The organism is Demequina aurantiaca (genome assembly GCF_050598105.1).
Classification (GTDB): Bacteria; Actinomycetota; Actinomycetes; order Actinomycetales; family Demequinaceae; genus Demequina; species Demequina aurantiaca_A.
Genome location: NZ_CP192436.1, coordinates 343,035 through 400,705, shown reverse-complemented (window position 1 = coordinate 400,705; position 57,671 = coordinate 343,035). Strand labels below are relative to the sequence as shown.

Annotated in this window: 44 protein-coding genes and 1 tRNA gene (1 of these 45 only partly in view); 27 read left to right on the top strand and 18 right to left on the bottom strand. The window is 62.8% G+C overall.

The features are described 5' to 3' along the window. The first annotated feature begins 235 nt into the window (after positions 1–235). The gene (locus tag ACQU6B_RS01780; RefSeq protein WP_430868332.1) at positions 236–1,612 is read left to right on the top strand and encodes a polysaccharide biosynthesis tyrosine autokinase; all 1,377 of its coding nucleotides are present in this window, start codon (positions 236–238) and stop codon (positions 1,610–1,612) included. Positions 1,613–1,646: 34 nt separating this feature from the next. Here the strand turns inward: ACQU6B_RS01780 and ACQU6B_RS01775 are convergent, their stop codons facing one another. Both ACQU6B_RS01775 and ACQU6B_RS01770 read right to left on the bottom strand, forming a co-directional pair. After that, on the bottom strand, positions 1,647–2,177 hold the full coding sequence (locus ACQU6B_RS01775; RefSeq protein WP_430868331.1) for a hypothetical protein: 531 nt from the start codon (positions 2,175–2,177) through the stop codon (positions 1,647–1,649). A 57-nt stretch (positions 2,178–2,234) separates the two neighbouring features. Further along, on the bottom strand, positions 2,235–4,004 hold the full coding sequence (locus tag ACQU6B_RS01770; RefSeq protein ID WP_430868330.1) for a DUF4012 domain-containing protein: 1,770 nt from the start codon (positions 4,002–4,004) through the stop codon (positions 2,235–2,237). A 97-nt stretch (positions 4,005–4,101) separates the two neighbouring features. On the opposite strand from ACQU6B_RS01770, the gene ACQU6B_RS01765 reads away from it, so the two are divergent. Further along, positions 4,102–4,653 carry a low molecular weight phosphatase family protein gene (locus ACQU6B_RS01765; protein WP_430868329.1) on the top strand — a complete coding sequence of 184 codons (552 nt, stop codon included), beginning with the start codon at positions 4,102–4,104 and terminating at the stop codon, positions 4,651–4,653. On the opposite strand, the gene ACQU6B_RS01760 is transcribed toward ACQU6B_RS01765, so the two are convergent. Together ACQU6B_RS01760 and ACQU6B_RS01755 are read right to left on the bottom strand one after the other, a co-directional pair. After that, the gene (locus tag ACQU6B_RS01760) at positions 4,650–5,204 is read right to left on the bottom strand and encodes a CAP domain-containing protein (RefSeq protein WP_430868328.1); all 555 of its coding nucleotides are present in this window, start codon (positions 5,202–5,204) and stop codon (positions 4,650–4,652) included. The genes ACQU6B_RS01765 and ACQU6B_RS01760 overlap by 4 nt on opposite strands. Continuing rightward, entirely contained in the window at positions 5,201–8,104 is a 2,904-nt protein-coding gene (locus ACQU6B_RS01755) for an FAD-binding and (Fe-S)-binding domain-containing protein (RefSeq protein ID WP_430868327.1), read from the bottom strand. The genes ACQU6B_RS01760 and ACQU6B_RS01755 overlap by 4 nt, the downstream gene beginning before the upstream one ends. A 347-nt stretch (positions 8,105–8,451) precedes the next feature. Between ACQU6B_RS01755 and ACQU6B_RS01750 the strand changes: the two genes are divergently transcribed. The 5 genes from ACQU6B_RS01750 to ACQU6B_RS01730 all read left to right on the top strand — a co-directional run bounded on the left by ACQU6B_RS01750 (position 8,452) and on the right by ACQU6B_RS01730 (position 18,364). Beyond that, entirely contained in the window at positions 8,452–10,959 is a 2,508-nt protein-coding gene (locus tag ACQU6B_RS01750) for a hypothetical protein (protein ID WP_430868326.1), read from the top strand. A 251-nt stretch (positions 10,960–11,210) separates the two neighbouring features. Further along, on the top strand, positions 11,211–12,095 hold the full coding sequence (locus tag ACQU6B_RS01745) for a hypothetical protein (RefSeq protein WP_430868325.1): 885 nt from the start codon (positions 11,211–11,213) through the stop codon (positions 12,093–12,095). A 223-nt stretch (positions 12,096–12,318) separates the two neighbouring features. Beyond that, positions 12,319–14,034, top strand: a complete 1,716-nt coding sequence (locus ACQU6B_RS01740) for a DUF389 domain-containing protein (protein WP_430868324.1) — start codon at positions 12,319–12,321, stop codon at positions 14,032–14,034. Positions 14,035–14,445: 411 nt separating this feature from the next. After that, positions 14,446–15,987: a hypothetical protein gene (locus tag ACQU6B_RS01735; protein ID WP_430868323.1), complete on the top strand. Its 1,542-nt coding sequence runs from the start codon at positions 14,446–14,448 to the stop codon at positions 15,985–15,987. Positions 15,988–16,444: 457 nt separating this feature from the next. After that, entirely contained in the window at positions 16,445–18,364 is a 1,920-nt protein-coding gene (locus ACQU6B_RS01730; protein WP_430868322.1) for a hypothetical protein, read from the top strand. 68 nt (positions 18,365–18,432) lie between these two features. On the opposite strand, the gene ACQU6B_RS01725 is transcribed toward ACQU6B_RS01730, so the two are convergent. Then, a complete protein-coding gene (locus tag ACQU6B_RS01725) occupies positions 18,433–19,749 on the bottom strand; it encodes a hypothetical protein (protein WP_430868321.1) in 1,317 nt (438 codons plus the stop codon). Between the two features lie 40 nt (positions 19,750–19,789). On the opposite strand from ACQU6B_RS01725, the gene ACQU6B_RS01720 reads away from it, so the two are divergent. The 7 genes from ACQU6B_RS01720 to ACQU6B_RS01690 all read left to right on the top strand — a co-directional run bounded on the left by ACQU6B_RS01720 (position 19,790) and on the right by ACQU6B_RS01690 (position 30,854). Beyond that, complete coding sequence (locus tag ACQU6B_RS01720) at positions 19,790–20,686, top strand: DUF6602 domain-containing protein (protein WP_430868320.1); 897 nt, start codon at positions 19,790–19,792, stop codon at positions 20,684–20,686. Positions 20,687–20,887: 201 nt separating this feature from the next. Next, positions 20,888–25,693 carry a DEAD/DEAH box helicase gene (locus tag ACQU6B_RS01715; RefSeq protein ID WP_430868319.1) on the top strand — a complete coding sequence of 1,602 codons (4,806 nt, stop codon included), beginning with the start codon at positions 20,888–20,890 and terminating at the stop codon, positions 25,691–25,693. Positions 25,694–25,888: 195 nt separating this feature from the next. Then, positions 25,889–27,055, top strand: a complete 1,167-nt coding sequence (locus ACQU6B_RS01710; RefSeq protein WP_430868318.1) for a competence protein CoiA family protein — start codon at positions 25,889–25,891, stop codon at positions 27,053–27,055. Between the two features lie 307 nt (positions 27,056–27,362). After that, positions 27,363–27,761, top strand: a complete 399-nt coding sequence (locus ACQU6B_RS01705) for a hypothetical protein (protein ID WP_430868317.1) — start codon at positions 27,363–27,365, stop codon at positions 27,759–27,761. Positions 27,762–27,831: 70 nt separating this feature from the next. After that, positions 27,832–28,902 carry a DUF932 domain-containing protein gene (locus tag ACQU6B_RS01700; protein WP_430868316.1) on the top strand — a complete coding sequence of 357 codons (1,071 nt, stop codon included), beginning with the start codon at positions 27,832–27,834 and terminating at the stop codon, positions 28,900–28,902. An 88-nt stretch (positions 28,903–28,990) separates the two neighbouring features. Then, entirely contained in the window at positions 28,991–29,929 is a 939-nt protein-coding gene (locus ACQU6B_RS01695; RefSeq protein WP_430868315.1) for a DUF4192 family protein, read from the top strand. A gap of 190 nt (positions 29,930–30,119) precedes the next feature. Next, positions 30,120–30,854, top strand: coding sequence for a tyrosine-type recombinase/integrase (locus ACQU6B_RS01690; protein ID WP_430868314.1), 735 nt, complete (start codon positions 30,120–30,122; stop codon positions 30,852–30,854). Positions 30,855–31,338: 484 nt separating this feature from the next. On the opposite strand, the gene ACQU6B_RS01685 is transcribed toward ACQU6B_RS01690, so the two are convergent. From ACQU6B_RS01685 to ACQU6B_RS01675, 3 genes are all read right to left on the bottom strand, one after another. Beyond that, positions 31,339–32,865 (bottom strand): deaminase, encoded by a 1,527-nt coding sequence (locus ACQU6B_RS01685; RefSeq protein WP_430868313.1) that lies wholly within the window; start codon positions 32,863–32,865, stop codon positions 31,339–31,341. A gap of 477 nt (positions 32,866–33,342) precedes the next feature. Continuing rightward, positions 33,343–34,668, bottom strand: a complete 1,326-nt coding sequence (locus ACQU6B_RS01680; RefSeq protein ID WP_430868312.1) for a hypothetical protein — start codon at positions 34,666–34,668, stop codon at positions 33,343–33,345. Between the two features lie 432 nt (positions 34,669–35,100). After that, positions 35,101–35,262 carry a helix-turn-helix transcriptional regulator gene (locus ACQU6B_RS01675; RefSeq protein ID WP_430869263.1) on the bottom strand — a complete coding sequence of 54 codons (162 nt, stop codon included), beginning with the start codon at positions 35,260–35,262 and terminating at the stop codon, positions 35,101–35,103. A gap of 174 nt (positions 35,263–35,436) precedes the next feature. Here ACQU6B_RS01675 and ACQU6B_RS01670 point away from each other — a divergent pair, with 174 nt between their 5' ends. Both ACQU6B_RS01670 and ACQU6B_RS01665 read left to right on the top strand, forming a co-directional pair. Beyond that, a complete protein-coding gene (locus tag ACQU6B_RS01670) occupies positions 35,437–36,072 on the top strand; it encodes a helix-turn-helix domain-containing protein (protein WP_430868311.1) in 636 nt (211 codons plus the stop codon). Then, positions 36,065–37,222 (top strand): tyrosine-type recombinase/integrase, encoded by a 1,158-nt coding sequence (locus ACQU6B_RS01665; RefSeq protein WP_430868310.1) that lies wholly within the window; start codon positions 36,065–36,067, stop codon positions 37,220–37,222. The genes ACQU6B_RS01670 and ACQU6B_RS01665 overlap by 8 nt, the downstream gene beginning before the upstream one ends. Positions 37,223–37,287: 65 nt before the next feature. Here the strand turns inward: ACQU6B_RS01665 and ACQU6B_RS01660 are convergent. From ACQU6B_RS01660 to tmk, 4 genes are all read right to left on the bottom strand, one after another. After that, positions 37,288–37,360: transfer RNA gene (locus ACQU6B_RS01660), tRNA-Thr, on the bottom strand. Positions 37,361–37,400: 40 nt separating this feature from the next. After that, positions 37,401–38,969, bottom strand: coding sequence for an alpha/beta hydrolase (locus tag ACQU6B_RS01655; protein ID WP_430868309.1), 1,569 nt, complete (start codon positions 38,967–38,969; stop codon positions 37,401–37,403). Between the two features lie 112 nt (positions 38,970–39,081). Further along, positions 39,082–40,218 carry a DNA polymerase III subunit delta' gene (locus tag ACQU6B_RS01650; protein WP_430868308.1) on the bottom strand — a complete coding sequence of 379 codons (1,137 nt, stop codon included), beginning with the start codon at positions 40,216–40,218 and terminating at the stop codon, positions 39,082–39,084. Next, complete coding sequence (tmk, locus tag ACQU6B_RS01645) at positions 40,215–40,865, bottom strand: dTMP kinase (protein WP_430868307.1); 651 nt, start codon at positions 40,863–40,865, stop codon at positions 40,215–40,217. The genes ACQU6B_RS01650 and tmk overlap by 4 nt, the downstream gene beginning before the upstream one ends. A gap of 174 nt (positions 40,866–41,039) precedes the next feature. Here tmk and ACQU6B_RS01640 point away from each other — a divergent pair, with 174 nt between their 5' ends. After that, entirely contained in the window at positions 41,040–41,735 is a 696-nt protein-coding gene (locus ACQU6B_RS01640; protein ID WP_430868306.1) for an SGNH/GDSL hydrolase family protein, read from the top strand. A 37-nt stretch (positions 41,736–41,772) separates the two neighbouring features. Here the strand turns inward: ACQU6B_RS01640 and ACQU6B_RS01635 are convergent, their stop codons facing one another. After that, positions 41,773–42,792, bottom strand: a complete 1,020-nt coding sequence (locus tag ACQU6B_RS01635) for a Gfo/Idh/MocA family protein (RefSeq protein WP_430868305.1) — start codon at positions 42,790–42,792, stop codon at positions 41,773–41,775. A 249-nt stretch (positions 42,793–43,041) separates the two neighbouring features. On the opposite strand from ACQU6B_RS01635, the gene ACQU6B_RS01630 reads away from it, so the two are divergent. Continuing rightward, positions 43,042–43,785 (top strand): DUF998 domain-containing protein, encoded by a 744-nt coding sequence (locus ACQU6B_RS01630; protein ID WP_430868304.1) that lies wholly within the window; start codon positions 43,042–43,044, stop codon positions 43,783–43,785. Between the two features lie 42 nt (positions 43,786–43,827). Here ACQU6B_RS01630 and ACQU6B_RS01625 read toward each other — a convergent pair whose 3' ends face one another. Genes ACQU6B_RS01625 through topA form a run of 3 tightly spaced genes read right to left on the bottom strand, consistent with a single transcriptional unit; the run spans position 43,828 to position 48,083 of the window. Continuing rightward, complete coding sequence (locus tag ACQU6B_RS01625) at positions 43,828–44,715, bottom strand: hypothetical protein (protein WP_430868303.1); 888 nt, start codon at positions 44,713–44,715, stop codon at positions 43,828–43,830. After that, positions 44,712–45,248, bottom strand: a complete 537-nt coding sequence (locus ACQU6B_RS01620; RefSeq protein ID WP_430868302.1) for a sigma-70 family RNA polymerase sigma factor — start codon at positions 45,246–45,248, stop codon at positions 44,712–44,714. The genes ACQU6B_RS01625 and ACQU6B_RS01620 overlap by 4 nt, the downstream gene beginning before the upstream one ends. Positions 45,249–45,305: 57 nt before the next feature. Further along, positions 45,306–48,083, bottom strand: a complete 2,778-nt coding sequence (gene topA / locus ACQU6B_RS01615) for a type I DNA topoisomerase (RefSeq protein WP_430868301.1) — start codon at positions 48,081–48,083, stop codon at positions 45,306–45,308. A gap of 145 nt (positions 48,084–48,228) precedes the next feature. On the opposite strand from topA, the gene ACQU6B_RS01610 reads away from it, so the two are divergent. From ACQU6B_RS01610 to ACQU6B_RS01585, 6 genes are all read left to right on the top strand, one after another. Further along, entirely contained in the window at positions 48,229–49,059 is an 831-nt protein-coding gene (locus ACQU6B_RS01610; RefSeq protein ID WP_430868300.1) for an inositol monophosphatase family protein, read from the top strand. A gap of 248 nt (positions 49,060–49,307) precedes the next feature. Continuing rightward, positions 49,308–50,639 carry a S8 family peptidase gene (locus tag ACQU6B_RS01605; RefSeq protein ID WP_430868299.1) on the top strand — a complete coding sequence of 444 codons (1,332 nt, stop codon included), beginning with the start codon at positions 49,308–49,310 and terminating at the stop codon, positions 50,637–50,639. Between the two features lie 70 nt (positions 50,640–50,709). Beyond that, a complete protein-coding gene (locus ACQU6B_RS01600) occupies positions 50,710–50,961 on the top strand; it encodes an inositol monophosphatase family protein (RefSeq protein ID WP_430868298.1) in 252 nt (83 codons plus the stop codon). 387 nt (positions 50,962–51,348) lie between these two features. Next, positions 51,349–51,786, top strand: coding sequence for a S8 family serine peptidase (locus tag ACQU6B_RS01595; protein WP_430868297.1), 438 nt, complete (start codon positions 51,349–51,351; stop codon positions 51,784–51,786). Between the two features lie 32 nt (positions 51,787–51,818). Then, entirely contained in the window at positions 51,819–52,187 is a 369-nt protein-coding gene (locus ACQU6B_RS01590; RefSeq protein ID WP_430868296.1) for a S8/S53 family peptidase, read from the top strand. Next, entirely contained in the window at positions 52,159–52,551 is a 393-nt protein-coding gene (locus ACQU6B_RS01585; RefSeq protein ID WP_430868295.1) for a hypothetical protein, read from the top strand. Before ACQU6B_RS01590 ends, ACQU6B_RS01585 begins: the two co-directional genes overlap by 29 nt. A 129-nt stretch (positions 52,552–52,680) precedes the next feature. Here ACQU6B_RS01585 and ACQU6B_RS01580 read toward each other — a convergent pair whose 3' ends face one another. Both ACQU6B_RS01580 and eccD read right to left on the bottom strand, forming a co-directional pair. Next, the gene (locus ACQU6B_RS01580; protein ID WP_430868294.1) at positions 52,681–55,317 is read right to left on the bottom strand and encodes a type VII secretion protein EccB; all 2,637 of its coding nucleotides are present in this window, start codon (positions 55,315–55,317) and stop codon (positions 52,681–52,683) included. Between the two features lie 3 nt (positions 55,318–55,320). Beyond that, positions 55,321–56,658, bottom strand: a complete 1,338-nt coding sequence (gene eccD / locus ACQU6B_RS01575) for a type VII secretion integral membrane protein EccD (RefSeq protein ID WP_430868293.1) — start codon at positions 56,656–56,658, stop codon at positions 55,321–55,323. Between the two features lie 232 nt (positions 56,659–56,890). On the opposite strand from eccD, the gene ACQU6B_RS01570 reads away from it, so the two are divergent. The 3 genes from ACQU6B_RS01570 to ACQU6B_RS01560 all read left to right on the top strand — a co-directional run. After that, positions 56,891–57,202 (top strand): WXG100 family type VII secretion target, encoded by a 312-nt coding sequence (locus ACQU6B_RS01570; protein ID WP_430868292.1) that lies wholly within the window; start codon positions 56,891–56,893, stop codon positions 57,200–57,202. A gap of 37 nt (positions 57,203–57,239) precedes the next feature. Beyond that, entirely contained in the window at positions 57,240–57,530 is a 291-nt protein-coding gene (locus tag ACQU6B_RS01565; RefSeq protein ID WP_430868291.1) for a WXG100 family type VII secretion target, read from the top strand. 103 nt (positions 57,531–57,633) lie between these two features. Further along, positions 57,634–57,671, top strand: partial view of a hypothetical protein gene (locus tag ACQU6B_RS01560; RefSeq protein ID WP_430868290.1) — the beginning only. The gene runs 322 nt beyond the window's last position; only the first 38 of its 360 coding nucleotides appear in the window; the start codon lies at positions 57,634–57,636; its stop codon lies off the right edge, out of view.

The following is a 57,671-nucleotide window of genomic DNA, read 5'->3' as shown; positions in this document are numbered from 1 at the left end:
GGACCAACCGTTTTTACCATTCATCCTTTGCGCGGACGTCGACATTAACTTCCCCCAGCGTTACAAAACACTCAACCGCGATGCGCATTCGGTTTATGTCCCCAGCATTACCCAGATTGACCGAAAATTCCTGCTCAACGAAGGTTGGGCCAAGAACAAAACAACCGAATAAGCCTTCTATGGGATACGTTGAAACGGTCGAGATGTGGGTTCTATTACAGTGGCGAGGGTTGAAATGGATCTGCGAGACTACGCGAACATGCTGCGGAAGAACTGGTGGCTCATCGCCATCGCCGCGGGGTTGGGTATGGCGGTGGCCCTCGCCTACTCCCTCGTAGCGACTCCCCTATACGGCGCGTCAGCGAAAGTGTTCGTGTCGACGTCGAGCGTGACTAGCGTGACCGACCTCCAGCAAGGAAGCAGTTTTACGCTGCAGCGAGTCAAAACCTATGCAGATCTCGTGGGTACGTCCGCGGTGCTGCAGCCCGTCATCGACCAGCTTGGAATTAGCGTCTCGGTGGCGGACCTCAGGCAGCAGGTCTCGGCGAGCAGCCCACTCAATACGACCGTGATTGACATCAACGTCTCTCAGGAGGACCCCGTCTTTGCCGCCTCGCTCGCCACCGCTGTCGCCGAACAACTGGCCGCGGTCGTTGAGGACATAGAGACGACCGATGCGTCCTCGGGTTCCCCCGTCCAACTGACGGTGGTTCAGGAGGCCGAGGTGTCGACCCAACCCACTAGTCCGAACACCACATTGAACCTCGCTATGGGGCTATTGCTCGGACTCGCGCTGGGCGTCGGTATCGCATTGCTTCGGCACACCCTAGACAGGCGCGTGCGCAATGAGCGCGACCTGGGGCTTCTCACTGACACCCCAATTCTGGGCGGGATCGTTTTTGACCCCAAGGCCAAGGAACGACCTCTCATTGTGCACGCGGACCCGCGCAGTCCCCGGTCGGAATCCTTCCGTACGCTGCGCACCAACCTTCAATTTCTCGACACCGAACGCGCCGACCGTTCGTTCGTCGTGACGAGCTCAATTCAAAGCGAAGGAAAGAGCACCACCGCCGCGAACCTCGCGATAAGCATCGCCGACTCCGGCGTGAGAGTCCTGCTGGTGGATGCCGACCTACGCGACCCAAAGATCTCCACCTACATGGCGGTCGAGGGTGGAGTGGGCCTCAGCGACGCGATCATCGGTCGAGCCAGGGCCGCAGACCTGGTTCAGCGGTGGGGGGAGACCACCCTCCACCTTCTGCCCGCGGGCCGGATACCGCCCAACCCTTCTGAATTGCTTGGGTCAGGCGCGATGATGGCGATCATTCAGGATCTGGGGGCGGAATATGACGTAGTCCTCTACGACTCGCCACCGTTGCTTCCGGTGACGGACGCCGCGGTATTGGCACGGCATGTTGGCGGCGCCTTGCTGGTGGTTGCCGCGGGCCGTGTGCACAGTGCGCAGGTGGGAGCCGCGCTCTCGGCGCTCGAGAACGTCGGCGCCAAGGCGTCCGGAATCGTGTTGACCATGTTGCCCACGAAGGGTCCCGACGCCTACGGCTACGGCCACTACGGCCACGCCTACGGAAACAGCCCCCAGTCGAACGAATAGCGAGGCTCGTGGCCGCTGCCTACCCGCTGAGGGATCAGCGTGAGTTCTTCGCGGAACGGCGACGGGCGGCAAGCAGCACCGCGCCCGCACCCAAGACCAGGAGCACGCCTGCCCCAACGGCGAGCCCGCCATTCTCGAACCCAGTTCCCGCCAAACCATCGCCGCCGCCTTCGGAAGCACCCCCCGTGCCTGTTGCGGCCACGACGATGACCGCAGTGTCGACGGCCACACCGTTGATGATGGCGGTCACGCCGATTTCCCCCTCGACGTCGGCGGGAGTCACGGTGAACTTCGCGACGTTGTTCGCGATCACCTTGACTTCGGAAGTGACCGTACCCGCGATGGTCGCGTCATCTCCGGAGGTAGTCGTCTGAAGTTGCGCCTGCGCGCCGTTCTCTCCACCTACTTGGCACGAGAAAGGCGTGCCGGGCGCCACCTGGGCCGAAGAACACGTCAGTGCATCCTCCGGCGCAGGATAAGACTGGGAAGCTTGGGCGGCAATAGGCGCTAACGCGGCCGCGAACGCGAGGGCCAGCAACGCAATCGTGCGACGGATCATATTCATATCCCCAATTTGGGAAAACTGAGCGGATAGGCTAAATGATTGGGAAGCAATGTCAGGCTAGCAGACACCGTCGAAAGTGACGCGGGAACGGACGATGGCATCGGCGCTCGGGCCCGGGGTCCCGACAGCTTCCCCTATGACCAAATCCGGCTCTGTCGCCTCGAGCTCAAACGTTAAGACGGCCGATTCACCAGGTAGAAGTGCCACCCGAGAGGTGATGACGGGCCTGCCGTCATGACTCTCCGGGTTCATAAGGTCCTGCTTACCGTCCTTCAAGAACTCAACTAGGCCCAACCCCGCGGGGGGATAAACGAGCACATTCGCCTGGAATTCACCCTCCGGCACATATATGCCGCCGCCCGAGACGTACCACGGCAGGTCGGCCACGTCCCCGGCGTACGAGTGCGTCAGCGTCATGGTCACTGTCTGGGCGCGCAGGCTGCCGTCGCCGCAGACGTGATCGACCACCTCGGTGCTCCGGTCAACGTAGTACCCAATCTTGGAGCCGGACCCGTCATTGACGAATACTCCAAGCGCGTCCGTTTGGGCGATGAAGTCACCCGAGACGCTGGTGGTTTCCAGTAAGTCCTGGTGAGCGCCGGGCGACCACACCAGGAACCGCCCTTCCTGAACCGCGCGCTCCACCCCGGTCACCGCGCTCGGTCCACCGAGCAGCTGCCCAAAGAGCACCTCCGACGCATGGGCGAAGAACTCGTCCTGATCCGCTGGCTGGGGGAACAGCAGGTACGAGTCCCGCAACATCACGTCGGCGAGATTCGCACCCGTGATCGTGATGCCATCCACGTCCGTGGCCGGCATGTCCTCCAGCATGTAGCCGAGCGCCACCGGGTCAACCGACACCACCGCATCGGGAATCTGGCCGTACTGCCTTTCCCAGAACGCGGACATCAGCTCGGCTGACCTGGGGAATTCCGGGGTGAAGTTAACGTCCTGAGGGAAATGCGCCATGCGCGAGGTGAAGATCCGTAGCTCATCATCGGTGAGGGCAGCAACGTCCTGATCCCTATCGGTCATGGCGTCGGCCGTGGAGTAGCGCTCGAATGCCAGGCGCCCGTCGTCGGCCTTGATCTCCAGCACTGCTCCCGCGATGCCGCCCGTTGCCCTCGGCTCGGCGCTATTTTGCACCATAACGATGTAGGTTTGCGGCCCCTCGGCGCCGAGCATCGACGGCAGCACCTCCGCGGCGACGTGGGCATCCTGAATGGTCTCTCCCAGACGGTCCAGGTCAGCGGTGAGTTTCAGGAAGGGGTCGCGGACCTGGGAGACCGCACCCTCCAACGAGACGCCGTGCAGAGTCTCACGCTCCTGGGCCAGCACCCCCGACGCCTGCGCCAACGCCAGCCTGTACGGCTCCAAAACATAGGGGTCGATGCGACCATCCTGGATCGCGGGGGCCTCGAGCGCGCCGAGGCCTCCCAGTTCCGCTAGTGGCTTCAGCGCTCCTTGCGCCACGTCGCGCACGGCGGCGCCCGCCTGCTGAAGCGGGACTGCCTGCGAACTCACCCAGGGCAGCCGGCTGGCCACCCACCATTGGGGTCCGTCGGTGTGCGACGCGAAGGAGTCCGATGCGCGTTGAAGGTCGGCGACCTCCGCGGCCAGCCCCTCAGCGTCACCGGACGTCAGCGCGTCCTGCGCGCCGGCGGCATGGGCCTTGAGTTCGGAGGCGGCGGAGTTCAACTTCCAGCCATCCCAGGCAAACAACACGGCGAGCACCAGTGCGGACGCGACGACGGCGAACGCCGCCCAGCTCACCGCTCGCTTCCACCCGAAGCCGGATCGCGACCCAGGAGGCTGATACGTTGTCATTGGCTGTGGGGGCTCCCATCCTGCGTACCAAGAGCGAACTTGATAGAAGACAACAGTTCAGCCCGCCATGGTTTCTCAGCGACTCGGAGGGCGACCTGTGGCAACGATCTTGTCCGTGTGTACCGGCAATATCTGCCGTTCCCCCGCCAGTGCGCTGCTGCTGCAAGGCTACCTCGGGGACCTCTTGACCGCGACGAGTGCGGGCACCCACGCGTTGGTGGGGGTGGGCGTCCCGCCCCAGATGCTCACGCACCTCGACGCCGATGCCGTGGTGCTCGCGTCGCGCGACCATGCCGCGCGACAACTCAACTCCGAGCTCATTGACGATGCGGACATCATCATCGCGATGGCGGCCGAGCACCGCGCCCACATCGTCCAGCAATCCCCGACCGCCGTCCACCGCACCTTCCTGCTGGACGAGCTCGCTCACGCCGCCCGCGCCGGGGCCAGGCTCGACGGCGCCTCGCCACGTGAGCGGCTCGCCCACATCCCAGCGGCCATCGGCCGTTACCGTCCCGAGCTCGCGACGATGCGCGTCGCGGACGTACCCGACCCCTACCGGGGTAGCCAGGTTCAGTACGACGAGACGTACCGGATCATCAAGGACGCGATCGCCTCGCTCGACGGCTGGGTGCGAGCGGAGCGCTAGTCCCCCTCGAAGAGCTGCGCGCACGCCAACTCCGTGGTGTCCGCCACCCGCACACACACGACGCCCGCGATCAGGAACTCCTCGTTGACGAGGTTCGCCCTGTGGCCGGCGCTGCCCATCCATGCCTCCACGACCTGTGCTGGCGCGCGGTCTGAACGAGACAGGTTCTCCCCCGCCGTCGCCGCGAGGTGGCACGAGGCGACCAGCACCTCATGCCCGAGGGTCGCTGCGTTGGCCGCGACCAGTGCCCGGGGCGCTGCCGCCGCCGCGACGCAGTCGCTCCACTCGAGTGGCGCGACGCCTTGGCCCTCGCGCTCCGCGTTAGTGAGATCGAACAACTCCCGAGCGAACCCATCGGGGCTGAGCGCCCGCGCGCTTGGTTCCGGGCTCGGCTCCACCTCACGCCCACCGGAGCCGCCGAACAGCGTGGCAACCGCGACGCCCATCAGGGCCGCTGCGATCACTGCGACCACGGCGCCGAGCGCCAACAGCCACCATCGCCGCGAGCGTCCAGTCGGCTCGGCGCGGTCGGTGGGCTGGGAACTCGTCACATCCGTTCCGCCAACAGTTGCGCTAGGTGACGCCCCTGGACCCCCGCGGCGTCCACACCCTGGGTGCGGCACGAGACACCGTCCGCGAGGTAGATCGAACCGGCGGGCGCAGCCTCCAGCGCCGGCACCAGCGAATTGTGCGCCACCTTCATCGACGTGTCGTAGTGGCCGCGCTCGGCCCCCCAGTTTCCCGCCAGACCGCAGCAGCCGGACGCCTCCTTGACGCTCGCGCCAGCGCGGGCCAGCAGGTCGCGGTCCGCGGTGTAGCCCATGACGGAATATTGGTGACAGTGCGGCTGAACAACTGCGGTGACATCGTCGAGGCGAGGCGGCTGCCATCCCTCCCGCGGCTTGACGGGCGCGCGGCCGGTGAGCACCTCCGCGAGCGAGTAGGTGCCGTTCGCCACCGCGTGCGCGCGAGGATCGTCCGGGAGCAGCTCCGTGAGGTCGCCGCGCAGCACACCCATGCAGGAAGGCTCGACGCCAATGATCGGGATGCCGTTGACGGCGTAGGGCCCCAGCACCTCGAGGAGCCCGTTCAGGCGCTTGCGCGCGCCGTCCAGCTGCCCCGTCGATATCCACGTGACGCCGCAGCACGCGTCCCCCGCCGACACGATGACCTCGAAGCCGGCATCCTCGAGTACGGCGACGATGGCGGTCGGTACCTGCGGGTCGAGTCCATCTGTGAACGAGTCCGCCCATAGGACGACCCGCCGCGACGACTCCGCTGCCCCGACGCCCAGAGCCGCGCCGGGCGCGCGAGGGTCGACGGCAGCCCTGCCCGCCTCCGCGGCGGACGAGGTCGGCTTTCGGGAAGTCGCCACGCCACTGCGACGGAACGGCTGCTCCGCGAATACCGGCAACGTACGGCGCGTGTCCAGGCCCGCGGCGCCGACCAGGGCACGTTGGATCCAGCGCGGCCGAGTAAGCGCATTCGCAATGCGCGGCGCGACGCCGGCGACCTTGAGCCAGCGCGGGAGCCAACCGACTGAGTAGTGCGCGACCGGACGCACCTTTCCCTTGTACGTGCGGTGAAGAATCTCTGTCTTGTACGCGGCCATGTCGACGCCGCTTGGGCAATCGCTCGAGCACGCCTTGCAACTTAGGCAGAGGTCGAGGCTCTCGCGCACTTCCGGCGCCTTCAGGCCGCCCACGAGCGTGCCGTTGATCGCCTCCTGCAACACTCGAGCGCGGCCGCGGGTGACATCCTTCTCATCCCCGGTCGCGGCAAAGCTGGGGCACATGAAGCCGGTGCTTGTCGTCACTGCGTCCGAGCGACACTTGCCCACGCCCGTGCAGCGGTGCACGGCCTCGGTCAGGTCGCCGTTGTCGTGGGCGAAGGCGAGCCCCCCGGCCGATGGCGTGGTCTTCTTGGCCGCCGGCCTGCGGAGGTCCGCGTCCAACGCGGCGGGATTGACGATGACCCCGGGGTTCAAATTACCGGCCGGGTCGAAGAGTGCCTTGACCTGGCCGAAGGCGTCAATCGCGTCGGCGGAGTACATCACCTTCAGCAGTTCGCTGCGGGCCCTGCCGTCGCCATGCTCGCCGGATAGCGAGCCGCCCAGGCTGGTCACTAGTGCCGCACCGTCCTCCATAAATGCACGCAACGGCCGCCCGTCTTCCCGCATCGGGATGTCGATTCGGACGTGGATACAGCCGTCACCAAAGTGGCCGAACGGCTCGCCCGTGACCCCGTGGCGCGCCATCAACTCGTCGAGCCCCCGCAGGTACTCGCCGAGCCGCTCGGGCGGCACGGCCGCATCTTCCCAGCCGGGCCAGGCCTCCTTGTTGGCCTCGGTGCGCCCGGCGAGGCCGGCGCCGTCGGCACGAATCGCCCATAGCCTTGCCGCCTCGAGGGGATCCCGGACGATGCGCACGCTGCGGGTGCCCGCGTCAGCGGCGAGGGCCGCCATGCGAGCCTCGGCCTCCGCGGCTGTCGCCGCACCGATCTCGATGAAAAGCCAGCCCGCGCCAGCGGGGAGTTCGGGGATCGAGCCGGCGCCGTGGGCGCGACGCACCTTTTGGATCAGACGCGCATCCAAGCCCTCCACCGCATCGGGCGAGTGAGCGAGGATGGGCATCACCGCATCGGCCGCTGCGGGCATGTTGTCGTAGCCGAACGCCGCCATGAGGCGCGCGGGCGCGACGTCCACCAACTTGACGGTCGCCTCGAGCGTGGTGGCAAGGGTGCCCTCGGTTCCCACGAGGAAGCGCGCGAGGGAGTGCCCGTTCTCGGGCAGCAGGTGTTCGAGCGAGTAGCCGCTGACCTGGCGAAAGAAGCGGCCAAACTCGGTGCGAATCATCGCGAGGTGCGTCGAGACTAGCTCGTCCAGGCCCGGCAGGACCGCGAGCGAGTCCGCGGCCTCGTAGCGACGGCCGGCGCCGTCCACCACATTCAGCGAGGACACGTTCTCGGACGTCTTGCCGTACGCGACGGCGTGCGGGCCGCAGGCGTTGTTGCCGATCATGCCGCCGAGTGTGGCGCGCGACGACGTGCTCGGATCGGGCCCAAACCGCAGCCCTGCGGGGCCGACGCGCTTCTGCAGGTCGGTCAGGATGACCCCAGGTTGGACGCGCGCGGTCTTGGCATCAAGGTCGACGCTGAGGATGCGATTCATGTGCCGCGAGGTGTCGACGACCACTCCGGGGCCGATGCTGTTGCCGGCCGTCGAGGTGCCGCCGCCCCGCATCGTCAAGGGCACACCTACCGCGCGCGCAGTGGCGAGGGTCGCAACCAGGTCGTCCGCGTCGCGCGGGTACACCACCACTTCGGGGACGATGCGGTAGTTCGACGCATCGGTCGAGTACTCGGCGCGGCGCCTCGTTCCCGCTTCGACTTCGCCGTCGACGACTGCCGCCAGCTCCGCGACGACGTCGGCACGGCGCTCGATTGAATTCACCCGTTCATTCTGGCACGCGGTCAACCGCGCACTCGCAACGGGAGACCCGCTTCGAGTCGCCACCTGACATAGCCGTGGCGTGGGGCGGTGTCCGTTTTGCGGAAATCTTGAGGACTTCAGTAAAGCCCCTCGTATTTACACCCCCGGCGACAAAGGCCGCGAAACGACACACCACGACAACAAATATGTTTTGTCACATTGGTCACTCCAGTATCTTTGCGTCACTTCTGTTCATGAGGCAATTTGGGCAACTGGGGCCGACTCACCGCTGGATCTAGCGTGGCGGCTAACGGCATTCGTGCGCAGTCACCGACGACAGCGTGCCGCGTCTTGGGAGGAAGACCATCATGACAAAGCTGAGGAATTTCAAAAAGGGATGGGCGCTCGCACTTGCGCTCGCGTTGACGGTGACTTTCGCCGGCCCAACGTATGCGGTCAACGCAGCCAGCGAAGGCGACGGACAAGAAGCAGCCCAACCCGTCACGACGGCAAAGAAAGATAAGCCCGAAGTCCACAAGGTCGCCATCTGTCACGCGACCTCCTCGAAGTCGAACCCATATACGTCCAATAAGGTTTCGTGGTCATCTATCGACAACGAAACCGAAGTCGACTGGAACGGACACGGCAACCATGATGGCGACATCATTCCCGCCTTCGGAGATTTCCCAGGGAAGAACCTCGGCGCAATCGGCGACTCCACCGGTCAGGCGATTCTCAAAAACGGGTGCAACGTCCCCGAAGCGCCCAAGACTGTAGTGAACCCCTCGAACCCGGTCATCGTGGACATGTGCGGCACGGAAGACGACAGCTACACCCGCCCCGCCGACACCGACAGCATCAAGTACTACTCCGACGGCGGCTACGTGTACGCGGAGATCACTGCCGATAACACCGTGTGGGGCGACTCGCACAGCGGTTGGAAGAACGCCAACGGCAAGTTGAAGTTCAAGATCGAGTTCACGGACGAGGCCTGCCAGCCCGAAGCCCCCGCCGACCTCGTGGAGACCGACAGCATGATCGGCGATTTCGAGTGCAACTCGGAGACCGTCGACGTGAAGACGACGACCACGACTACTCCTTACAAGTGGAGCAAGCACAAGGAGTCATGGGTGCTCGACACCAAGAACTCCTCGACCGAGGTCACTTACGAAACCCGCCCGCTGACCGAGGAAGAGCTGGCCCAGTGCCCGCCGAAGGTCGTCTCCGAATGGGTCCTTTGGACTCTTCCCGAGGCCGGCTGCGTCGACGCTTCCAAGCTCAACATGGGCTTCGCGAACGCGAGCAACTCCAAGGGCTGGAAGAACTGCAACACCGCTGGCAACACGTTCCCCCAGACCAACCCCCAGGTAATGACCGAGGCGCAGCTCAAGAGCTTCGTCCCGGCGTGCGGGACTTGGTACCAAGCCGACCTCTACAAGGGAACCCAGGCAGCGATTGATGCCGTCCTCGCCGACGGCATGCTGACCTACAAGAACGGCAAGGTCGAAGACTCCAAGCTGGTCAAGAAGTGGTTCTACCTTGAGGGTCCGGACTGCACTTCCGAGGTCATGCCGGCAGCACCCACAGTGGTAGAAGTGTGTGGCGTCGACAACAACGACATCATCACGCTTCCCGTCACGCCGGGCATCGAGTACTCCCTCACCGACGACTACGTGGTTGCTCACATCATGGACCCCGAGGCGAACGTCTGGGGTGACATGCCCGAGGGTTGGACGGTCGCCGACAACGGCAATGCGATGTTGATGCTTGCCGACTTCCACACCGACTCCAACGAGCGCTGCGTGGTTCCGACCCCACCCCGCCCCGCGTTTGTCGATCCCTGTGGTCTGAACAACTGGGTAGTAACGGTTCCGGCCAACACTGACGAAGTCACGTGGGGTGCCGTTCAGGACAACATCGCGCTCAACGGCAAGGTGGGCGTCACCGCCACCGCCACCGCTGGCTACGTGTTCGACAACGGCAACACCACCAAGGCCTACGCGTGGACTGATGTTGACAGCCTGCTCTGCTCGGCTCCCGTTCCGCCCGTCATCGTCGACGAATGTGGAGTTGAGGACGACCGCGCGGTGCTTCCTGAGACAGAGGGAGTTGTCTACTCGCAGAAGGTGGCGCCGTCCGGCGACATCCGCGTGACGGCCGTTCCTGCAGAGGGCTACGTGTTCACTGACGGCACCGGCTCGGCAAAGAACAACAACATCAAGTACTACACGGTCACCGTCGGCGCCGGCGCGGACTTCGACCTGGACACTCGAGACTGCGTCACGGTCTCAGTACCCGCACCGAGCGCGGAGTGCGCGTTCATGGTCGAGGACTACCCGCTTCCGGCGAACACCGAGGGAGTCACCTACGAAGCGTGGATCGCACCTAACGGTCAGCTACGCATCAAGGTATCGGTTGACCACACCATGCACATCCTGGTTAACCACTCAGCCAAGGACGACTACGTCAAGTGGTTCAGCTTCGATGTCAACGAGGACGCCTGCCCGACGGCGGTCACCCCGGTAGCACCGACTGTGGTCGATGTCTGTGGCACGGTCAACGACAGTCGCACCCTGCCCACCACCGAAGGTGTCGCGTACATCTTCAACTCGCACGACGACCACGACTTCCTCTTCGCTAGCCTCACCGCGGAGAACACAGTCTGGAGCCTCACGGATGGATGGATGGATCTAGGAGAGAACAATGCGGAGTTGCAGCTTGCCGCACTCACCAACGAATCATGCGGGTCAACCGAAGTTCTAGGTGAACCTCCGGTCGAGACGCCCACCGATGTGACGGTGGTGCTTGGTGCCCCCCCGCTTGCTGAAGCACCTTCCGCTGTAGCGGTAGTTGCCGTAGCAACGTTCGCCGGATAGCTCTCCCTCACGAGCGAACACAAACGAATGCCCGCCTCCTCAGAGGGCGGGCATTTGTTTGTGCCCTGACGGATAGCCGCACCGCGCAACCCCTCTTGTCACACTGGTCACAAGAGCATCCCTGCGCCCCTTGTGTTCATGCTGTGATTCGAACAACGGCGTCACCTTCGGCGCGAGCCATAGCGTTTGCCTTACGGCACTCATGCGCGGCCAATGAAGGTCGCGTGCCGAGTCTTGGGAGGAAGACCATCATGAAACAGCTGAGGAACCTAAAGAGAGGTGCGGCGCTGGCTCTAGCGCTCGCATTGACCGTGACGATCGCCGGCCCGTCCTACGCAACAAACGGCGACGGCAGAGAAGGCTCCGAACCACGGCCGCCCAAGGTTGAGGAGTTTGGCCTGCTTGGGGACAACCAATGCGAGTCGATGACGGTGGAGGCGAAGATCACGACCACGGTCACGCCCTACATGCAGGAGGCCGACAGCGGAGAGTGGGTGCTCGACAGGAAGAACTCTGAGACCACGCACCGCACGGATGTCCGCAAGCTCACCAAGGAAGAAGCCTCACCGTGCAGCAACACCGCGTGGGTCGTGTGGACGCTGCCGGAATCGGGATGCACCGGATCGCCGAATATCGGGTTCGACAACGCTAGCGGCGACGGCACCAGCAACGGCTGGAGCAAGTGCAACACCTCCGCTCCCTTCCCCCAGACTGAGCCTTTGGTCATGACGCAAGCAGCCGTCAAGGAGTTCACCGGGCAGTGCGGGACTTGGTACCAAGCAGACAAGTACCGGGGAAGTCAGGCCGAGATCGACGCTCTAGTCGATGGAGGAAATGGGGCCCTCACTTACTCAAACGGCCAAGTGAGCGACCGGAACCTCATTCAGAAGTGGTTCTTTGTCTATGGCGGCGACTGCGCCCTCACTCCGGAACCTCCCGTAGAGGTCGACGACTGCGCCGCCGTGGATGACAGCCCCGAGTCGGCGCCCGCTGATCCCACCGACGTAGCCTGCAGCTCGACCGGTGTCCTGGGCGAGCCTCCGGTTGAGGATGTCACGGTCGTCCTTGGTGCCGCTCCACTTGCCGAGGCACCTTCCGCAGTAGCGGTAACGGCCGTAGCAACGTTCGCCGGGTAGCCCTCCCGCACCGGACGAACTACAACGAATGCCCGCCTCCTCAGAGGGCGGGCATTCGTCTGTGTTGGGGGTACCTCGCGGTCTTCAGTAACGTGGACGCCGATCGTCGCGTCGCCGTCCGCAGAGGGTGCGCGCACTAGATCGATCGCCACCCGCCCAGGAATGCCCACTGAGCGCGCGACTACAATTGGCACCATATCCAGGGGAATTGGGAGCGACGTGCATGGCTGAGGCAGGCAAAGTAGTAACAGTGCGCGAAGGCTTCGGGAGCCATCTCGAGTTCGCTGTGCGCGGGATAAGCAACCCCGCCTCGTTGCGCGGAGCTATCGCCGTCATCGCGGGAATCCTGGTGATGCTGCTGCCCCGAGTATCATCCGACCTGCTGCAAATCGTGCTCATCGTGGCACTCGGGCTGTCGGCCGCATCGGACATTGCCTACGCCGTCGCGGGTCGTCGCGGGTTCAGAACGCCGCGCACCCGTCGCCTGGCGTTGCTACGCGGGGTCGCGACGGCGATGTTCATGGTGGTGCTGCTGCTTGGCCCGCACTGGCTTGGCGAGAACGGTGAACTACGCCTCGCCGTCGTGGTCGCCATGGCGGGCGTCTACGTGATGGTGCGCGGCACCATCGTCGTCGTGCACGCAGTTAGGCGTCAGGACGTCGAGCTCCGCGCCGTCCGGATCACCGGCGGAATCACCGCGATCTGCGTTGGCGCCCTCGCCTACTTGGCTCCCGCGTCGACAACCACCAGCCTCATCGCGGGTGCCGCCGTATCTGCAATCGTGCTCGGCTTCATTCTGGTGGCCTGGGGCCTACGGCGAGAGGAGAAGGGCTCGTCACGGGTTGACCCTCAGGTCGCGTCACTGCCCGAGGTGCTCTGGGACTGGATCCGTGAGTCCAACATCGGCAAGAGGCGTCGCAAGGAACTCGCCGCCACCCTGTATTTTGAGCACCCTGCGAAGTTCGACAAGTTCGCGTCGTGGTGGGTCATGCTCGTGCTGTCGGTGGCCATCGCCACCTTCGCGGTGCTCTCTGACTCGACAGCGGTCGTCATCGGCGCGATGCTCGTCGCACCCCTGATGGTGCCCATCCTTGGGCTTGCGGGCGCCCTGGTGAATGGCTGGACCCGGAGGGCGCTGCAGTCGGCGCTGATGGTGGTGGGAGGCGTGTCCGTCTCCATCCTGGTGTCCTACGCATTCGCGGCGTGGACGCCCATGACCACCGCGCTCGATACCAATTACCAGATCACGTCGCGCGTCAACCCCAACCTGCTGGACATGCTGATCGCCATCGCCGCGGGCGCCGCGGGCGCATTCGCAACCGTCAACCCGCGGGTCTCGGCGAGCATCGCGGGCGTCGCCATCGCCGTCGCGTTGGTCCCGCCGCTGGCCGTCGTCGGCGTCACGCTTCGCGCTGGGAACTTCTCAGACGCCGGTGGCGCCTTCCTGTTGTTCCTCACTAACTTTGTCGCGATCGTCATCGTCGCCGCCCTGGTCTTCATCCTGGCGGGCTTCGCGCGCCCACGCGTCCTCAAGGACAACCCCACCAAGATCATCATCACCGTGGTGCCTTTCGTCGCACTCGCGGCCATCATCCTCTACCCGCTGATGTTTGCCTCGCAGGGCATCGTGACGACAGCCGCCCAGCAACGCAACGCTCAGACAGCGGTCACGGACTGGATGGGCGACGACTCCAAGATGCTCGTCCAAAGCGTGGCTATCACCGGCAACGAGGTCACCGTGTCCCTGATCGGCTCCGGCGACACGCCGTCGGTGGACACTCTTCAGCAGTCCCTGTTCGAGTCTCTGGGCGAGCAGGTTTCAGTGACCTTGACGGTCACGCCGGTCACCTCGACTCACGTTCCCGTGCCGTCAGCCTCCGCGGCAGCGACCCCCTCGGCTTCGGCACCGCCGCCGGCGCCTCCATCGGCGACCAACTAGCCACGCGCTTGGGTCCCGAGCCACTGGTCTAGCCTCGGAAACCCCAATGCCCGGGGAAATTCTGACCTCGAGCGCTTCCCCTCCGAGCGGCGTGCGGCCCGCGCAACGAGCCCGCACTTAGGACAATTCGTGTCCGTTATGCGAGGTTTGTGCCCGCCCGGCATATCCCCTCGTAGATGCAGGCAAAGGGACAAAAAGGAGAAATTGTCGCGCCGATATTTCAGTTCCCTTTGGTCGCATGCGTCACTTCAGTATCTTTTGGTCACTTCCGTTTACGCGATGTTTTGGACGCCGTTATCCGTTTGGGTGGGGGCCCTAACGTGACGCCTAGCGGCTTTCGTGCGCTGTCATAAACGACAGCACGCCGCGTCTTGGAAGGAAGACCGTCATGAAACAGCTGAGGAGAGCGACTTGAACGTCAAGAAGAAGGTAGCGGCACTTGCAGTCGCTGTGCTTACGGCTGGAATGGTGGCCTTCGCTGCTGTCCCCGCTGAGGCAGCTGGTGGCAGTGACGACCCCACGCCATACACCGTTACCGCTTCGGGCATCACGCTCCCGGCTGGCACGTCGTTCCCCGACAATGGACACGTCAACATCAAGACCACTGCGGGCGACAAGAGCATCCACTTCGAGTCGCAGAACAACCAGCCGTCGGGCACGTGGATTGGCGAGTCCTTCCTACCCTGGTCGGCGTTTGGCCTCACTGGCGAGTTCTGCGTCACCTGGGTGCAGATAGCGGACTTCAAAGAGCACTTCGGTGAAGGCGGTCAGGAGCCGGTTTGCATCGGCAAGCCTCCCGTCGTCGAGGGCGTGGCGGTCACGCTCCCGGACCCCATTCCGGCTACCTGCGAAGCTCCCGGCGCACTCCCCACCACTCCCACCACCCCCACGGGCGTGACGTGGTCCTGGAGCGGCAACACCCTTACGGCCACCGCCGATGAGGGATACGCCATCACCAACGCGCCCACTAGCAAGCACTATGTGGTGGAGCCTAAGCTCGACCCGGACACCAACCCCGACTGCCGTTCCGACAAGCCGGTAGGACTCACGGCGCCTACTTCCATCAATGAGTGCGGGATTGACGGCGACTCTGTTATCCCCGCTGACGACTCGGAAGGTGTCACGTACAGCGTGGTTGCCGGCGACATCGTAGCCACCATCACTGGTGGGCACTTCGTTGAGGAGACGCCCGAGGGTTGGGCAGCCAACGACGACGGAACCTTCACGTTCGCGACTGCCGGTTTGACGACCGACGTTCCGTGCCCCATCGTCACTACCTTGGCGTTGCCGGTGATCGTGGATGTCTGCGGGACTGAGGACGACTCCGCCACCTTGCCCGCCAACACCGACGGAGTGACGTACACCCGGGAGAGCGAAGACAGTCTCTCGATGGTCGCCACTCTCACCGATGGCTACGTCCTCGACGGTGCGCCCGCCGCAGGTTGGGTTGCCGGCGATGGGTTCTACACCTACGACACGTCGGCGATGATGACCGACGTTCCGTGCCCCATCGTCACTACCTTGGCGTTGCCGGTGATCGTGGATGTCTGCGGGACTGAGGACGACTCCGCCACCTTGCCCGCCAACACCGACGGAGTGACGTACACCCGGGAGAGCGAAGACAGCCTCTCGATGGTCGCCACTCTCACCGATGGCTACGTCCTCGACGGTGCGCCCGCCGCAGGTTGGGTTGCCGGCGATGGGTTCTACACCTACGACACGTCGGCGATGATGACCGACGAGGAGTGCACTGTAGAGGTGGAAGACGTCACGGTTGTTCTCTCTGGCGGTGCGCTTTCCGCCGCGGGTACCACTGAGACCGAGACCGCGACCGGTGCCGGGGCGGCGGCCCTGTCTGAGACCGGGACTGAAAGCCTGCAGATGGGCGCACTCGCGCTCTCCCTGATGGCAATCGGTGGAACCACCGCACTGGTTGCACGCAAGCGCAACTAGTCAGTTGAGAGGGGGGCTGCCTGCGGGTGGCCCTCCTCTTTTGCGCCAACAGGGGGGAACGATGACACGGCACCCGCCTGAAGAAGGGGACTGCCACGAAGCTCGCAGCTCGGTCGCCACGTTCGCGGGTGCCCTAGCGCACTGCGTGAGCCAGCATCGTCCGCCAGAACGCAAGAACGGCCCGGTCTGTTGACCGGGCCGTTCTGGTGGAGCCGCCTGTGAGAATCGAACTCACGACCTTTTCATTACAACTTAGGGACTTTCAGGGGTTTTCGATGGCTTGCACCACTAGACGCTAAGAGGCCATTTATCAGGGATTTCCCTGGGCCGAGGTGCTGGACCGCTTTCGTTGTCTTCCGCTGAATGTGCGGAGTAAACGCGGAGTTCCATGGCAGTCCCGCGACTCTTGTTGCAAGCAAATTTGCGCCACGACCGACCTGGGTGGTGGGATCATCTTATGAGCGTCGAAATCGAGGAACACAAGAGGGTCAAGTTCTACGGTGCAGGCGACCTTGCCGCACACTGGCACGTGGAGCGTGTCACTGAGCTTGTCAAACAATTCAAGAGCACAAGCCCCACGAACGCCGTCGACGCGATCGAACTGCATAACGTATCGAGATACCTCGACGCAGGTCTCCTGCCGCAGTTGGAAAACTTAGCGGACCAAATACGCGCCTTGGAGGGCAAGGTTGCGCGATTCTTCTCGATCGTCGACAGCGCAGGTGTACACGCAATCATTACCGCGATTCCTCGGACCTATTACTCAGATCTCCTAGATTTGCTTGGCAGAAGCAAAGCGTACGAACGTTGCGAGCCGGAAGTGATGCTGAAGGCCCTCGCCGAGGTTGGTATCGACATCGGCCATATGCTTGCGTGCAAGCGGCTAGTCAAGGAATACGACTCACAGGTTAGAAGTCTAATCGTGGATGATGCACGTAATGCAGAGCTCCTGGTTCAGAAGTATCTGCGAGCCGAGCGCGGCACTGAAGTCCACCTACCCTCCAGTTTCACTGCACTAGACTCCCGAAATCTACTTTTGCGCTACATCGACCACACCGATGCCCACCTGAATTTGCTCGAACTCGTCGCGCGCGCAGACACCACAGCTCAGGCAGGAATAGACGCGAGGCTAAAGCTCAAGGCCAAGCGGCGAAGCGACCAGATGAGGGAAGACCTCTTCGCGGAACACAGCGGTATCAAAACCGGAGCCGAAGTCCACTTCTCAGACACGCAGGTAGAGGCCTCTGCCGCGGATGTCGACGGAGCGGTCATCCGTCACACGTATAGCACCCAGTGGCTCGACGGGACACAAGATTACCCGAGCATTCTTAACAACTTCCAGCTCTTGTTCGAGTACGCAGACACGCAGGTTCTCTTGACCATGCCTTCGTATCCAACGGAACTCGGCACGCTCGAGGGGCTTTTAGGAGCGGCAGGACGGCGAGACTATAAGAAAGGTGTGGCCTTCCGTGTAAAGGACGGTAGTTCCATGCTCCAGCTACACGCATACGGTCGCTATCTATCGCAGCACGGCATTGAACTCGAAGACGTCATCATTTGGTTCTTCGATGAATACCTCGTCCACGAGTTCGACGCAAGTGGATTTTCCTATACGCCCTCCATGGCAGGGTCATCCTACCTCCACCGAGCACGACACCTGTTCACTGAGATGGAAGGCATCGTGAACCAGTTCCAACTTTTCGTGGAAGACGGAGTAATCGACCGAGACCTTCTAGCAGTACAGTCCGAACCCGTCTCGTTTGAATCGATTCCAAGCCTGGTTCCAGGGAAGTACGTCTATGCGACCGAAGACCACGACATACGGGAAATCCTTGACACCCTTTTCTCTGATCAATCCGCCTTGACCTATATCGATGATGAACTCCGAGCGTCAAACGCTGCCGAACTCTTCGCGACGAAAATGGTTAAATACGAGGAACTCCATGAGTACCAACAGCCATTGGTCGATGCACTCGTCGCACATCGCGTCCTCGAAAACAACGGCAAACACATTCGCCTCACGAACGCCCCCCAGCTTGTGCTTTTGCACTCTCTTCACGAGAAGCTTGCCGCGACGCACCACTACCTCAGTCCGAAGGCGCAGGCGCAAGTCGGCGAGTTTGAGGGCAAGAACTGGGTTACCCGCGAAAGTACTCTGCTGACCCACGCCGAGTCCGCGTATTTCAACTACTTCCTCAACAAGTCCCAATTCAGCAACGGACCCGAGCTCAGGAACAAGTACCTTCACGGTTCGCATCCAGCTCCGGAAGACGAAGGCGCTCACGTCTACGCTTACATGGTTGCCCTGAGATTGACGATCGCTCTAGTGATCAAGATCAATGATGATTTTCGGCAGTCATTCTCGGCGGGATCGTGACCTCTGATACGCGTCGCACTCCGGCGGGTTATCTATGGATCAATGGTGGGCGACTCCCCTTTGGTTCCTTAGCTTTCACCACGTAGGTAACGCCTACCCGCGACCACATAGGCATGGATTTGTTCAGCTGACGTCGTTATGGACCCCTCCCCTCGTCGCCGCACGATACTAAAGAACGCACCTTCAACTTTCTCGCCAGCGATTGCTCCGTGGACGAGGTACGGCTGCATCTCGCCTGGTTGCCTTGGTACGAACACTGCAAGAACACTCTCCCTATCATTAAGCGCAAAGGTTTCGATGACGAGGCCATCAATAGGGGGTGTCAAGCGAGCATCTAAGACTTCATTGATTCGCGCAATGTCCAGGTACTCATTCGCGACGGGACTCACTTGTCCGATCTGGTGGCGACCTGCTGAAACAGTCTCTTTGAATCCGATCACCATCACAGCGTCTATATCGCCATTCGCAAATCGAGCAACGTCTTGGGCAAGTTCTATCTTGGCGCGTTCTCCTGGTGTTCCGCCTAACCAAATCGGATGCATCTGAGCTTTCGCCTCGAGGAAACTCGACTCAGTTGTTCCGACGAGAGCATGGTGGTGCCCGCCTCTCAGGAGGTTGAGGATTCCCTCAGCGCCTAAGGGCCCGTCGCGTGTTGATTTCATGAAATCGGCCACGGCTGTCGCCCCATCGAGTAACTCGGAAACTTCCTTCAGAGGGTCAGCCGAGAGTGTGATGTGGATGTCGTGAGCAGATGAGTTCAACGTAGCCAATTGATCGGCCACAAAACGTTCGACCTTTTCGGACACGGGCTCCGATCCTAACGAAAGCACGAAATCCTCAGCCACACCCCCGCCAGCTAACTCGATACGTACTCCGTCAACACCGCATCCATATGCTGCGGATATGGCTGACAAGGACCTCACAAAATCGTCCGCTGACTCAACTGGCTTGGAAGACCTCCGTTGCGTCACGATTGCGACCAGCCGACTATCTTGCAATTCGAGATGGTAGCGATCATCTGTGTCCAGCATGTCCTCATCGATCGGCGAGGCGCTCAGGTCCACGTACAAAGTCAGATCAGGGTCAAGTGCGGCGATGGCCCGAGTGAGGCTCCCGAGATTCGCCAAGCGGACCTCCGCCTCGGGCGCTACGAGAGGGCCATGCCTGATCCAGATAATTTGACTATGATCTACGCCAATTCCAAGTGTGGTTGAGCGGTCAAGGTCGTCGTGTACGTCCTCAGGTAGTACCCAAAGCTCGGCCAACTCAGCGTCGTAGGCTCCCACATAGACTTCGGCTCCGCTGCCTTTAGCTCGTATCTCGGCGTTTTCACTCATACCCCTATCAAACCGTAGTTCGCTGGGCTTGAGGTCGACGGCGATCATTCAGCCACACCCAATAACCAAAGGGCCATGTGAGTTCGGCATGGTTTCACGCCCATGGCATTGCACTTTCGTGCATACTGCTCCAATGAACACATCGGAGCAACTAAATGGCCGCGATACCGTCGGGGATCTTCTTGGCGGTAGCCAAGAAATGTTGTGGGCGTCGTTCGAGAAGTCCAGAAATCTCAACCATTCGGGCACGAAGGGCACGGCACGCGAGGCTGCCCTGCGCACCTTTTTGAGAGAGCAGTTACCGACTCGGTTCGGGGTAGGGTGCGGCGAGATAATAGACGCAGGTGGAAGCAGAACAAGTCAGATGGATGTAATCATCTATGACCAACATTCAGTCCGCCCAATCTTCGTAGATTCCGAGGGTGCCGTGATCGTTGCAGCAGAATCCGTCTACGCGGTCGTTGAGGTCAAGTCAACACTCTCGGCTAGCGAGACAGCTAAGGCCATCCGTGGGTTGAGCACGGTACGTAATTTGCGACCATGGGGTCAAGAATGGGCGCGGTATCAAAGTGCCCGGAGCGCGATGGATAGTGGTCCCCGGTGCTTCACCAGCATCTTTGCCTATGAGTCTGATCTGTCGCCCGAAAATTGGAGTAAGAAGGAACTTGAACGGTTTCGCCTGCAATGCGATGACCAGTCATATCACTACGAATATGTAGAGAGACTCGCCGTGCTCTCAAGAGGGATAGTGCTCCCAGCTGAAGCCAAGGTGGCCATTCCAGGAGAGAAGAGTAGCGTACTCGGTTCCTGGTTTCACTCACTCCGTTCCTTCATGGCGCGAGAAGTAGGCCGACGAAAGGAATTTCCTCTTAGCCAATACCAGCCTGAGGAAAAGTGGCTGAAAGTTGGGAAAGAAGTCTTTCGTGCACCAACTCCTAGTACGTATTCACGAACGCAACGGAGGAAGTACCTACGAAGGTCTTAGGAGGGGCTGAGAGACTACCGGCTACGCCTAAACCTCCTCCACTTGTGTAGCCGGATGTTCGACAAATGCGCATAGTTGATGCAACGTCCTCGGCTGAAATGCCTTGACTACGGGCACCAAACGATACCGGCGGCACTGGCAATCCACTCCTTAGCGCGGCAATGGTGGCGGCTCGTATACCACTCCGGCATGATGAGGGACATGGAATCAACGGTCGAGGCCCTGCTAGACAAGTTTCTCTACGAGTCAACGTCGACTGCTGAGCAGGGGTCGAAGTTCGAACGACTGATCAAGTCGTTCCTACTGAACGATGTGGAGTGGTCCCAGCGCTTCGATGCCGTATGGCAGTGGATGGAGTGGCCCGACCGCGGAGGCCGCCCTGACACCGGCATCGACCTGGTCGCTCGCTACCGCGAGTCAGGTGACCTCGTCGCTGTGCAGTGCAAGTTCTACGACCCGTCGACGCTGCTCCAGAAGTCCCACATCGACTCCTTCCTGTCGGACTCCGGTAAAGAGCCTTTCAAAGAACGTCTGCTGGTCTCGACCGCCCTGCGTTGGGGTCCGAATGCCGAGGAAGCTGTCCGCAACCAGACCAAGCCCGTCAACCGCATCGGGCTCCATGACTTGATCGAGTCATCCATCGATTGGGAGCAGTTCGACTTCGCTACCCCCGAGGTCTTAGAGCTCAAGGAACGCAAGCAGCTCCGCAATCACCAGCGCAACGCGCTTGCGGCAGTGAGCAAGGGCTTCGAATCCCACGACCGGGGCAAGCTCATCATGGCTTGCGGCACGGGCAAGACCTTCACTTCGCTCAAGATCGTCGAAGACCAGGTTCCCCTCGGTGGCAGCGTCCTGTTCCTGGTGCCATCTATCGCACTTCTGTCTCAGACTCTGCGCGAGTGGTCCATCGAAGCCGAGGCGAGCCTTAGGACGTTCGCCGTGTGCTCTGACGTCAAGGTGGGGCGCTCCAGCGACAGCGGGGAGATCTCAGTCGTCGACTTAGCAATCCCAGCCACCACCAATCGTGCGAAGCTTGCCGCTCAAGTCGACGACCCCAACATCGGGGCTAACCGCATCACTGTCGTGTTCTCTACCTATCAGTCCATCGACGTGGTCGCAGAAGCTCAACAGCAAGCAGGCATGAAGCCCTTCGACCTCATCATCTGCGACGAGGCACACCGCACCACAGGAGTCACCCTCACGGGCGACAGCGAATCAGCGTTCGTGAAGGTCCATGACGCGGACTACCTGAAGGCCAACAAGCGCTTGTACATGACCGCCACGCCGCGTATCTACGACGACAACTCCAAGGCGAAGGCCGGGCAGTCCGATGCTGTCCTGGCCTCCATGGACGACGAGGACCTTTTCGGCCCCGAGTTCTTCCGCCTCGGATTCGGCGAAGCCGTCAGCGAAGGCCTCCTGACCGACTACAAGGTGCTCGTACTAGCGGTCGACGAGGGTTCCGTCTCCAAGACCTTCCAGAGCGCGATGGAAACCAACAGCGAACTCAACCTCGATGACCTTGCCCGCATCGTTGGATGCTGGAACGGTTTGGCCAAGATTGGTGAAGCCGAACACGACTTCTCCGCTGACCCAGAGCCGATGCGCCGAGCAGTGGCCTTCTCACGCGACATCAAGTCGTCGAAGCAGTTCGCGGCGATGTTCGACGAAGTCGTCGGCGACTACGTGCGCACCCAGGGCATTGGCGAGGGAGACGGCTCACGCCCACCCTTGGATGCCTCCGTGCACCACGTCGACGGCACCATGAACATCCTGCAGCGCAACGACGAACTGGACTGGCTCAAGGCCAACCCCGGTGCTGACGCGTGCCACATCCTTACCAACGCGAAGTGCCTATCCGAAGGCGTCGACGTACCCGCGCTCGACTCCGTCATGTTCCTCAACCCTCGCAAGTCAGTGGTTGACGTCGTCCAGTCCGTTGGCCGTGTGATGCGCCTAGCCCCTGGTAAGAAGTACGGCTACATCATTCTTCCCATCGGCATCCCGGCAGGAATGTCCCCCGAGGAAGCCCTACGCGACAACGACCGCTACCGAGTCGTCTGGGAAGTCCTCCAGGCACTTCGGGCACACGATGAGCGCTTCAACGCGATGGTCAACAAGATCGAGCTGAACAAGAGCCGCACAGACACCATCAACATCATCGGAGTCGGCACCAAGCAAGCTGACGATGACGGCGGTGACCCCACGCAGAAGCCAGAGAAGGAAGTCCAGCTCACCTTCAACCTCGACTCACTAGAGACGTGGCGTGACGCCATTTACGCCAAAATCGTGCAGAAGGTTGGCACGCGACGCTACTGGGAGGACTGGGCCAAGGACGTCGCCCTGATCGCGGAACGCCACCGCACGCGCCTGATCGCTATCCTCGAATCCGGCCACGCGGCCGACGAGTTCACCGCCTTCCACGAGGCGCTCAAGGCAAACCTCAACGATGGCATCAGCCGCGACGACGCCATCGACATGCTGTCCCAACACATGATCACCAAACCAGTGTTCGACGCCCTGTTCTCGGACTACAACTTCGCCGCAAGCAACCCCGTCTCGAAGGTCATGCAGGGAATGCTGGAGACGCTGGAGGGCGCGAACCTAGAATCGGAGACCGAGGGCCTCGACAAGTTCTACGAATCCGTGCGCATCCGTGCAGCAGGCATCGACAACGCCGAAGGCAAGCAACGCATCATCACAGAGTTGTACGAGCGCTTCTTCAAACTCGCATTCCCCCGTGCAGCAGAAGCACTCGGCATCGTCTACACCCCCACCGAGATCGTCGACTTCATCCTGCGCTCCGTCGATCACCTGAGCCGCGAACACTTCGGCAAAGGCCTCACCGACGAAGGCGTCCACGTCCTCGACCCATTCACCGGCACCGGCACCTTCATGACGCGCTTGATCGCATCGGGGCTGATTGAGCCACACGATCTTGCCCGTAAGTACGCCTCCGAATTGCACGCCAACGAGATCATGTTGCTTGCCTATTACATCGCGGCAATCAACATCGAGACCACCTACCACCAGCAACTCATCGACACTGGTTTCGAGGCTGACTACCAAGCGTTCGACGGCATCGTCCTCACCGACACGTTCCAGATGACAGAGAAAGACGACATTGACGACCTCCTCGTCTTCTCCAACAACAACGCCCGCGTCGAGGCACAACGCGCCCTCGGCATCCGCGTCATCGTCGGAAATCCCCCTTACTCGGTAGGACAGTCCAGCGGCAACGACAACAACGCCAACGTCAAGTACGCCCACCTAGACAAGTCCATCGAGACGACGTTTGCAGCCCATTCGACAGCGACGAACAAGCGCAGCCTCTATGACTCATACATCCGCGCAATCCGCTGGTCCGCAAATCGCGTCGGCGACGCCGGTCTTATAGGGTTCGTGACCAATGGGGGCTTTATAGACGGCAACACCGCCGATGGACTTCGAAAGTCGCTCGCAATCGAGTTCACCGACATCTACGTGTTCAACATGCGCGGCAACATGAAAAACTCTGATTGGAGGGCCGAGGGCGGTCAGGTCTTCGGCGCTGGGTCACAGACAACCGTCGCAGTAACCTTCCTTGTCAAGAACCCCGGGGCCAAACGGGGCCGCGCCACTGTGCACTATTTTCAGACACCGGACGCCGCAACACGAGCCGAAAAACTCGAGCTCGCCAACTCGCAATCAATCGCCAACCTCGAATGGCAATCAATCCACCCCAATGACGCCGGGGACTGGATTAACCAGCGCTCCCACCAATTCGAATCCTGGCAACCCATTGGAGGAAAGAAGGTCGTCGGGTCGATTTTCCGCTCATTGTCAGCTGGCCTTCAAACAAACCGCGACTCGTGGGTGTACAACTTTTCTGGCGCGGAAGTTGAGTCGAACGTCCGACGCATGGTCACGTTCTATAACCAGCAAGTTGACGCTCTAAACGAGCACCTGGCCACACATCGGGGGGCCTCACCCCAGGAAGCTGCTGAGGCTATCAAGAACAACGATCCCACGAAGATCAGTTGGTCGTCATCCCTGGAGCAGTCGCTGACACGCGCAAAGAAGGCCGAACTCGACGCCAATCTCATAGTTAGCGCATATCGCCCCTTCTGCAACATGGCAGTTCACTATGACGCCCTGCTCAACCACCGAAGGTATCAACTGCCGACGATGTTCCCGACAAAGGAGCATTCCAACTTCGGCTTCGACATAACCGGCGCAAGCTCTCATTTCGACTTCAGCCTCATTGCGACAGACAAGTTGCCAAATTTACATCTTCTCGACACCGGCCAGTTTTTTGCCCGCTACATCTACGAGACAGCTGGTGACGGAACCCTAGACATCTCGGGCGATGTGGTCGCAGGGTTTCGTCGCATCGACAACATCACCGACTCCACACTGAGGCAGTACTGTTCCTGGTACGGCGGTCAGGTGACCAAGGACGAAATCTTCTCATTCGTCTATGGGTTCTTACACTCTCCCGACTACCGCACCCGTTTCGGCGCGGACCTCAAGCGCTCTCTCCCCCGCATCCCCCAGCTCGAGCGGGATGACTTCCCCGCTTTCGCATCGGCTGGACAGCGGCTGCTGGATCTTCACATCGGCTACGAGGACGTCGAGCCTTACCCTCTTCAGGTCACCGGAGAACCCGCTGGGCTCGAAGGTGATGCACTCTACGACGCGCTGCGTGTGACAAAGATGAAGTACGGGAAGGTCGGCAAGGAGAAGGACGTCACGACCATCGTCTACAACCACGCGATCACTGTGAGCGGCATCCCTGAGGAAGCTCAGCGCTACATGCTCGGGTCGCGGTCGGGGCTGGACTGGATCATTGACCGCTACCAAGTCAAGACGGACAAGCCTTCGGGTATCGTCAACGACCCCAATGACTGGTCACGAGAGGTTGGCAACCCGCGCTACATCCTGGACCTGATCGCGAAGGTTACGACGGTCTCCGTGGAGACGATGAGGATTGTGGACTCGTTACCTCCGCTTCGGATTGTCGACTAATAGCACTGCGCTCCTCAAAGGGACCGGAGAATGATTACGTCGCGCAACGGTGAGGGTTTCTTACCTCACGTTGATCACACCCGCGCCCTGCGTGACTTCCAGGCCACGGAGGACGCATTCGTTTGGGGACTAGACACCCTCGCATCGGCGGCTTGGTTCCTGCCCGACGACCAGGCTCGCGACCAGCGTGCCTACGTGAAGCAACTCGTAGTTTGCCCTGTACCCGGTTGCGAGGCTCCGTTAACAACCGTTGCCAGGACCAAGCGCCGCGACGGATTGCGCCACTTGAAAGATTCGGGCGGGCACTCACGTGAGAGTCTCGACCACGCCAACGGTTGCGCAGCAATCCACGATTGGCTCTCGACGAAGTACCCAAACTCCACGGTTCGCCGCGAGGAATACTCCTCCCCGCTCGGTGAACGTCGCGCGGATGTCCTCATCACCGGACGCAAAAACGACCGAATTGCATTCGAGGTGCAATACAGCGCGATCACCCCGGCACATTGGCTGGAGCGCCACGAGTCATACCGCAGCCAGGGAATCATCGACGTCTGGCTATGGGGCCACCGGGGTAGCAACCTCAATGCCGTCGACCTCGACCGCGTGAGCCTTACCCCGGCGCAGCAAGCACTCGTCCAAGAATCCATGCCCTTGCTCTTCATCAACCCTGAGCAACGCGCTATCGCCATCGGGACTGAACTCGAAGAATGGCTATCCGACACCGACGAGTGGGGTAGTCGAGACGTGACCGTGCCAGCAAGCTCTCAATATGCAGATCTCGAGGTTCACAGGCTCGAAAGCTTTGGGGCTGACCCAAAGGCAGGAATTACCTCGCCGAGACTAGAAGAACTCTTCCAGACCCGCGACCGTCTCCAACTCCACAACTCTCAGGTGATCGCGAATCGAGCAGCTGCCGCGGCTCGCGCAAAGACCCTTCGCCTCGAGCGCGAACGCACTTGGAAGCTAAAGAGAGCGCCTGAACAGCAACGCATACGTGAACTGCTTGGTCGTGATCAACGCTGGAATCGGAGTGAGGCCCACTCCGCCATCGTCGACTACTTCAACGCCTACCTCCGTGATCGCATATTGAGTTACCAAGGCGACACCGCCGGAAACTTTTGGCTTACGCAATGGCAATGCGTCGTGTACTTCGACCTCATCGCCGGTCAAAGCAACATATTTGGCGTGTTCGACGCGAAACGCGCGATTCAATCACGAGGCGTGAACATGGGCCAGCCGGACGCGTTGAAGATCATCGCCCGATACCTGCACTATCTTGCGGACAACGGCTACCTGCAGAGAGTTACCGGAGCGCGCGGCTACTACGACTTCAAGCCCACTGAAGGTGGCGCATGGTGGTAGACGCCTCCATCACCACCACCGAAGGCAACTTGGAGCGAAGAAGGAATGGGCCACTCGACGGCCCGCTAAGCCTTCACCTGAGGGAAGGAGCAAACTGGCTCGCAAAAGCGCCGCGGGCCCCAGCGCCCGTGACTTTGGTCAACGCGAAACTCACACGTTTCCACGCCCTGTAGGCCACGCTGGTAGTAGAGGGCTGGCATTTGTTCACCAATTGCGCATCAATGAGACTTAACAAACGACTCAATTCTCTATAAAAGAGGATGTAATCGCTGGTATAATTGAGGTAGCGCAACCGCAGGTCTGCCCGATGCAGATCGTCGCCCATCAGGGCCGGTTGCGTTTTTCTATTGAGAGCCCGATTCGCCACGTGCGGTCGGGCTTTTTCTATGTTTGGAGGAAGTACATGGCAATACAACACGGTGATGTGATCGCAGTCGTTGCCCGTTGGCTCGCGACCGCTCGCGATGAGCTACAGGAACTAAGTGCGGATGCTCGAGTGTTTGTTACCGATACCCGCAACAGATGGTCGAATGACCCCGCCTTCAGAACCTCAGTTCTGCGTGCAGGTCTCACCGCACTGATTGCGGCAGCCGTACGTGGCCCAAGAGCAACGGTGCTCTGGGTAATACAGACGCTGTTGAGCCTCGTGCTCGCTGTCATCGAAGCGCTCGACCAGCGCCCGTCCCAATGCGCCGAGGCGTTCTAACCACCAACCCCACCATCAGCCCCGAGTCCTTCATTGGACCGGGGCTTTTTTGCGTCCTAAGGAGGACATCATGAGCAAGGAAACACTGCAACACCTGAATAACCAGACCCTCATCGGTCACACGGATGCGCGCGGCAACGCGTGGCATTACCGGGCAGATCTTCAAGGAGACGAACCTAACCACTACCCTGGGGCCATTCCAGTGGCAGACGTCTCCAGGAGGCTCTTCGATTGGCACGCACTGTCCCTGCCGTTGGCCGTGGAGCTGCCTGCAGGTCTCTCAACAATGACTCACTTGAACGCCAACGGAGAGCCCGTGTGCTGGCAACAGGTGGAGGGCAAGCAGGCCATCGTCAGGTCAGACCGCACGGATGGCCATGTGATGGGGATATTCGGTGAAGGCTATGCGCCTCACCCCTACCGCACATGGCTGCTGGACACAGTGGCGAACCTGTTGGACGACGAGCTGTCCATCAGCTCTGCCGGGCTCCTACGCGACGGTGCAGTGGCATGGGTCGAGGTTTCCGTACCCGAATCCATCGTGACCGAAGAGGGAGTGGTCTTCCGACCCAATCTCCTAGCGACTACGGCGTTCGACGGGTCACTCGCCACCACCTACAAGAGGACCGTCACGGATGTGGTCTGCGACAACACGCGTGCTGCTGCGCTCAAGGAGGCAAGCCCGACGGTCAAAGTGCGTCACTCCCGCTACTCGATCATGAAGCTCGCCGACGCACGCTCAGCACTGTCCGTCGTCTACGACACCGCAGACGCATTCTCTGCCCAGGTTCACGAACTGTGCGCCACAACGGTCAGCGCCAAAGTGTTCGCGGCATTCCTCGACGAATGGGTTCCCACCAAGAATGACCGCGGTGAGCCAATCACCGGTAAGTCACTCACTTTGGCCGACAGGAAGCGCTCAGAACTGGAGCGCATGTGGCACCACGACCCCATGGTCGCGCCGTGGACCGGCACCGCACACGGCGTGCTTCAAGCGGTCAACACCTATGAACACCACTCGCGACCCGTTCGCGGTGCCAGCAGGCCCGAACGCAACATGCTCCGCAGCGTCAAAGGAGACTTCGACGCCGTCGACATTAACGCCCATCGAGTACTGAACCAGGTACTCGCGTCCGTCTAAGCACACCACCCCACACTCCCCCGGCCCCACACTTCCTGTCTTTCTGGCAGGCGGTGTGGGGCCTTTCTCATTTCAGAAAGGCACCACCATGTCCATCGATATTTCCACCACCAACCAAGCGACCCATGTCGCGACCATCAACGAGCTCATCGGCTTCACCCCCAAGGACGCGCTCGTAGTCCTGTCCCCCACTACTCCCCGAGCCGTTGCCGTCATTCCCCTGGAAGACCTCGACCCTGAACGCATCGGAGAGGCCCTCGAAGTCGCACTCAGCCTGTGGAAGCCAGCCATCCCTCGGGACGTGGTCACCGTCTACTTCAGCGGCCTCCCCGAGGCATCATTTCGCCATCTGGACGACGCACTGCGTGTGCAGTACGACGCATATTCAATACGGAACACTGGCACGTTCTACATCGCTCCCCAGGACGCCACTGGAGCCTCCACGGGTGCGCTGGTGGCACCGGCCTCAGGCAGCGCACGAGAGCGTGCACAAGAGGCCCACAACGCAGCAGAGCCAGACTTCTCCGAGTATCTGCGCGGCCTTGACCACGCCCACTACGGAGGCCTGGTTCCCGCCAGCATTGTCGGCGCTGCAGCACGGTGTCTAGCCGTCATCGAGATGCGGGACATGGCCTGCGTGCTCATGACTGGCACTGAGCTGCCGCAAGAGTGCATCGACGGCATCAAGCCGCTCGACGCCACTGTCGCGGGGCTGGCGATGGACCGCATCGTCGACCCTGAACTGGCGTGGAAGCCCAGCGAGGGACTCGCGACGCACGTGGAACTGCTGACCGCGTTGGTGGCCCACATGCCACCTGAAGCCTGTGCACCGGCACGAACACTGCTGGGCCTTGCCGCGTGGTGGAGCGGAGACAACACTCTCGCGCTCGACCACCTGCACTACGCGTTGAAGGCCGACCCGGACTACCGCCTGGCACGACTGGTGACAGCCACCATCCACATGGTGGTCGAACCCGGTTGGCTTGCCGCCTCCGCGACTAGCCACGCCTCCTCACCCCAACGATAGATAAGGACTCATCATGCTCAAGCAACGACCCATCAGAGCCACCCTGTACCCACCCACGCGTGGCAGAAAGGCTCACTCCCTCACCTTCAGTGAGTACTACGCCGGATACGCAGGGCGGCAAATCTGGGCACCACAAACCGAACGAGGCAGCAACCTTGTGGCAGCCCACTTCATGTTCCGAGACACCGCCATGGAGACACTCACGGCACGGGACATTGAGACCTGGGTCAAGGCCATGCACTCCCAAGGCCTCGCACCCACGACCATCCGTACACGGGTGGCCATCATCCGCGCCGTACTGACCTCCGCGGTGCGGGACGGGTACATACCTTCGAACCCCTGCACGGGTGTTCGGCTGCCTCGCATCTCAAGGCGGGCGACCAGCGTCGCGTTGCCCAACGAGACGGCTATCGCCAGACTCATCGCGACATCGGAGCCCACTTTTGCGGTGCTGTTCGCCTTGGCTGCGTATGCCGGGTTACGTCTCGGCGAGGCTCGAGCTCTCACTTGGGGCGATGCCGACCTGAACGCGGGAAGGCTCACCATCGGCAAGCAACTCCAACAAGTACCCGGTGGAGGCTGGACCGAGAGTCCACCCAAGTACGGGTCGTTCCGCACCGTGCCCATCTGCGCGGAACTCAAGGCAATCCTGCTGCCCGAGGAACGGGAGGAGGGTCGCCTCGTCGTCGAAGGGCGAGAGGGCGGCCCTGTGCATCCGGGAAGCGTTCAACGTACTTGGCGAGAACAACGTGAATTATGTGGGTTGCCGCCCACGTTCCGGCTGCATGACTTGAGGCACTGGTACGTATCGCGGCTTATCGGAAAAGGTACCGACATACTGACGATTCAACGCCGAATCGGCCATGCGCGAGCATCCACCACGCTCGACGTCTACGCTCACGTATGGCCCACGCAGGTTGCGTAAGTGTCGCAAACCTAACGAACCTTCGTCAGCCAGTCCCGGTCTCGCCAACATGGTGGGGCCGGGGCTGGTTGCCCTTTTTTTTGCTCGAAATCAAGTACAGATGTCGAGCCAAACTCGATTGCCGGTTAGAGCAACCGGGGCACACCCTTGCCAGATATCTAGCGCGAGTGATTACCGGTTAATGCCGAGCCGTTCGCGCTAGTCGACGGGGCGGCAGAGGCCATCAAACTACCTGTTCGCTCGGAACCGACCGCTCGCATTGGGGAAGGAGAAGGCACGCCCGGTCGAGCATTCTGGGGCAGATCTGAAACGCGCTGTGTTGCGCCCGATACGAGGTTCTGCAACCAATCATTCTGAGCCATCGCAACTATCTCCTTCAGTGTTCCAGTGTGGAATCATTCAAGCAGAAACGTCAGACATCCTGTAGCGCACCACGCACTACCGAGCCAAGTGCATCCCGCTTCCACATACTCTAGCGCTCCAACTAATCGAGCCAGCTCAACTCGCTAATCAACAGGTCTTCCGCGCTTATGAAGGTACTGCCCGGCGCGCGTTCAGAGAGCGTGCGCGGCTTCGATGTGCTTGCGTCCCATCGCACATACTTTCCGGAATGGCTCTCGCGCTCTCGACCTTGCATCGCGAACATCGCATCGAAGAGCCGTGGAGAGAACCCGGAGAAGGCCTCGAAGACGACACGGTCTCGCCTCTGCGGGTCATCCGTTGTTTGATCGGCGTACATGCTCGAAACCATTGACTTTGGATACGGGTCTACGTACACCACTCGAGCGATACCTGACCCGATGATGAGACGCGCACATTCGTGGCATGGATACGTGGTCGTGTAGAGAGTGGTTCCGCCGATCGGTGTACCTCTCCGAGCTGCAGTGCAAATCACGGCCATCTCGGCGTGCAGAATACGCCCGAACTCAAGTAGGTCAGCGATACGGCTACTCGAAATGGGCCCTGACTTATCAAGAGCTTCACGCGCCAGGTCAGCCGGTTCAGACGCAGCTCGTTCTTCAGATAGCCAACCGCCCGCGTCCTTGAGTCGCCCCATCAGGTCCGAAACCAATTGAGACTTTTCTTTGTCGTTGAAATCGTAACCCGAGGTAAAGTCACGGTGGTCTGGCTCGTCACCCTCCCAATACTGGCCTCCATGAGCGCGTGGCACGTCATTTGTCCCCGCAACGAGGACCTCCCCGTCGCCGTCAACCACGACTGCGCCCACTTGCCGACCTCCAGCAGACGATCGTAAGCGGGCTCCGAACGCGTAGAACATTGCAAGTTCATCGCGGGTAGGTGTCGAAAACGGCGCACCAAAGTAGGTCTGCACAATCCGCTCTACGGACCTCTTGTAGTCAAACCCTTGTCGGACACAAACGTATGCATCGGCAAGCTGGTACGTATCACGCACTCGTTGCCCGTCCGCCCTCGAACCATCCTTCTCGTCGCGCTCGATCAGTTTCGTGGCTTGAGACTCGTACCATGCAGCGGGCTTGTTCGGGACCTCGGCCTGAAGCCTCAGCTTGATCGCTGAGAGCCTCTCAGATCGCGGTGCCCAACTTCCGATCAAGAGGAAGCGAGGCCCGTAGATAGTTCGAAATACCTCCACCTCTGCCGGATGCTTCAGTTGCCGCACGATCGTGGCTACGGCGTAGCGCTCCTCTGGAGCGTCGCCCTCCTCGCCGTCGAACTCTTGAATACGTTCGCTACTGATCAGCGCAACGGCAAGGCGCGCCGCGGCCCCCGCATCGTTAACCTCATACCGAAACGCATCACCTAAGTTCATCAAATTCTCGATAGGCGATTCCGATGGCTCCAGTTCCCCCAGCTTCAGCCCGAGCGAATCGACCAACTGGCGTATCTCTCCGCTCAATCGGACTGCTCGTGAGTCATAGGCCACGCAGCGAAGTGCCGCTTCAATTGCAGTTTGGATGCCCTCAATATCGGTCCCGAGCGCTCCTACTAGCCCGATGACTAATTCAGGCCGAACAGGTCGTTCAACGTTCATTTTGGTCCAAACCTTATGAGTCGCATGGAATCGTGAATCCGTCACCGCTTGTGCGTTGTGCGTTGTGCGTTGTGCGTTGTGCGTTGTGCGTTGTGCGTTGTGCGTTGTGCGTTGTGCGTTGTGCGTTGTGCGTTGTGCGTTGTGCGTTGTGCGTTGTGCGTTGTGCGTTGTGCGTTGTGCGTTGTGCGTTGTGCGTTGTGCGTTGTGCGTTGTGCGTTGTGCGTTACGTTACGGCATTCTCGGCACTCAGCACGGGGAACGGCCCTTCCGCTTGGGAGAATGCCCGGTTCGGGTTCACATGAAGACAGTTGTTTTCCGTTACTGCAACGTCGTGTCGAGTGAACGTGAGACGAATCAGCTCGGGAGCCACACCCACGATCAACTCGTACACACATTAAGAACTCCCCCCCCGCCTATATATCTACTTGTTAACTAGATGTGTGTACAAGTTGCCGCCTGTTGGCCGAAGGTGGACACCTATACAGAGGACGGTGGCGTGCCAGGCGTCGGAGCATCATGAGATATCCGTAGCACCACGCCTCGGTCCTTCACGACGTTCTCGGCGTCTCGGATGGCCGCCTGGTGAGCCCTTGGCATTTGCCCCTCATACGGTTGGACTCGTCCTGGATACCAGCGGGTACCACGCACTTCCGCCATCCCTGTCTTCTCCAATGCGGAGAGATGACTCTTAACGGTGACAGGGTTGAGTCCGAATATGCCTACGAGACCGTCAACCGAGTTCCCGGGCTCGTCCCACAGACTTTGATAGATCAGCCCCACCCATTTGCCGAGCCCAGTCTTGTCGCGAAAGGTTTCGTGCAGAATCCAGTCTCCTGCCTTGAAAACGTGCGGGTACTCCAGAGGAACTGCATCGAAGCACAGGCGATACGTCCTTGCTAATCGCATAGGACCGCGTTCGAGACCGAGCACCGGGGGTGGTGTTACATCGACGACGAGACCTAGATCTTCGAGCACTTTGAGTGCCGTATTTACCGTCGCGAGGCTAGCTATCTGCGTTCGCAAGGACAACTCGCGCACAGACGCATCAATGATGGCTTTACCCGACCGCTCCGCAATTTGCATCAACGCTTCCGCCACACACAGGACGGCGGGTCGTGACTTGCTCCTCGAACTACCGAGAATCCTCATCCTTGAGTAGGCACGGTAGGAGTCAAGCGGGAGGAGAGTGGTGTTAGTGATCCTCGCCTCAACCCATCCCCATAGGTACTTCGTGAAGTAGGTGTCGTCTTCAAACGAACGGTCCTCCCGCGCGCCCAGATACGCGGTGCTAATACCAAACTTCGAGCACTTGAGAAGCGCGAGCGTCTCGTCACTCGTCCATTTCGCGCGATACAGGGCAGCCACTACCCGCGTAAGAGGCTGGCTACGATCATCGTCCTTTGCAACACCGGCTTGGATGAGGTCGAGAATCCTCGCATTCAGAGGCTTCACCCGCCGGGGGTCAACTATTCGCTTCTCGACCTCATGAAGGCTGTTAGGCAACACCGGTGTCGAACGCGCGGTACGCGACCGATGGAGCGCCCCAGGGGGACGAAGCCCCCGCGTGCCGTTTTCGCGAACATCACCTCCCAGCGCCTTGGCGACCGCTTGCCATCGCATGCGCTCGTCGACGTTCCTCATCATGGCGATCACGTGCGATTTTGGCTGTCCATCCTCTGAAATTCCCCCACTTGAGCAGAGCACTGATTGAATGCCCGCGAGCCGCAACTTCAGGTGGAGCAACATGGCGTCTGCCGCGGAGCCCGCCTTGTCAAAATCAACGCCCAGCACTTCCTGCCGCATTCGTACGAAGAAGGGCAGGTCGCGGTGCACCAACTGCTCGATAGAGAGCCAATCTCCCTGGTCGTTCGCCCGACTCGCGTAGCTCGGCGCGTTGGGCTCCGAAGATAGACGACGTGCAATTCGAACTACCGCCTTTTCATCCTCAAGGCTCAGTCGACCTGTCCCCGTTGTCCCGCGAGTGAGTGATTCATTCGCGTCACACGACGAGTCCGGCGCAGCGCCGTCCTGCGCGCTACTCGTCATCGCCGTAGATCAAAAACGCCCGATACTCGCGGCGGCATTCGGTGTGCCACCACGCGTCGGGAATCTCAGGCAGCGAAATCTTGTGCACCGCGTCACCTTCGTTGATCTGCCCCGTACAACCCGGACAGCGAGCGTCATAGTTCCAGCGAGCGATTCCTTGCTGGTCTCGCCACTGCGAGCGGGAGGCCATTAGGAGACACCGCGAGCACGCTTGCCCACGCGACTCTGGGAATCTAGCCAGGACTCGACGTCCTGCGCCCGGTAGCGCAGATGCCTGCCCAAGCGGATTCCCCGTGGCCCCTTGCCTTGAGTTCGCCATCCATAGAGCGTTTGCTCGGGCACTCCCAGCATCTGCGAGAGTTCGCGAACACTGAGGAGTTCTCGTATGGGGGCTGCCGTCGGTTGAGTAAGTTTCATCATCCCTCGTCTGTGTCTTAGCGACACGCTGAGTTGCATGTCCGTGTAGTCTTGGAACAGTACCGCCGATTGCCTCATATACACAACCGCTAGGAGATTAACGTCACCATGACACAGTCGATAAAGTCCAAATCTCAGACCTGGAGCTCCGAGTGGACGCTACGCGTAGGTGCCAACCTCGCCGCCCTCCGCGAGCAGGCGGGCGTGTCCGGTCAGCAGTTGGCGGACCTCACCGAAGCTCACGGCGATGAGATCAGTCGGTCAACCATCGCGAATCTCGAATCGGGGCGGAAGTCGTCAGTCTCCGTAGCGGAGATCGCCCTCCTAGCCGCAGCACTTGGTGTCTCACCCATGCGGCTACTATTTGACCCAACGGGAAGCGAAGTCGAAACACTCCCCGGCCTCACTACGTCACAGGCCGAGGCCGCCGACTGGTTCGCGGGCCTCAAGCAACTTCCAATCGACAGTTCAGACGCCTCAACCGAGCCCGAATTTTCTGGGCCCCTGCCGTTATACCGTCGCCACACAGAACTCTCCGAAAAGATCAGGTCCTTTACGACCACGCACGGAGAAACTGCTCCCGTGCCTGATGATGAGCACGCAGATTCAGCCACGTTGTACCTGCGCCTGCTTGTTTCTCAGCTCGAATCTGTGCGCAATGAAATGAAGGTTTCGGAGTACAAAGCCCCCGAGCTACCAGCCGACCTGAGAATCCCGATTTGGATATGGCGCGGACATGCCTAGACCCCCGCTCCCCGTCGGGTCTTGGGGCAAGATCAATCTTCGAGCGGTGAAGGACGGCCACTGGCGTGCGCGCACGCGGTATCGAGGAGACGACGGCCACACACGCCAGGTGGAAGCTTGGGGTAGGACCCGTGCCGGAGCCGAGCAAGCGATACGCGAAAACCTCGCAACCCGCGTTGAGCGCACCGGCACGACGATCAACTCTGAAACCAGGCTCGAAGACCTCGCCCGCTTCTGGCTGCAAACAGAGGTCGAAGGTTCTGACCGCGCGTCCAACACTCGGAAGCGGTACAAAGAGATCGTCGAGAAACGCATCATCCCGGGTATTGGAGGACTACTCGTCCGCGAAGCCACGGTGGCGCGACTGGACGCGTATGTGACGAGCGTCGCTGCGGACTCGCAGTCAACCGCCAACCTTTGCCGTTCGGTCCTCGTTGGCATGTTCAGGCTTGCGGTACGCCACGACGCCCGCACCTCCAACCCCATGCGCGAGATCCGCACCATCCGTTCCCCCGCGAAGGACGTTCGAGCCCTCACCGCCACGGAAATCAGCGAACTACGCCGCATTCTGTACTCCGACAAGAAGGCCGCACGAGCGGACCTCCCCGCCATCGTTGACGTGATGCTCGCGACGGGCTGCCGCGTGGGCGAGGCTCTGGCCATTCGCTGGTCAGACCTTGACTTAGGCGAAGGCACGGTCATGTTGAGCGGCACCATTGTTCGCGATGACCGCCTCGGACTTATTCGCCAGGACAAGACGAAGGGGCGCAAGCCCCGGGCGATGCGCCTTCCCCCAACAATCGTGACCATGCTGCTGGCAAGGTCCATCGATGGCCTCCCTGGCGGACCACTCGACCTCGTCTTTCCCACTGCACGACTAACACCACGCGAGGTCACCACCGTCAACCGCCAGTGGCGAGACTTCCGGGGACGCCACCCGCAGTGGGAGTGGGTCAGCTCGCACGTCTTCCGAAAGTCTGTCGGCACAGAAATCGAACGAATGCAGGGCATCGAAGCGGCAGCGAAGGTGCTTGGGCACGCGTCTCCACAGACCACAAGGAAGCATTACGTCGCCACGCCGGACCTTGGCCCGGACGTCTCTGGCATCCTCGCTGGACTTGTCCTACCGCTGGACGAAAGCGCGGGGTAAACGCGGGATTGGTGCCCAGTAACAGAAAGACCCCGCACGAATGCGGGGCCTTACCTGCTAGTTTGAGCCGCCTGTGAGAATCGAACTCACGACCTTTTCATTACGAGTGAAACGCTCTGCCGACTGAGCTAAGGCGGCGAACCCGAACAATCTCGGGTCGAGCAGACAGTCTAGCGGGTCAACACTGCATTCCAGAACTCGGCACGACGCCATCGACCATGTAGCCGTCCACGGCGTCGATCACGCACTGGTTCGAGCGCCCGTAGGCGGTGTGCCCCTCGCCGTCCCACTCCAGCAGCGACGCGTTGCCGAGCCGCTCGGTGAGCGACCTCGCCCACTTGATGGGCGTCGCCGGGTCATTCAGGGTCCCGACCACGAGCATGGGTCCGGTACCCGCCGTGGCGTCCAGATTCGTCACGTGCTCGTTCGCCTCCCACTGCCAGCCGTCGCAGCCAATTCCGGCGGCGTACGCCCAGCCGAGGGTGGGCGCGGCGGCCTCGACCGCAGCCGCGTACTCGTTGTACTGCTCGATCGTGTACGGCGCCTCAAGCGGCGTGTCCATGCAACCAATGGCCGTGAAAGCCTCGGTGGAGTTAGAGCTGTAGACGCCAGTCGAGGGATCGCGATCCAAGTAGAAGTTGGCGAGCTGAAAGATGATCGAGGCCGTGTTGGAGCTGATGACCTCGTTGAGCCCCTGCATCAGGTAGGGCCAGGACCCCTCGTCGTACAGCGTCACCGCGATGCCGTAGAACATCAGCGTGCCGTTGACGTCCAGGCTCTCGCCGGAGGGGTAGCCCTGGTCGAGCGCCGTGATCGTCATGTCGTGGATCTGCTGCTTTGCGGCCTCCGTGCCGGAGTCAAGCAGGCATTCGCTCTGCTGATGGCACCACTCGATGAAGTTGCCCAACGCCAACTCGAATCCCTGCGCCTGGTCCACGGAGATCTCCGTGTCTTCCAGCAGGAAGTCAACGGCGCCGTCGAGCGTCATGCGCCCCACGTTTGCCGGGTAGAGCTCCGCGTACGTGGCCCCCAGCTCCGTCCCGTAAGAGAACCCGATGAAATTCAGCTGTTCATCGCCCAGGACGGAGCGGATCACGTCCATGTCGCGTGCCGCACTCACGGTGTCCACGTTTTCCCATACTGCACCGGTGAGCTCGCGGCAGTTCTCCGTGAAGTCCACAAACGTCTGCCGCAGCGAGTCAATGTCCGCTTGCGTGTTGATCACGACGTCGGGCAGGTAGTACGCGTCCAGGGTCGCGCCGTCGCCGCAGTTGACTCCCGCTGACTGACCCACGCCGCGCGGGTCAAACCCGATCACGTCGTACGCGTCCAGGAGCTTGTCCCCGGCGTTGACGGCGAAGTACTCCGCGAAACTCAGACCCTCACCACCCGGTCCACCCGGGTTGATCAGCACGGAACCCAGTCGCTCGTCAGGGTCGAGCGCTACCTGCCGGTTAATCGCTACGCCGAAGGTAGGCCCGTCGGGATTGGCCCAGTCCACGGGTACCTGCACGGTCGCGCACTCGAGTTCGTCGCAGGAGGTCCAGTCGAGTTCCTGGCTGTACACACGGGACTCCCCGGGATTGACCGGCGAACCACTCGTGCCCGGCGCGATCCCAGAACCGCCGGCGGTCACAGTGGGCGCGGCACTCGACGGCACCTGGTCGCGCTCGGGGATGCACGCCGTAGCGACAAGGACGACGACCGCACCCATCGTGACCGTGCGCAGGAACGAGGACTTATTCATGCGCCAAGTTTATGGGTCTCGGCCGCCGCGCGACTACGGTGCGCGTCACCCCGTCGTCGCCTGACAACGGAGCCCCGTCCCCGCTGCGCGCCTCCGCGGCCTCAGGCAGGGGCTACGCGATGGGTCGCAGCGCGAGCGCCATCGCCTCGAGCGCCAGCAGCGGCGCCACGTTTCCCGCAAGGCGCGTGCGCGCCGTGGCGAGCGCATCCAAGCACCTCATCGTGTCGGCGAGAGTGGTCCTGCCGGCGAGCTGCTCGATGTGACTGCGATGCGTCGCGTTGATCAGCTCCACCTGCGCCCCGACCTGGATGGCGGCCACGTCGCGGTAGAGCGACTGCAGGTCGGTGATGGCGCGGTCCAGCACGTCGCGCTTGAACCGCGTCGCCCTGCGCTTCTGGTCGTCCTCGAGTTGCTTCACTTGTGCGCGCAGCGCCGGCGGCAGGCGCCCGCCGTCGTCCGCGCCGAGCGTCCTGAGCAGCGCGTTGCGTTCGTCCTTGTCGCGCTCCTCGGAGGAGGCCTTAGCGTCCTGTTCAGAAACCGAGACCAGGTCCGCCGCCGCGAGCACGGCGTCACCGACCCCGCGAATCTCGGTCGCGAGCGCCACGATCTGATCCCGCCGAGCGCGCGCCTCTGGGTCACGCGCGAGGCGACGGGCGACGCCGATGTGGCTCTGAGCCGCGAGCGCGACCTCGCGAGCCAGCGCGGGCTCCACGCCGTCGCGGTCGATGAGCAGCTGCGCGACCGCGTCCGGGTCCGGCATGCGCAGGTTGATCACGCGTGACCGGGACCTGATGGTGATCGCGACGTCCTGCGCGGCGGGCGCGCAGAGCAGCCACACAGTGCGCGGCGGCGGCTCCTCTATCGACTTCAGGAGCACGTTTGACGTGCGCTCGGTCATCCTGTCAGCGTCCTCGACCACGATCACTCGCCATTTGCCCTGGCTCGGGGCGTTCTGGGCGACCGAGATGAGGCCACGAACCTCGTCGATGCTGATCGTCACCTTCTCGGTGGCGACCAATGTCACGTCCGCGTGTGCACCCGACAACGAGGTGAGGCACTCGCGGCACGTGCCGCAGCCCCCACTGTCGCACTGGAGCGCGGCGGCGAAAGCCCGTGCCGCGTGCGAGCGTCCCGAGCCGGGAGGCCCGGTAATGAGCCACGCGTGAGTCATCGAGTCGATTGACCCCACCGCAGCGCGCAGGGGTGCGATCTGCTCGTCCTGGCCGACGACGTCGTCCCAGACGCTCACGAGTCCGCCCCCTTTGCCGCGGGCGGAGTACCCGGGGCCATCGCGTCCGCCACGGCCGCGGCGACGTCCGCGTGCACGGCCTCGATGGTGCGAGCAGCGTCGATCACGACGTACCTACCGGGATCGCGTGCAGCGAGCGACAGGAACCCGTCGCGCATCGCCGATGCGTGTTCGGCCGTCTCGCGTTCCACGCGGTCCAGGTCGCGTTCCAGGCGGCTTGCGACCGGCTCCATGTCGAGCACCACCGTCAGGTCCGGGATCAGACCCTCGGTCGCCCACAGCGAGATGCGCTCCACCTCGTCTCCAAGGCCGCGAGCGCCACCCTGGTAGACGATCGAGGAGTCGAAGTACCGATCCTGAACAACAACCGACCCCGCCTCAAGCGCGGGTCGCACCAGCGACGCGACGTGATGAGCGCGGTCTGCGGCGTACAACAGTGCCTCTGCCCTGGGTGCCACGTGGCCGCCGTGCATGACGGCCTGGCGCAACTCGCGACCCAAGTCGGTGCCGCCTGGCTCCCTGGTGGTCACGACGTCGTGCGCCCCGCCCTCCGGGGAGCGCAGCAACGCAACGAGGCGCTCGATCTGCGTGGTCTTACCCACGCCATCGCCGCCCTCAAACACCACAAAGAATCCGCGCGAGGCCATGTGGACACGCTACCGGGCGCCACCCACACGCCACGACCGGGAAGGAAAACCTGGGGACCCGCATCGGCCGCAAGGGGCCGCAAACCAAACCGCCGCCGGGCGCGAGTCGAATACTGGGCATACGGTGCTTACCTGCACCGCGCCCGTAAGCCGCGCCCAGTAAGGAGAGTCACCATGAGGATCCGTTGGCCCCTCGTCGCGGTGGCGGCCGCCACGCTTGTCGCCGCCGGCTGTGCGGGCCAGCCCGCACCCGTCGCGGAGCCAGCCACGGCATCGGCCGATGCTCCGGTCGTGTTGTTCCTTGGCGATTCCTACACGGAGGGCACGGGGCTGGCGACGGAGGACCTGCAGTCCCGATGGTCGACGGTCCTGGCAGATCGCCGCGGTTGGCAAGAGGTCAACGCCGGCTGCAATGGTTCTGGGTACACGCGCCCCGGGGCCACCTGTGGGAACACCTACGCCGAACGGCTCCCGTCGCTCGACGCCAGCGACCCTGACATCGTGATCGTGTCCGGCGGGGTCAACGACCTGGGGGCGACGCCGGAGACTATCGACTCTCAGGTGAGCCAGACGTTCACGGAGCTCCGCGACACCTTCCCCGGCGCGCAGCTCTACGCCGTGAACGGGATCTACTACACGGGGAACGAGACACCGCCACTGCTCGACTACCTCAACGAGTCGGTGTCGTCCGCGGTCACCCGAGTGGAAGGAACCTACTTGAACATCGGCGACCCGTTGCTCGGGCACCCTGAACTCATGGCACGCGACGGCCTGCACCCTAACCCCGCCGGTCACTTATTGATCGCTGACCTCACGCAGAGCGCGCTCCAGCAGACCGACGAGTTCACACTTTCCCAGCAGGCGGGTTGAGGCGCCCGCTGGGAAGGTGAACTGCGGAACTAGTGCTCTAGTCGTTCGGGAGGACTACGCCTGCCTGCGCGCGCACCTCATCGAGGATGGCCATGAGCTCGAGCGACTGGTCAAGCGTGAGGAGAGGGCTCTCCTTCTCACCTGCTGCCACGCGGCGCGCGACCTCGGCGGCCTGGTATTGGAAGCCGTTCTCCACGGTGCCGTCAAACGTCCACGGAGTGCCGTCGAGCGGGGTCACGGTCATCACCGTGGGCGCGTAAAACATGTCCGCGAGTTCAATACGACCCTTGGAGCCAGCCACGTGGGCCACGACCGGGGTGCGCGCCTCCATGGTGGTGGTGAGCGAGGCCTGCGCGTTCTTGCTGGGGTAGTCCAGAATCATGGAGATCTGTCCGTCAACGCCGGTGTCGCGAAGGCGACCCACGGCGGTAATCGACTCAGGCATGCCCAGCACGTCGTGCGCGAACTGGACCGGGTAGATGCCCAGGTCCAGCATCGCTCCACCGGCGAGCTCGGGGCGCACCATGCGCTCAACGTGAGGCAGGTACTGGCCATGGTCTGCCGCAACGGAGACGACGTCGCCGATGTCGCCGCGGGCGATCACCTCACGCATAGCGTAGATGTGCGGCAGGTGACGCGACCAGATGGCCTCCATCACGAACACGCCCTTAGCGCGGGCCGCGTCGACGACGAGCTTGGCCTGCTTGGAGTTCTGCGTGAAGGGCTTCTCCAGGAGCAGGTGCTTTCCGGCCTCGATCGCGAGCAGCGCCGGGCCGTGGTGGTTGTTGTGCGTGGTAGCGACGTAGACGATGTCGATGTCGGGGTCCGCGACCAGCTCCTCGTAGGAGCCGTACGCCTTGGGGATCGACATCTCGTCGGCGAAGGCCTGGGCTCGCTCGAGGCTCGAACCGGCTGCGACTGCGACCACTTCGGAGGCGGTGTGGTTGGTGACGGCGTCGGCGAGCTTGCGCGCGATGCCCCCCGCTCCGAGAATGCCCCACCGGTAGGCGGGTGCGGACATGGGGTCAGGTGCGGGCGAAGTGAGAGGAGTAGTCATTCCCTCACCCTAGCAACGCGGACCCCTCAGACCGCACCTCTCGCGACATATTGGTTGTTTCCTCACGCAAATCTCAAGACATCCAACGAAAGTTTCCCTCAGCCGTCTACGTCCGCACCGTAAACCGATGGTGCGCCTCCGCCTCTACGCACGAGCGCGCCAGCGCGAGGGCGGTTTACGGTGCGGACGTAGGAGATAGGTGGAGTCGGGCAGACCAAACCACTCGGAGTCGGCGTGCGAACCGTTGGCATGCGAACTTCTGACCCGCGCATTTCCGCCACGCGCACCACTGACACGCGGCCAATCTTCCGCGCCGTCACGCCACGCCCCGTGGGCAAGCGCAGGCTTCCGATCCGCACCGGGACCCTCGGCGCGATCGCGATCGTCGGAGCGGTCACGTGGATAGGGACGGTCGCGGCCTTTCACCTCATCCGCCCCGACCTCACCCCAGGAAGCGCCTACATCTCCAACTACGCGCGCGGCGACTGGGCGTGGGTCATGCGCGCCGCGTTCTTCGTGAACGCCGCGGGTTGGGCCGCCGCGGGCATCGGGCTGCGGCGCGATCTTCCCAGGTCGCGCGGCGCGAACGCCTTAACGACCCTCTCGTCGGTCGCGGCCCTCGGGCTGTTGGTAGCAGGCGTGTTCCGCGCGGACCCGCTGGGCACACAGGCCCACAGCCTCGAGGGCCTCATCCACGGCCGGGCCGCGGGTGCGTCCTTCATCGCGCTAATCCTATTCGGCTTTGTCGGCTGGGCCGTCTTCCGTCGCGCCGATGCGTGGGAAGCTTGGGCCCGTCCGTCACTGGCCTTTGGCGCTCTCGCGCTGGTGCTGTTCGTGGCGCTCGTGACGTGGCCCGCCGCAGTAGGCGACGGCTTCGGCTGGTGGCAGCGCGCGCTAGCGGCGGTGCTGATCCCGGGCTGGCTGTGGGCAATAGGGCGACGACTGACCACACGCGGCAGCATCAAACACTTGCGCGCGGCCTTCCGCGACTGACGATCCCAAGTAACCCGCGAGTGCGCCTCAATTCGCAAACCACTAGCCCCAGCCACCGTCCGGCCCGACCAGCTCCGCGCCGGGGAGGCCGGCGCCAGCCGTGGCCGGCTGCGTAGGGTCGACGACGATGGTCGCGAGCAGAGGAGCGTCACCACCCGCCGCGGTGGGGGCACCCCAGTATTGGGCCACGAGCACCGAATCCATCGGGTCACCGGGATCATTCGAGATCGAATCGAGCGACTGATCGCACTGCCCGGTACGAGGGATCGGCACACCCGAGCTCGATGAAATTGGGCCAGAGCTGCCTCCTGCGGAAATACCGAAAGCAACCCCCGTGACCGTTTCACCGTCCATCAGCAACGGGACCACCTCAAGTGAACGGACGTCGCCTCCGAGCGCCACGTCCCACTGAGCGGTGTTGGGGTCCCACTCCGTGGTCAGTCCCTCGGGAAGGTCGAGGTCGAGCGGAACCGGCGTCGCAGGCAGCGTCGTGTCCATCGTCTCGCGCAGGGTCGTCAGCTCGGCACTCAGCTCAATCGCGCTTTCGAGCGCCTCAGCGTCGTGCACCGTCACACCCGGCGTGAGGTCGAGGGTGTCGCCGCACATCACGGCGGTATCTCCACGGAGCATCACCTCGGGGTCAGCCTCGCGAGAACCGGGCGCGACCTCAAACTCGTAGGGACCGGCGCTGACGACCGCAGCGGGTTCGCTCAGCTTGGGGTCGTCATTGCCCAACGGCACAAGGGCGAGCAGCCCGACAATCGCGAGCGCCACAACAGCACCGGCACCGGCACCGCCGAGCGCCCGCCTGCGACGGCCTCGCCGCACTCGGTCACCCAGCGTCGCGCGAACCTGCGCGGACTCAAGCCTGCCGGCTGACTCTGCCGCGGCATCGGCGCCGTGGCGTCCTAGCTCGTCGTGAAGGTTCATGACCGGCCCTTCCCATCTTCAACTGACGCGTACTCAACGTCGAACGCGTCTTCCCCTACCGCGATCGCGAGCCGGCCCAGCGCCTCCGACAGGTATCTCTTCACGGTGCCCTCGGCCAGCCTCATCTGCGCGGCCACGGCTGGAACCGTCAGGTCGTCGTAGTAGCGCAGCACCACCGCCGTCCGTTGCTGCGGGGTGAGCGTCGCCAAGGCGGCGCCCAACGCATCGGCCGTCGCGATTCGGTCGGCGTGGTCGGGTACGTCGTCGCGGGCAACCTGCCCCGGTGCGATGCGTCGCCACACCTTCTCGCGGCGCATCCTGTCGATGTGAACGGAGCGCATCGCGGCGCGCACGTACCCCTCGGCCGCTTGCGCGTTGGGGATGCGGCGGCGCCGTGAAAACACCTTGACGATCGAGTCCTGAACAAGGTCCTCGCCGGCGTGCTGCGACCCCGTGAGGAGGTAGCCGTAGGCGGCCAGGCGCGACGAGGCGCGGTCGAGCATCTCGCCTAGTAGCTGGTCGCTCGCTGTCACGTCTGCCCCCCTCGTCAACACACTAACGAGGGAGCGACCAAAAGCGTTGTGGTGCGACTACTCCTTCTCGGGAGCGGCCTTCTTGACCGGGGCCTTCTTTGCGGCCGGCTTCTTGGCCGGTGCTTTCTTGGCCGCAGGCTTCTTAGCTGCGGCGGTCGTCGCCGTCGCCTTCTTGGGGGCGGCCTTCTTAGCAGGCGCCTTCTTGGCCGCCGGCTTCTTCTTGGCAGGCGCGCGCTTCTTCTTGGCGGGACCCTTGGCACGCTTGTCGGCCAGCAACTCGACTGCGCGCTCGTGGTTCATCTCGTCCACGGTCTCGCCGCGCGGAATGGTCACGTTGGTCTCGCCGTCGGTGATGTACTCACCAAAACGGCCGGCCTTGATGACAATCGGCTTCTCGCTCGCCGGGTCAGTGCCCAGCTCCTTGAGCGGCGGCGCAGCGGTGCGACCGCGGCCGCGCTTGGGCTGCGCGTAGATAGCCAGCGCCTCTTCGAGGGTGATGTCGAGCAGCTGCCCCTCGTCCTCGAGCGTGCGCGAGTCCGTGCCCTTCTTCAGGTACGGGCCGTAGCGGCCGTTCTGCGCGGTGATCTCGGAGCTGTCCTCGGGGTCGACGCCCACAACTCGGGGCAGGCTCATGAGCACGACAGCGTCGTCCAGGCCGATGGTCTCGAGCTGCATCGACTTGAACAGCGACGCCGTCTTGGGCCGGTCCTTGGAGTCCTCGGGCAAAACCTCCGTCACGTACGGGCCAAAACGACCCGCCTTGGCGACGATGGTGCGGCCGGTCTCGGGGTGTGCGCCAAGCTCACGCTCGTCGCCGCCCTGCGTGGCGAACAGTTCCTCGGCCTTGGCCACGGTGAGCTCGTCGGGCGCCAGGTCCTCTGGGATTGAGGCGCGCTGCGCCTCCCCGTCTACCTCGCGCTCGACGTACGGGCCGTAGCGGCCGTTGCGCGCCGCGATGCCGTCGCCGATCTGGAAAGTGTTGATGGCGCGGGCGTCGATCTCGCCCATGTTCTCAAGCAGCTGACGAAGGCCCTGCTGCGTGACGTCGGGGCTACCAAAGTAGAACTCCTGAAGCCAGTCCTTCATGGCGCGGTCGCCCGCGGCAATACGGTCCAGGCCGGCTTCCATCTCGGCGGTGAAGCCATAGTCCACCAGGGATGGGAAGTGCTCCTCGAGCAGGCCGACGATGGAGAACGCCAGCCACGTGGGCACCAGGTTGCGGCGCTCGATGTGCACGTAGCCGCGGGAGATGATCGTGTCCACGGTCGACGCGTACGTCGACGGACGACCGAGCTTGCGGTCCTCAAGTTCCTTGATCATTGCGCCCTGCGTGAAGCGGGGCGGCGGGTTGGTCGCGTGGGTCAGAGGCTCGAGGTCGCTCGCGTCGACCGCGTCGCCCTCGGTTACCTGCGGCAGACGGGAGTCGCCGTCGCCGGGCTGCTTACCTTCGTCGTCCTCGTAGCGGGCCTTCTCCGTGGTCTCGATGTACAGCGCGCGGAAGCCGGGCGAGGTCAGGATGGTGCCCGACTTGGTGAATTCGGCAAAGTGACCGACCGAGGACTTCGCGCCGATCGTGATGGTCGAGGTGGTGCCGACGGCATCGGCCATCTGGGAGGCGAGCGTGCGCTTCCAGATCATCTCGTACATGCGGAATTCGTCGCCGCGCAGCTGCGTGCGCAGCGATTCGGGGGTGCGGAACTTGTCGCCTGACGGGCGGATGGCCTCGTGCGCCTCCTGGGCGTTCGAGTCGGCCGATGCGTAGACGCGCGGCGAGGTGGGCACGGAGTCCGAGCCGAAGAGTTCGATGGCCTGCGAGCGGGCGGCCTTGATGGCCTCGCCCGACAGCGTGGGCGAGTCCGAACGCATATAGGTGATGTAACCCTGCTGGTACAGGGCCTGTGCGACGCCCATGGCCTGACGCGCACCCAGGCTCAGCTTGCGGCTGGCCTCCTGGATCAGCGACGACGTGATGAACGGCGCGACCGGGCGCTTCTTGTACGGCTTCGAGGCCACGTTGGTCACGGAGAAGTCTGCGTTAGCGAGGCCGGCTGCCAGCGCACCCGCCGCGCCGGCGGTTAGGTGGTGGGCCTTGTCCGACGTGAGCACGCCACGGTCGTCGAAGTCCTTGCCGCTCGCGACGCGGGCGCCGTCCACCTTGGCGAGCTTGGCCACAAAGCGCGTCCCAGCATCGGGCCCTGCCTTGGCGGCAAACGTCGCCGTGAGGTCCCAGTACTCCGCGGACTGGAACGCCATGCGCTCCCGCTCGCGGTCCACCACGAGTCGCAGCGCGACGGACTGCACGCGACCGGCGCTCGAGCCCTGGCCGACCTTGCGGCGCATCACGTCGGACATGTCCCAGCCATACAGGCGGTCGAGGATGCGGCGCGTCTCCTGCGCCTCCACCATCTCCATGTCGATGTCGCGCGGCGCGGCCATGGCTCGCTCGATGCCCTCGCGGGTGATCTCGTGGAATGCCAGGCGCTTCACGGGCACCTTGGGCTTGAGCACCTCGAGCAGGTGCCAAGCGATGGCCTCTCCTTCGCGGTCCTCATCAGTTGCAAGATAGAGCTCGTCGGCGTCCTTGAGTCGGCGCTTGATATCCGCCACGGTCTTCTTGGCGCGCACCGACACCTGGTAGTAGGGCTCGAAGCCGTTGTCGACGTCGACGCCGTACTTACCGAACGGACCCTTCTTCACCTCCGCAGGCATCTCCCGGGGCTCCGGGATGTCGCGAATATGACCCACGCTCGACACGACGTCGTAGTCGTCGCCAAGGTAGCCGCCGATGGTTCCGGCCTTAGTGGGCGACTCGACAATCACGAGCTTGCGGGTCATGAGACCTACTTTCTGATCAGGTGGTACCGCCCCCAGAATCTAAGGGGTGCGACGGTCACAGAATACATACCGAACACAACCTCGCGACCCGAGGCTCCGTTTGGTCGTTTACCAACTCGACGCTTTGAGGTGTCAGAGTGGGCCTATGGACATCACTCGCGTAGCCCTGGCAATGACCGATGCGGCCGATGCTGAAATCCGCCCCCGCTTCCGCGCGCTGGCCGAGTCAGACATCTCCCTCAAGGGTCCCAACGACTACGTCACCGAGGCGGACAAGCAGGCCGAGATCTTCTTGACCCGGCGCCTGCGCGAGATCGTCGAGGTTCCCGTTGTGGGCGAGGAAGCCACCGCCGAGGACCCGACCCTTCCCGACCTCCTGGCCGATGCATCGGCCGCGTGGGTAGTCGACCCCGTCGACGGCACCTATCACTTTGTGCACGGCTCAGAGACGTACGCGGTGATGGTCGCGTACATGGAGTCCGGCGTGGCTGAGGCCGGCTGGATCCTGCACCCCGAGACCGGCGACCTATATATAGGGGTGCGCGGTCAGGGTGCGAGCTTGAACGGGAAGCCGATCACCCCGCGAGTGGTGGGAGACCGGGCCTCCGGCGGGCGCACCCTGGGCAGCCTGCGGGGAGCCGCGTCCGCGCGCCTCGTCGATGTGGCGGCTAGTGACGCGCTGCGCGCGGGTCAAGAGTCCGTCGGCACAGCGTCCGAGCCGCGCATGTGCGCCGGCTGGGACTATGCGGACCTGCTCGAGGGCCGCACCGACTACGTGCTGTTCTCCCGCACGCACGCCTGGGATCACGCCCCCGCCGCCGCCATTGTCCGCGAGGCGGGCTTCGCCGTGCGACGCCTGGACGGCAGCGAGTACCTCCCCGGCGTGCAGGGCGCCCCGCTCCTGACCGCCCCCGTCGACCTCTGGGACGACATCGCCGCCGCGCTCGCGCCGGCCTGGTTGGTCGCCAGCGCCTAGTGCACCCACTGCGGCGCGCGCCGAGTGTGAGGAACACTACAAGATTTTCGCTTCGGAAATGTTGGTCCAAGCGACCGAGTGCCGTTAGTGTTCGAGTGGCCTCGCCGTAGCGCCACTGCCCGGCTTTGCTTGACGCAAGCCGCCGCAGGCCATTGAGAATCACCAAGGGGTCTACCCATGCGTGACGTCGTTCAGTCCGAGGGTTTCTGTGTTCACGAGCGCGCGGCCAAAATGATCGGCGGCGGCTCATGAATTCTCAATTTTGCCGCAAACGGCTGCCTGCAGTAGCCGCGTTGACGATCGTGGGGCTGCTCGCGGCGGGTCTGCCCGCCTCGGCCTCCATTGTGGATGACGGCGAGTGGTACATGGACCTCTATGAAGTCCCGCAATTCCACGACGAGGGTATTGATGGGTCGGGGGTGACGATCGCTGTCATCGATGACGCGATCAACTCGGACGTGCCCGCGCTTCAAGGTGCGGACGTCACAGTGATGCCGGACTCGCTGTGCGCGGACAGCGACGGCGAGCTCTTGCCCGTCGACACCGATGACCTGGAACTTGCCTCCCACGGCACCAATATTGTGCTCAAGATTGCGGGCACCGGCGAAGGGTACCCCGGTCAGGACGGCATCACGGGTGTGGCCCCAGGCGCATCAGTGTTGTTCTACGGGCGTGGCATGGACATCCTCGAAGATTGCTTCACGCCAGGTACCGGCAAGAAGGTCTTTTCTGAGAATCTCGTCGGCCCCGCCATCGTCGACGCAGTTGATCGTGGCGCACGCATCGTCTCCTTGTCGTTTGCCGCTGGCTATGCTGGCCCCCTCGAAGACGCACTGGCGTACGCCATCCGGCACCAAGTCATCGTCCTGGCAGCCACGTCTAACGACACGAGGCAAGAGTCCAGCGAAACTCTCAACCTCTTCAACGGCGTCATGGGCATAGGCTCGCTTGGCCCCGACGGCGAAGCCGGCACGGATTCCGATGGGGAACCCAACGCGACATCCTTCATCGACGTCGTCGCCCCCGGTCAGGACGTGGCGTTGCAGGGCGCCGACGGCGCGTGGGACCGCCAGCGCATCGGTAGCGGGACCTCATACTCGACGCCCATCACCGCGGCGAACCTCGCCCTAGCGATGCAGCACAACCCCGGAGCGACCGGCAATCAGATTCTTCAGTTGCTACTGCACAACACGGACGTCGACACCCCCCACGAGATCTACTACGACACTATGGATTACGAGAGTGGTTACGGCAGCGTCGACACCATCAGTCTGCTCGCTGACGACGCGTTGCAGTACCCGGACGTGAACCCGCTGTTGACCGAGGACGGGACGCCGAGTCCGGCAGAGCTCACGCCAGAGGTGACTCCGTCACCTACCCCGAGCATGAGCGCCTCGACGGCGCCCGAAGCCACCAACTCTCCAAGTAGCACCCCAAGCGCCTCACCTATTGACGCGGGCTCGTCCGGCACGCCTGGGTGGTTGTGGCCGCTGATCATTGTTGCCGTAGTACTCGTCGCCGGAAGCGGCATTGTTGCCGTCGTTATTGCCTCACGCAGAGGCAAGGGAACGCCGTCTTAATTAAGTAGGGGGGGCACGTGACGCGCTGCGCGCAGGACAGGAGTCCGTCGGCACAGCGTCCGAGCCGCGCATGTGCGCCGGGTGGGACTACGCGGACCTGCTCGAGGGCCGCACCGACTACGTGCTGTTCTCCCGCACGCACGCCTGGGATCACGCCCCCGCCGCGGCGATTGTCCGCGAGGCGGGCTTCGCCGTGCGTCGCCTGGACGGCAGCGAGTACCTCCCCGGCGTTCAGGGCGCCCCGCTCCTGACCGCACCCGTGGACCTCTGGGACGACATCGCCGCCGCGCTCGCGCCGGCCTGGCTGGTCGCCAGCGCCTAGCGCACCCACTGCGGCGCGCGCCGAGTGTGAGGAACACTACAAGATTTTCGCTTCGGAAATATTGGTCCAAGCGACCGAGTGCCGTTAGTGTTCGAGTGGCCTCGCCGTAGGGCCACTGCCCGGCTTTGCTTGACGCAAGCCGCCGCAGGCCGTTGAGAATCGCCAAGGGGTCTACCCATGCGTAACGTCGTGCAGTCCGAAGGTTTCTGTATTCGCGAGCACGCGGCCAAAATGATCGGCGGCGGGTCATGAATCCTCAGTTTTGCCGCAAACGGCTGCCTGCCGTAGCCGCGTTGACAATCGTGGGGCTGCTCGCGGCGGGTCTGCCCGCCTCGGCCTCCGTTGTGGATGACGGCGAGTGGTTCATGAGCGGCTATGGAATCAACGATGTTCACGACCAGGGCATCGACGGCTCGGGGGGTGACCATTGCGGTCTTCGACGATGCGATCAATACCGTTGTCCCCGCTTTGCAAGACGCGAGCGTAGACGTCATGCCTGATTCTCTGTGCGCGGATAGCGACGGTAATCTACAACCAGTTGACACAGACGACCTGGAACTTGCCTCCCACGGCACCAACAACGTGCTCAAAATTTCAGGCACCGGCAAGGGCTATTCGGGTCAAGACGGCATCACGGGTGTAGCGCCCGGCGCGACCGTACTGTTCTACGGACTAAGGATGCCCATCGAGGATCCCTGCTTCGCACCCGGTGACGGAGCAGTCAAGTATGTGGACGCGGTGGTGCCCCCTGCCATCGTGGACGCGGTGGACCGCGGCGCGCGCATCCTTTCGTTCTCGAGTTCCCTGGGGGTAGCCAGCAGTTAGACGAGGCACTCACCTACGCCATCCGCAACCAGGTGATTGTGCTGGCGGCCACGCCGAATGACTCCACTGTGCTCGGCAGCGAAGCGCTAAACCCTTTTAACGGAGTATTGGGAGTGGGGTCTTTTGACCGCGATGGCCTGGCGGGCCTGGACTCCAATGGTGACCCGAACAGATCAACATATATTGACGTGGTCGCACCAGGTCAGGACGTCGCGCTTCAGGGCGCAGACGGCAAATGGAACCGCCAGCGCATCGGCAGCGGCACGTCGTACGCGACACCCATCACAGCAGGGAACCTGGCCCTCGTTATGCATAAGTTCCCCGACGCCTCCGGCAACCAGATTCTGCAGTTGTTGCTCCACAACACTGATTGTGGATGCCCCCCACGAGATTTATTTTGACTCCACGTTGCTTCACGGTTACGGAAGCGTCGACACGATCAACCTGCTGGCAGGTGACCCGTCGCTGTATCCCGATACCAACCCACTGCTCGAAGAGGACGGCATTCCCTCGCCGGCCGAGCTGACTGGCACCGCGTCACTGTCGCCATCACCGAGCGCAAGCCCAACATCCACACCGCTAGCCTCCGCCCAACCGTCCGATGCGCTGAGCAGCACTCCCGCGGCGACAGCTTCCGCGTCCAAGTCGACGGGCACACCCGGCTGGCTCGCGCCCTCGATCATCGCACTCGTGGTCCTGCTGGTCATTGGTGGCACAGTCGTCACCCTTGTCATATTAGAGAACCGCAAGCGCGAATCTGCCTAGCAAACCAGGAACCCGTCGCGCTGACGGATCGAGCAGTGCTCGTGCTCGTGGAACAGGGGCGACCGTAGGTTTCCTTCGTGACGTCACCCGCAAAGCAACGCGACTTAAGGGAAATATCGCAACTGCGCACTAGTTGATGCGCGTGGATTCTCCGCGCATCGAGTCAAGCAGGCCGTCACCCTGCTCGACCGGCTCGGAGACTACGTCTGACCGGCGCCGGTAGACCAGCAGCGTGCCCAGCGTTCCTAGCACCACCGCCGCGCCAATTCCGGCGGTAATAGCCATGGCGCGCGTGTCGTCAAAAGGCGAGTCCACGGTCTGCGACGTGAGCGCCACGGAAGGTGGGGGCACCGTCAGCGCTGCCTGCTGCATAACCGGGCTCGCGGGCCCTCGAACGTCATCGCCCGGCACCATCACCATGGCGTCGTAGGGCTGAATCGCTCCCCACCCCACCAAGTCATCACGGGCGTCTGGGTTGCCGCGCGACGCGCTGGCCATAAGTCTGTACTGCCACTGACCGGGCGTCTCGTTGGCCCACGCTTGCGCGAGCAGCGCGCTGGCTCCGCTGGCGTAGGCCGTCGCGTAACTGGAGGACGCCTCCGTGTCGTTATAGAGACAGTCGCCGCCACCGGTGGTGGCCGTCAGCACCGACTGCCCGGGTGCTCCCACCTCGACGTGGGACCCGTGAATAGAGTCAACGGTTGGCCGGGCTTCGTTGTCTAGCGCGGTCACGGCAAGCGCCTGCGGGTATGCGGCGGGATAGCGGGCGGAGTCCAGTTTCACATCCGTCGTGTTGCGGTTGCCGGCGCTGGCCACCACCAGCACGCCTTGCGCATCCGCGTACTCGACCGCCGCACGCAAGTCCTGGTCGTCAAGATCGCCGCTGAGCGACACATTCACAATGGTGGCGCCGTGGTCAACTGCCCAGCGAATTCCCTCCGCCACCTTGGCATTAGCGGGCCCGTGCCCCGCCTCAACGGAATCCTTATCCGTACCGCGATACACGCGCACCGACAGTAGCTTCGCGTCCGGCGCCACCCCCACCACACCGGAGCCATCCACCGCCTGCGCGGCAATCACCCCCGCGATCGCGGTGCCGTGGCCCATCAGATCCGTCATGCCCTTAGCGTCCTGGTCATCGCCCACCAAGTTCACGCCGTCCACCACCACACCCTGGAGGTGCGCATTTTGCGCATCAATCCCGGAATCCACCACCGCTACAGTCACCCCCGCGCCGGTGGCGATGGTCGCGGCCCGGTCCTGCTGCAATGACTTCAAGGCCTGGGGGCTGTCCGGGTCAAAAACCACCGTGCCGGGCTCGCACTGCCCCCCCGCCTCGACTGCATCAACGGCCAGCGGGGACCCCAACGAGCCTGCGGGAAAACTAGCAGCCGACGCCGTGGCGGGCTCCGCGGAGGAGGGCTCGGAGGCGTCCCCCGTGACGACCACGTTGCCTTGGGGAGTGGAGCCCGCGGCGGCGACGCTCAGGTCCGGTCCAGCGGCAAAGAACTGCATCCACGCGCTGGGGACGGGGCTCACGTCAGCCGGCGCATAGCCCAGACGCACCAAGACCTCGTCGTCCGTACCCGCGATCGGGTACGCCGTGCCGGACTCGTCTACTAGGAGCACCTGAAAAACGGAGTTGCCATCCGCGGCACCTGCGGCCACCAGCGCGCCGCCGTGCGCGGGCACCGCGATGCCGCCGGATTCGGGCGCTGAGGGGGCCAAGGCGAGCGCGGTGGAAGCGGTGTCCCCCTGCTCCAGTAACGCGCACGGCGCGGAACCGGCGGCCACAGCAGTCAGCTTGTCAATTGGCCAATGCTGACCAAAGCCAGGGTCGGTCGCAGTGTCCCGGCCAAGAAGGTCCCCTGGTGCCACCTCACGAGCGGCGCCCATGTTCTTACCGGAGCCAAGCAGGTACAGCTGATAGGCGAGCGGCGTCAGCGACGCGAGTTCTCCGGCAGGAGTCACCAGGAATCGTTCCGGACCACCCTGAGGCGTCACGACTTCCCCTACGCGCAGGTTGGTCCCGGGGACCGTTACTCCCTCGCTGGCCACTGTCACTGGCGCCAGCGGGGCGCCTTTGTCGAAGAGGTTGAGCCAGCGGCTTTCTACCTCGGTCGCGGTGGCCTCGACCAACCCCACCTCGCGCAGCAAGGAGTCCACGGTGGCATTGCCCACCGGGTCTACTGCGTACGAGTAGCCGCCTGAAACCACAAAGGTCTTACCGCCGTTCATCACTACGATGCCCGTGCCCACCGGGGCGGGCGAGGCGTCGCCGGCGAGAGTCAGTGCCGTGCCGGCGGGAGCCGGGCAGGCCGTCCAGCCCACATTTACCAGGTCCGTCGCCGCCGGGACGTCGTCAGGCGCGCCCACAATGCCGATGCTGGGGCCCACGGGGATGTCCGCCAACGAGCCACTGTCGGTGCTGATTACCGTGAGGTCGCCGTCTGGCACCAGCAGGCGAGCGCTGGTCGTGTTGATGACCGGGAACAGCTCCTCATCCTGCGTGAAGTATCGCGACCCCGTGTCGCTCACCAAAATCAGCCGGTTGGTCTCCCAGCCGGTGGGCAGGCCCGGCTTGAAGAGGCCATAGAAGATTCCTCCCACCACGACCAGCGTGGCGAGCGCGATGCCCGCGACCACCGCGCGCATCGGCTTGGCAGGCTCGAGTTCCTTGCCGCCGGGAGCGCCCGCGGTAAAGGCAGTCAGCAGGCGTCGGCGACTAAACCCCTGGGCCTCAATCAGGTCCTTCTTGGACGCCATTGGCTACGCCCAGCCGGCTGCGAGAATACCCAGCGGAAGCATCGCCACCAGCACCAGAATCTCAACGGAGTCCGCCATGCGCGCCAGCCGCAGCCGCGCGCCGGGGCTCAGCAGCGTCAGGGCCACAAGAATCGCGGTAGCCGCGAGCAACACAATCAGCAACGGCGTGCGCAAGCTGGGCTGCTCAAAGGAGACAGTCAGGGCGGTCGCGGCCAGTCCCACCGCTCCCAAGGTCATCACCACCATGACCGAGGCCCGCGCGTAAACCTGCCGCGACTGGAACATCATGCCCACGAACACGAATGCGGTGAGGATGGCGCCGGCGGTGTTGGCGCCGGCAACCAGCGGTGTGGCGACCAGCGCGGCAAGGCCCACGGCCATGCGCAACGAGTTGAGCACCCGGGCGCCGGCCGCGGCGCGAGCCTTCACGGCCTCGGCGTCTATGGGCCCCTGAACCGCGAAAATTTCTTGATCGCTTTGAGGGGAGATCACCCGGATGCGCGTGGAACTCAAAGCCAGCCACGGCAGCAGGTTGCCCAGCGCGCCGGCGAGCGCGACCATGATCGCGTACGCAGGAAGCGTCGCGTCCGGGATCAGCCCCGAGACCAACGCGGGAATTCCCACGATCAGTCCCCAGACAATGGGGATCAGATTGGTTTCCGGCCGGCGGGGGGTGAGGGCAAAGGAGACTGCGCCGGCGAGCATAGCGCCCCCGGCTGCTGCTGCCAGTGGCCACCCCCATACGCTGATGCCAGAGACTCCCGTGAAGCCGGCGATTCCGGCGAAGAGGGCCGCGGCGAGCCCAAACGCCTGCCCAGACTCCCCCTGTCCGAGGCGCCCCAACACGGCCGATGCCGCGAGGAGGACCACCGCGCCACCGCCGGCGATGAGGGGCGCCATGGTCAGCGCGTCCCCGGCGCTGAGGAGCAGCACTGCGCACAGGGTTAAAAAGGTGAGGCTCACCGCCAGCGCGGTGCGCGTGTTGTCGCGGGGCGTCCACGCGCCATGCTGCTCGCTCGTGGCGTCAAGCACCGCCTCGGTTACATCGTCATACACGCGCGGCTCTTCAAAGGCCGTGCCACGTAGAAGTGCGAGGAGGTCGCCGTCACGGACTCCCTGCGCCGTGGCGCTCAAGCTCGCATCGAGCGTGGTGCCGTCCGCGCGCTGCAGGGCGTAGCCGCCGTGAACCAGCGCGGGGTCCAGCACTCCGAGGCTGCGCGCGAATCCCGGAAGTACCTCAATTAGAGGCACACTCGCCGCGATTCCCACGTCCAGTTGACGGTCGTCGATGAGCACGGAGACTCGCACGAGAGCGCTCGCTACTCCAACGGATTGCGACACGTTGACTTCCTCCCCTTGGGCACCTGCTCGGCGGCCAGTCATCGTGGCGGGCGTACGGCCGGACTCGCCACATTCTATGGTCAATCGCTCACGTTGGACAGTAGCAGTCAGAGTGTAGGTAATTCCACAAAAATGACTACGTTGTGCTGTTGCGGTTGGGAGGTTGCGGTCGGTATTGTTCGAGTGGTCGTTCCGGTAGGGGTGGCGTGAATCTACTCAGGGAGGTGTGGTCATGGCTCAGGTTATTTCCGCCGAAGAAGGCGCACTACGCAAGGGTGCGGAGGCAGTAAACACTGCTAAGGAAAACATTGAGAAGCAAATCAAGACGGTTCGCTCCGAAATTGAGCAGTTGCGTAGCTTCTGGTCCGGTGGCGCAGCCACGTCGTTCACGGGTCTGATGAGCCGGTGGGACGAGGAGTCCAACAAGCTGAACAACGTATTGGTGACGTTGGAAGAAGCGTTACGTGGCACCGAGTCGGATCAGGCTGCTTCCGAGCAGGCTCACCAGCAGACCATCTCGGGCCTCGGCTCGATGATGAACTAACCCCCTCTTCTCTTCAACGACTTTAAGGACTTTTGTCATGGAATCAATGAGTGTGCGCCCCGAGCAGGTCACCGCGTTGTCGGAGAACATCCGTACCGGTGCGACAAGTATTCGTAGCGAGTTGGAACAGCTGGACCAGAAGGTTGCCACGCTGCGCGGCCAGTGGGGTGGTGAGGCTCAGGTCTCCTACGACCAGGCACAGCGCAAGTGGAACGCCTCGCTGGGTGAACTCCAGCAGCTCCTGGAAAAGATTGCCCGCTCCACGCAGGAAATCTCCAACGGCTACACCTCCACGGACAACAAAGCCTCACAGCGCTTCAGCATCTAACAACACGAGTGGGGCAACGACGACGCCCGCGAGCAACTTTTGAGTAAAGGACATCGGTGTGAGCAGCGGGCAGATTGAGTTTGATCCGGATAGCGTCTCGATCATGATTCGCAAACTGGTGCGCGAGTTAGACGCGTACCC

Bases quoted from the DNA above. Each gene is read 5' to 3' on its own strand.
- ACQU6B_RS01605 (WP_430868299.1), top strand. From the start codon at position 49,308: ATGAATTCTCAATTTTGCCGCAAACGGCTGCCTGCAGTAGCCGCGTTG.
- ACQU6B_RS01595 (WP_430868297.1), top strand. From the start codon at position 51,349: ATGTTCACGACCAGGGCATCGACGGCTCGGGGGGTGACCATTGCGGTC.
- ACQU6B_RS01655 (WP_430868309.1), bottom strand. From the start codon at position 38,969: ATGAATAAGTCCTCGTTCCTGCGCACGGTCACGATGGGTGCGGTCGTC.
- topA (WP_430868301.1), bottom strand. From the start codon at position 48,083: ATGACCCGCAAGCTCGTGATTGTCGAGTCGCCCACTAAGGCCGGAACC.
- ACQU6B_RS01690 (WP_430868314.1), top strand. From the start codon at position 30,120: ATGGAGACACTCACGGCACGGGACATTGAGACCTGGGTCAAGGCCATG.
- ACQU6B_RS01720 (WP_430868320.1), top strand. From the start codon at position 19,790: ATGGTTTCACGCCCATGGCATTGCACTTTCGTGCATACTGCTCCAATG.
- ACQU6B_RS01570 (WP_430868292.1), top strand. From the start codon at position 56,891: ATGGCTCAGGTTATTTCCGCCGAAGAAGGCGCACTACGCAAGGGTGCG.
- ACQU6B_RS01665 (WP_430868310.1), top strand. From the start codon at position 36,065: ATGCCTAGACCCCCGCTCCCCGTCGGGTCTTGGGGCAAGATCAATCTT.
- ACQU6B_RS01565 (WP_430868291.1), top strand. From the start codon at position 57,240: ATGGAATCAATGAGTGTGCGCCCCGAGCAGGTCACCGCGTTGTCGGAG.
- ACQU6B_RS01700 (WP_430868316.1), top strand. From the start codon at position 27,832: ATGAGCAAGGAAACACTGCAACACCTGAATAACCAGACCCTCATCGGT.
- ACQU6B_RS01780 (WP_430868332.1), top strand. From the start codon at position 236: ATGGATCTGCGAGACTACGCGAACATGCTGCGGAAGAACTGGTGGCTC.
- ACQU6B_RS01705 (WP_430868317.1), top strand. From the start codon at position 27,363: ATGCAGATCGTCGCCCATCAGGGCCGGTTGCGTTTTTCTATTGAGAGC.
- ACQU6B_RS01610 (WP_430868300.1), top strand. From the start codon at position 48,229: ATGGACATCACTCGCGTAGCCCTGGCAATGACCGATGCGGCCGATGCT.
- ACQU6B_RS01750 (WP_430868326.1), top strand. From the start codon at position 8,452: ATGACAAAGCTGAGGAATTTCAAAAAGGGATGGGCGCTCGCACTTGCG.
- ACQU6B_RS01685 (WP_430868313.1), bottom strand. From the start codon at position 32,865: ATGAACGTTGAACGACCTGTTCGGCCTGAATTAGTCATCGGGCTAGTA.
- tmk (WP_430868307.1), bottom strand. From the start codon at position 40,865: ATGGCCTCGCGCGGATTCTTTGTGGTGTTTGAGGGCGGCGATGGCGTG.
- ACQU6B_RS01625 (WP_430868303.1), bottom strand. From the start codon at position 44,715: ATGAACCTTCACGACGAGCTAGGACGCCACGGCGCCGATGCCGCGGCA.
- ACQU6B_RS01740 (WP_430868324.1), top strand. From the start codon at position 12,319: ATGGCTGAGGCAGGCAAAGTAGTAACAGTGCGCGAAGGCTTCGGGAGC.
- ACQU6B_RS01745 (WP_430868325.1), top strand. From the start codon at position 11,211: ATGAAACAGCTGAGGAACCTAAAGAGAGGTGCGGCGCTGGCTCTAGCG.
- ACQU6B_RS01635 (WP_430868305.1), bottom strand. From the start codon at position 42,792: ATGACTACTCCTCTCACTTCGCCCGCACCTGACCCCATGTCCGCACCC.
- ACQU6B_RS01680 (WP_430868312.1), bottom strand. From the start codon at position 34,668: ATGCGGCAGGAAGTGCTGGGCGTTGATTTTGACAAGGCGGGCTCCGCG.
- ACQU6B_RS01775 (WP_430868331.1), bottom strand. From the start codon at position 2,177: ATGAATATGATCCGTCGCACGATTGCGTTGCTGGCCCTCGCGTTCGCG.
- ACQU6B_RS01670 (WP_430868311.1), top strand. From the start codon at position 35,437: ATGACACAGTCGATAAAGTCCAAATCTCAGACCTGGAGCTCCGAGTGG.
- ACQU6B_RS01600 (WP_430868298.1), top strand. From the start codon at position 50,710: ATGTGCGCCGGGTGGGACTACGCGGACCTGCTCGAGGGCCGCACCGAC.
- ACQU6B_RS01730 (WP_430868322.1), top strand. From the start codon at position 16,445: ATGAGCGTCGAAATCGAGGAACACAAGAGGGTCAAGTTCTACGGTGCA.
- ACQU6B_RS01715 (WP_430868319.1), top strand. From the start codon at position 20,888: ATGGAATCAACGGTCGAGGCCCTGCTAGACAAGTTTCTCTACGAGTCA.
- ACQU6B_RS01675 (WP_430869263.1), bottom strand. From the start codon at position 35,262: ATGCTGGGAGTGCCCGAGCAAACGCTCTATGGATGGCGAACTCAAGGC.
- ACQU6B_RS01630 (WP_430868304.1), top strand. From the start codon at position 43,042: ATGCGAACTTCTGACCCGCGCATTTCCGCCACGCGCACCACTGACACG.
- ACQU6B_RS01580 (WP_430868294.1), bottom strand. From the start codon at position 55,317: ATGGCGTCCAAGAAGGACCTGATTGAGGCCCAGGGGTTTAGTCGCCGA.
- ACQU6B_RS01695 (WP_430868315.1), top strand. From the start codon at position 28,991: ATGTCCATCGATATTTCCACCACCAACCAAGCGACCCATGTCGCGACC.
- ACQU6B_RS01770 (WP_430868330.1), bottom strand. From the start codon at position 4,004: ATGACAACGTATCAGCCTCCTGGGTCGCGATCCGGCTTCGGGTGGAAG.
- ACQU6B_RS01725 (WP_430868321.1), bottom strand. From the start codon at position 19,749: ATGATCGCCGTCGACCTCAAGCCCAGCGAACTACGGTTTGATAGGGGT.
- ACQU6B_RS01640 (WP_430868306.1), top strand. From the start codon at position 41,040: ATGAGGATCCGTTGGCCCCTCGTCGCGGTGGCGGCCGCCACGCTTGTC.